At 64.8% G+C, this 56,567-nt stretch carries 48 protein-coding genes, 1 tRNA gene and 3 pseudogenes (1 of these 52 only partly in view); 23 read left to right on the forward strand and 29 right to left on the reverse strand.

Going from position 1 to position 56,567, the window contains the following annotated elements:
- The 8 genes from ACO07J_RS22940 to ACO07J_RS22975 all read right to left on the reverse strand — a co-directional run.
- Nucleotides 1-697, reverse strand: partial view of a carnitinyl-CoA dehydratase gene (locus tag ACO07J_RS22940; protein ID WP_422033313.1) — the 5' portion only. Its footprint begins 89 nt before the window's first position; only the first 697 of its 786 coding nucleotides appear in the window; the start codon lies at nt 695-697; the stop codon falls past the left edge of the window.
- Nucleotides 694-2,733 carry an acetate--CoA ligase family protein gene (locus ACO07J_RS22945; RefSeq protein ID WP_422033315.1) on the reverse strand — a complete coding sequence of 680 codons (2,040 nt, stop codon included), beginning with the start codon at nt 2,731-2,733 and terminating at the stop codon, nt 694-696. The genes ACO07J_RS22940 and ACO07J_RS22945 overlap by 4 nt, the downstream gene beginning before the upstream one ends.
- 233 nt (nt 2,734-2,966) lie before the next feature.
- Nucleotides 2,967-4,127, reverse strand: a complete 1,161-nt coding sequence (locus ACO07J_RS22950; RefSeq protein WP_422033317.1) for an acyl-CoA dehydrogenase family protein — start codon at nt 4,125-4,127, stop codon at nt 2,967-2,969.
- Nucleotide 4,128: 1 nt separating this feature from the next.
- Nucleotides 4,129-5,559, reverse strand: a complete 1,431-nt coding sequence (locus ACO07J_RS22955; RefSeq protein WP_422033319.1) for a carnitine 3-dehydrogenase — start codon at nt 5,557-5,559, stop codon at nt 4,129-4,131.
- Nucleotides 5,556-6,098: a lipocalin family protein gene (locus tag ACO07J_RS22960; protein ID WP_422033321.1), complete on the reverse strand. Its 543-nt coding sequence runs from the start codon at nt 6,096-6,098 to the stop codon at nt 5,556-5,558. Before ACO07J_RS22960 ends, ACO07J_RS22955 begins: the two co-directional genes overlap by 4 nt.
- Complete coding sequence (locus ACO07J_RS22965; protein ID WP_422033323.1) at nt 6,095-6,859, reverse strand: SDR family oxidoreductase; 765 nt, start codon at nt 6,857-6,859, stop codon at nt 6,095-6,097. The genes ACO07J_RS22960 and ACO07J_RS22965 overlap by 4 nt, the downstream gene beginning before the upstream one ends.
- A 25-nt stretch (nt 6,860-6,884) precedes the next feature.
- Complete coding sequence (locus ACO07J_RS22970) at nt 6,885-7,217, reverse strand: hypothetical protein (protein ID WP_422033325.1); 333 nt, start codon at nt 7,215-7,217, stop codon at nt 6,885-6,887.
- On the reverse strand, nt 7,214-8,128 hold the full coding sequence (locus ACO07J_RS22975) for a 3-keto-5-aminohexanoate cleavage protein (protein ID WP_422033327.1): 915 nt from the start codon (nt 8,126-8,128) through the stop codon (nt 7,214-7,216). Before ACO07J_RS22975 ends, ACO07J_RS22970 begins: the two co-directional genes overlap by 4 nt.
- Nucleotides 8,129-8,213: 85 nt before the next feature.
- Between ACO07J_RS22975 and ACO07J_RS22980 the strand changes: the two genes are divergently transcribed.
- From ACO07J_RS22980 to ACO07J_RS23015, 8 genes are all read left to right on the forward strand, one after another.
- On the forward strand, nt 8,214-9,155 hold the full coding sequence (locus ACO07J_RS22980) for a GlxA family transcriptional regulator (RefSeq protein WP_422033329.1): 942 nt from the start codon (nt 8,214-8,216) through the stop codon (nt 9,153-9,155).
- Nucleotides 9,156-9,307: 152 nt separating this feature from the next.
- Nucleotides 9,308-10,171, forward strand: a complete 864-nt coding sequence (locus ACO07J_RS22985; protein ID WP_422033331.1) for an FAD binding domain-containing protein — start codon at nt 9,308-9,310, stop codon at nt 10,169-10,171.
- Nucleotides 10,168-10,647, forward strand: coding sequence for a (2Fe-2S)-binding protein (locus ACO07J_RS22990; RefSeq protein WP_422033333.1), 480 nt, complete (start codon nt 10,168-10,170; stop codon nt 10,645-10,647). The genes ACO07J_RS22985 and ACO07J_RS22990 overlap by 4 nt, the downstream gene beginning before the upstream one ends.
- Entirely contained in the window at nt 10,647-12,896 is a 2,250-nt protein-coding gene (locus ACO07J_RS22995; protein WP_422033335.1) for a xanthine dehydrogenase family protein molybdopterin-binding subunit, read from the forward strand. Before ACO07J_RS22990 ends, ACO07J_RS22995 begins: the two co-directional genes overlap by 1 nt.
- A 55-nt stretch (nt 12,897-12,951) precedes the next feature.
- A complete protein-coding gene (locus ACO07J_RS23000) occupies nt 12,952-13,197 on the forward strand; it encodes a MoaD/ThiS family protein (protein ID WP_422033337.1) in 246 nt (81 codons plus the stop codon).
- A 119-nt stretch (nt 13,198-13,316) separates the two neighbouring features.
- Nucleotides 13,317-14,435: an acetoin utilization protein AcuC gene (locus tag ACO07J_RS23005; protein ID WP_422033339.1), complete on the forward strand. Its 1,119-nt coding sequence runs from the start codon at nt 13,317-13,319 to the stop codon at nt 14,433-14,435.
- A 120-nt stretch (nt 14,436-14,555) separates the two neighbouring features.
- Nucleotides 14,556-15,560, forward strand: coding sequence for a WcbI family polysaccharide biosynthesis putative acetyltransferase (locus tag ACO07J_RS23010; RefSeq protein WP_422033341.1), 1,005 nt, complete (start codon nt 14,556-14,558; stop codon nt 15,558-15,560).
- Nucleotides 15,561-15,562: 2 nt separating this feature from the next.
- Nucleotides 15,563-16,627: a GSCFA domain-containing protein gene (locus ACO07J_RS23015; protein WP_422033343.1), complete on the forward strand. Its 1,065-nt coding sequence runs from the start codon at nt 15,563-15,565 to the stop codon at nt 16,625-16,627.
- Nucleotides 16,628-16,631: 4 nt separating this feature from the next.
- Here ACO07J_RS23015 and ACO07J_RS23020 read toward each other — a convergent pair.
- Both ACO07J_RS23020 and ACO07J_RS23025 read right to left on the reverse strand, forming a co-directional pair.
- Nucleotides 16,632-16,916: pseudogene (locus ACO07J_RS23020) on the reverse strand (heparan-alpha-glucosaminide N-acetyltransferase domain-containing protein); the annotation flags it as partial.
- An 11-nt stretch (nt 16,917-16,927) separates the two neighbouring features.
- Entirely contained in the window at nt 16,928-18,490 is a 1,563-nt protein-coding gene (locus ACO07J_RS23025; protein WP_422033345.1) for a hypothetical protein, read from the reverse strand.
- 167 nt (nt 18,491-18,657) lie between these two features.
- On the opposite strand from ACO07J_RS23025, the gene ACO07J_RS23030 reads away from it, so the two are divergent.
- From ACO07J_RS23030 to ACO07J_RS23050, 5 genes are all read left to right on the forward strand, one after another.
- Nucleotides 18,658-21,420: a hypothetical protein gene (locus ACO07J_RS23030; RefSeq protein WP_422033347.1), complete on the forward strand. Its 2,763-nt coding sequence runs from the start codon at nt 18,658-18,660 to the stop codon at nt 21,418-21,420.
- Nucleotides 21,421-21,776: 356 nt separating this feature from the next.
- A complete protein-coding gene (locus ACO07J_RS23035; protein WP_422033496.1) occupies nt 21,777-22,151 on the forward strand; it encodes an RHS repeat-associated core domain-containing protein in 375 nt (124 codons plus the stop codon).
- Nucleotides 22,152-22,153: 2 nt separating this feature from the next.
- Entirely contained in the window at nt 22,154-22,444 is a 291-nt protein-coding gene (locus ACO07J_RS23040) for a hypothetical protein (RefSeq protein ID WP_422033349.1), read from the forward strand.
- A 286-nt stretch (nt 22,445-22,730) separates the two neighbouring features.
- Nucleotides 22,731-22,889 (forward strand): hypothetical protein, encoded by a 159-nt coding sequence (locus ACO07J_RS23045; RefSeq protein WP_422033351.1) that lies wholly within the window; start codon nt 22,731-22,733, stop codon nt 22,887-22,889.
- Between the two features lie 273 nt (nt 22,890-23,162).
- On the forward strand, nt 23,163-24,131 hold the full coding sequence (locus tag ACO07J_RS23050) for a hypothetical protein (protein WP_422033353.1): 969 nt from the start codon (nt 23,163-23,165) through the stop codon (nt 24,129-24,131).
- 24 nt (nt 24,132-24,155) lie between these two features.
- Here the strand turns inward: ACO07J_RS23050 and ACO07J_RS23055 are convergent, their stop codons facing one another.
- From ACO07J_RS23055 to ACO07J_RS23065, 3 genes are all read right to left on the reverse strand, one after another.
- Nucleotides 24,156-24,971, reverse strand: a complete 816-nt coding sequence (locus ACO07J_RS23055; protein ID WP_422033355.1) for a hypothetical protein — start codon at nt 24,969-24,971, stop codon at nt 24,156-24,158.
- Entirely contained in the window at nt 24,968-26,047 is a 1,080-nt protein-coding gene (locus ACO07J_RS23060; protein ID WP_422033357.1) for a GSCFA domain-containing protein, read from the reverse strand. The genes ACO07J_RS23055 and ACO07J_RS23060 overlap by 4 nt, the downstream gene beginning before the upstream one ends.
- A gap of 298 nt (nt 26,048-26,345) precedes the next feature.
- Nucleotides 26,346-27,635, reverse strand: a complete 1,290-nt coding sequence (locus tag ACO07J_RS23065) for a hypothetical protein (RefSeq protein ID WP_422033359.1) — start codon at nt 27,633-27,635, stop codon at nt 26,346-26,348.
- A gap of 342 nt (nt 27,636-27,977) precedes the next feature.
- Here ACO07J_RS23065 and ACO07J_RS23070 point away from each other — a divergent pair, with 342 nt between their 5' ends.
- The 4 genes and pseudogenes from ACO07J_RS23070 to ACO07J_RS23085 all read left to right on the forward strand — a co-directional run.
- Nucleotides 27,978-28,742, forward strand: coding sequence for an ABC transporter permease (locus ACO07J_RS23070; protein ID WP_422033361.1), 765 nt, complete (start codon nt 27,978-27,980; stop codon nt 28,740-28,742).
- Between the two features lie 50 nt (nt 28,743-28,792).
- Nucleotides 28,793-29,086, forward strand: a pseudogene (locus ACO07J_RS23075) (transposase); the annotation flags it as partial.
- A gap of 99 nt (nt 29,087-29,185) precedes the next feature.
- A protein-coding gene (locus ACO07J_RS23080) for an IS3 family transposase (protein WP_422028238.1) occupies nt 29,186-30,324 on the forward strand; the annotation gives its coding sequence in 2 pieces (ribosomal slippage) (nt 29,186-29,450 and nt 29,450-30,324; 1,140 coding nt in all).
- A gap of 62 nt (nt 30,325-30,386) precedes the next feature.
- Nucleotides 30,387-31,247: pseudogene (locus ACO07J_RS23085) on the forward strand (IS3 family transposase); the annotation flags it as partial.
- Between the two features lie 50 nt (nt 31,248-31,297).
- On the opposite strand, the gene ACO07J_RS23090 reads toward ACO07J_RS23085, so the two are convergent.
- Both ACO07J_RS23090 and truA read right to left on the reverse strand, forming a co-directional pair.
- A tRNA-Arg gene (locus tag ACO07J_RS23090) sits at nt 31,298-31,374 on the reverse strand.
- Between the two features lie 46 nt (nt 31,375-31,420).
- The gene (truA, locus tag ACO07J_RS23095) at nt 31,421-32,188 is read right to left on the reverse strand and encodes a tRNA pseudouridine(38-40) synthase TruA (protein ID WP_422033363.1); all 768 of its coding nucleotides are present in this window, start codon (nt 32,186-32,188) and stop codon (nt 31,421-31,423) included.
- A gap of 246 nt (nt 32,189-32,434) precedes the next feature.
- Between truA and ACO07J_RS23100 the strand changes: the two genes are divergently transcribed.
- Together ACO07J_RS23100 and ACO07J_RS23105 are read left to right on the forward strand one after the other, a co-directional pair.
- Nucleotides 32,435-33,862, forward strand: a complete 1,428-nt coding sequence (locus ACO07J_RS23100) for a YcjX family protein (RefSeq protein WP_422033365.1) — start codon at nt 32,435-32,437, stop codon at nt 33,860-33,862.
- Nucleotides 33,859-34,860 carry a YcjF family protein gene (locus tag ACO07J_RS23105; RefSeq protein ID WP_422033367.1) on the forward strand — a complete coding sequence of 334 codons (1,002 nt, stop codon included), beginning with the start codon at nt 33,859-33,861 and terminating at the stop codon, nt 34,858-34,860. The genes ACO07J_RS23100 and ACO07J_RS23105 overlap by 4 nt, the downstream gene beginning before the upstream one ends.
- 23 nt (nt 34,861-34,883) lie before the next feature.
- Here ACO07J_RS23105 and ACO07J_RS23110 read toward each other — a convergent pair whose 3' ends face one another.
- Together ACO07J_RS23110 and ACO07J_RS23115 are read right to left on the reverse strand one after the other, a co-directional pair.
- Nucleotides 34,884-35,687, reverse strand: a complete 804-nt coding sequence (locus ACO07J_RS23110) for a GNAT family N-acetyltransferase (RefSeq protein WP_422033369.1) — start codon at nt 35,685-35,687, stop codon at nt 34,884-34,886.
- Between the two features lie 119 nt (nt 35,688-35,806).
- Complete coding sequence (locus ACO07J_RS23115; RefSeq protein ID WP_422033371.1) at nt 35,807-36,217, reverse strand: group III truncated hemoglobin; 411 nt, start codon at nt 36,215-36,217, stop codon at nt 35,807-35,809.
- 878 nt (nt 36,218-37,095) lie between these two features.
- On the opposite strand from ACO07J_RS23115, the gene ileS reads away from it, so the two are divergent.
- Nucleotides 37,096-40,029, forward strand: a complete 2,934-nt coding sequence (ileS, locus tag ACO07J_RS23120; protein ID WP_422033373.1) for an isoleucine--tRNA ligase — start codon at nt 37,096-37,098, stop codon at nt 40,027-40,029.
- 87 nt (nt 40,030-40,116) lie between these two features.
- On the opposite strand, the gene ACO07J_RS23125 is transcribed toward ileS, so the two are convergent.
- Nucleotides 40,117-41,118 carry a hypothetical protein gene (locus ACO07J_RS23125; protein ID WP_422033375.1) on the reverse strand — a complete coding sequence of 334 codons (1,002 nt, stop codon included), beginning with the start codon at nt 41,116-41,118 and terminating at the stop codon, nt 40,117-40,119.
- A 255-nt stretch (nt 41,119-41,373) separates the two neighbouring features.
- Here ACO07J_RS23125 and ACO07J_RS23130 point away from each other — a divergent pair, with 255 nt between their 5' ends.
- Complete coding sequence (locus tag ACO07J_RS23130) at nt 41,374-43,050, forward strand: formate--tetrahydrofolate ligase (RefSeq protein WP_422033377.1); 1,677 nt, start codon at nt 41,374-41,376, stop codon at nt 43,048-43,050.
- A gap of 78 nt (nt 43,051-43,128) precedes the next feature.
- Nucleotides 43,129-44,031, forward strand: a complete 903-nt coding sequence (folD, locus tag ACO07J_RS23135; RefSeq protein WP_422033379.1) for a bifunctional methylenetetrahydrofolate dehydrogenase/methenyltetrahydrofolate cyclohydrolase FolD — start codon at nt 43,129-43,131, stop codon at nt 44,029-44,031.
- Nucleotides 44,032-44,294: 263 nt separating this feature from the next.
- Here folD and ACO07J_RS23140 read toward each other — a convergent pair whose 3' ends face one another.
- The 3 genes from ACO07J_RS23140 to ACO07J_RS23150 are packed head-to-tail and all read right to left on the reverse strand — an operon-like array spanning nt 44,295 to nt 47,902.
- Nucleotides 44,295-44,720 carry a PaaI family thioesterase gene (locus ACO07J_RS23140; protein ID WP_422033381.1) on the reverse strand — a complete coding sequence of 142 codons (426 nt, stop codon included), beginning with the start codon at nt 44,718-44,720 and terminating at the stop codon, nt 44,295-44,297.
- A 60-nt stretch (nt 44,721-44,780) separates the two neighbouring features.
- On the reverse strand, nt 44,781-45,443 hold the full coding sequence (gene pdeM, locus ACO07J_RS23145; protein ID WP_300896258.1) for a ligase-associated DNA damage response endonuclease PdeM: 663 nt from the start codon (nt 45,441-45,443) through the stop codon (nt 44,781-44,783).
- A gap of 53 nt (nt 45,444-45,496) precedes the next feature.
- Complete coding sequence (locus ACO07J_RS23150; protein ID WP_422033383.1) at nt 45,497-47,902, reverse strand: ligase-associated DNA damage response DEXH box helicase; 2,406 nt, start codon at nt 47,900-47,902, stop codon at nt 45,497-45,499.
- A gap of 232 nt (nt 47,903-48,134) precedes the next feature.
- Here ACO07J_RS23150 and ACO07J_RS23155 point away from each other — a divergent pair, with 232 nt between their 5' ends.
- Entirely contained in the window at nt 48,135-48,461 is a 327-nt protein-coding gene (locus tag ACO07J_RS23155; protein WP_422033385.1) for a ribonuclease E inhibitor RraB, read from the forward strand.
- A gap of 20 nt (nt 48,462-48,481) precedes the next feature.
- Here ACO07J_RS23155 and ACO07J_RS23160 read toward each other — a convergent pair whose 3' ends face one another.
- From ACO07J_RS23160 to ACO07J_RS23195, 8 genes are all read right to left on the reverse strand, one after another.
- The gene (locus ACO07J_RS23160) at nt 48,482-49,792 is read right to left on the reverse strand and encodes an ATPase (protein WP_422033387.1); all 1,311 of its coding nucleotides are present in this window, start codon (nt 49,790-49,792) and stop codon (nt 48,482-48,484) included.
- Nucleotides 49,793-49,908: 116 nt separating this feature from the next.
- Entirely contained in the window at nt 49,909-50,409 is a 501-nt protein-coding gene (locus tag ACO07J_RS23165) for a prepilin peptidase (protein WP_422033389.1), read from the reverse strand.
- The gene (locus ACO07J_RS23170; protein WP_422033391.1) at nt 50,410-51,267 is read right to left on the reverse strand and encodes a tetratricopeptide repeat protein; all 858 of its coding nucleotides are present in this window, start codon (nt 51,265-51,267) and stop codon (nt 50,410-50,412) included.
- A 29-nt stretch (nt 51,268-51,296) separates the two neighbouring features.
- Nucleotides 51,297-51,845, reverse strand: a complete 549-nt coding sequence (locus ACO07J_RS23175; RefSeq protein WP_422033393.1) for a tetratricopeptide repeat protein — start codon at nt 51,843-51,845, stop codon at nt 51,297-51,299.
- A 27-nt stretch (nt 51,846-51,872) separates the two neighbouring features.
- The gene (locus ACO07J_RS23180) at nt 51,873-52,856 is read right to left on the reverse strand and encodes a type II secretion system F family protein (RefSeq protein WP_422033395.1); all 984 of its coding nucleotides are present in this window, start codon (nt 52,854-52,856) and stop codon (nt 51,873-51,875) included.
- Between the two features lie 7 nt (nt 52,857-52,863).
- Nucleotides 52,864-53,832, reverse strand: a complete 969-nt coding sequence (locus tag ACO07J_RS23185) for a type II secretion system F family protein (RefSeq protein ID WP_422033397.1) — start codon at nt 53,830-53,832, stop codon at nt 52,864-52,866.
- Nucleotides 53,833-53,837: 5 nt separating this feature from the next.
- A complete protein-coding gene (locus ACO07J_RS23190) occupies nt 53,838-55,286 on the reverse strand; it encodes an ATPase, T2SS/T4P/T4SS family (protein WP_422033399.1) in 1,449 nt (482 codons plus the stop codon).
- Between the two features lie 14 nt (nt 55,287-55,300).
- Nucleotides 55,301-56,539, reverse strand: a complete 1,239-nt coding sequence (locus ACO07J_RS23195; protein WP_422033401.1) for an AAA family ATPase — start codon at nt 56,537-56,539, stop codon at nt 55,301-55,303.
- Between the last annotated feature and the right edge of the window lie 28 nt (nt 56,540-56,567).

Genomic DNA, 56,567 nt, shown 5'->3' on the forward strand with positions numbered 1-56,567 from the left:
TTTCGAATTGCCGCCGGGTGATGCGGTTCATGGCGTCCTGGAAGGTGAGCGCCTCGGCTTCGCGGACGATTTCCTTGATCGCGGCGTAGACGAGCGGCGGGCCGGAGGCGAGGTGGTCGGCCAGCTTGCGGGCTTCCTCCATCAGCGTGTCGGCCGGGTGGATCTGGTTGACGAAGCCCCAGCGCGCGCCCTCCTCGGCATCCAGCCAGCGGCCGGTCAGCAGCATTTCCATGGCGATGTGATAGGGGATGCGCTTGGGCAGCTTGACGCTGGCCGCATCGGCCACGGTGCCCGAGCGTATTTCCGGCAGGGCGAAGGTGGCGTGTTCGGCGGCGAGGATGATGTCGGCCGAGAGCGCCCATTCGAAGCCGCCGCCGCAGCAGATGCCGTTGACGGCGGCGATGACGGGCTTGTTCATGTCCCGCATCTCCTGCAGTCCGCCGAAGCCGCCGACGCCGTAATTGCCGTCGACCGCGTCACCGTCGGCGGCGGCTTTCAGGTCCCAGCCGGGGCAGAAGAACTTCTCGCCCGCGCCGGTGATGAGGGCGACGCGCAGCTCGGGGTCGTCGCGGAATTCCTTGAAGGTGTCGCCGAGGATGACGCTGGTCTTCAGGTCGATGGCGTTGGCCTTGGGCCGGTCGAGCGTGACCTCGAGCACGTGGCCGCGGCGCTCTGTCCTGACGGGTGATGCGGTCATGGGTTTCCTCCGATCGTGATGAGTGCGTCCACCGCCACCGCGCGGGTTTCGGTGCAGATGAGCGGGTTGATCTCGACTTCCTCCAGCCGGCCGGCATGGGCCGCGACGTAAGACTGCACCGCCAGAACGGCCTGTGCAATGGCGCCCATGTCGGCGCCGGGCTTGCCGCGGTAGCCGCGCAGGACCTTGGCGATGCGGAGGGAATTGAGGGATTGGGCGATCTCGTCTTCGGTCGCGGGCAGCAGCAGCGAGGCGCTGTCGCCCATGATCTCGGTCAGGATGCCGCCGGCGGCCAGCGTCAGCACGTAACCATGGGCCGGGTCGCGGGTGACGCCGATCAGAAGCTCGGCCACGGTGCCGTCGATCATCTCTTCCACCAGCCAGCTTTCGCAGGGCATGGCGGCGGCCTGTTTCAGCGCCGCGGCGGTATCGTCGCGGGCGAAGGCGACGCCGCCGGCTTCGGTTTTATGGGCGAGGCCTTCGGCCTTGATGACCAGCGGGGTGCCGATCTCGCGGACGGCCTCGTCCAAGGCGGTCTTATCTGTCGCGCGTTTGGCGGCGGGGATGGTGACGCCGTGGGCGGCGAGTTCGGCCTTGGCCTCGGCCTCGCTGAGGGTGTGCGGGTTGGCGGGTTCGCCGGGGTGCAGGAGGGGCTCCGGCTCGGCCCGGGGCCGGCCGAGCCAGGCGGCGGCCGAGATCGCCGTCAGCGCCTCGTCGAGCCCCAGGAGGGGCACCATGCCGCCGGCGATGATCCGTGCCGTGACGGCCTCGGTCATGGCGTCGGGCAGGGTGGCGACGATGGCGAGGGGCTTGCCCGTCTGCTTGGTGGCCTCTTCACCGGCCTCGTAGATGCAATCCCACGCGGCGGGGTCGCAGCGGTCTTCGCGGGGGAAGTCGGCGACGAGGCAACCCATGGCGATGTCGCCGCCCAGCATCGCGCCGAAGGTGGCGGCCATGCGGGGCACGTCCGTCCAGATGAAGGTGTGGTAGTCGAGCGGGTTGGCGAGCGCCACCATGGGGCCGAGCGCCTCGCGCAGGCCCTGCCGCTGGGCGCCGTCGAGGGTGGGGAAGGTCACGTCGTGGCCAAGCGCGGTGTCGGCCATGAGGCTCGCCTCGCCGCCCGAGCAGGACATCGAGACGATGCGGTTCGAGGGCAGGGGGCCGGTGAAATGCAGGAGTTTCAGGGTCTCCAGCAGGGCGGGCAGGCTGTCCACCTGCGCGATGCCGAGGCGTTTCAGAAGGGCGCGGGCGCCGGCGTCGGAGCCGGTGAGCGAGGCGGTGTGCGAGACCGCCGCCGCCTGTGCCTGTTCCGAGCGACCGGCCTTGAGCGCGACAACGGGCTTGCCGAGGGCGCGGGCGCGGCTGGCCAGTGCCTCGAAGGCGCGCAGGTCGCCCACGCCTTCGACATGCAGGCCGAGGGCGGTGACGCGGTCGTCTTCCAGCAGGGCGGTGCCGATCTGGGCCAGGCCAAGCTGGGCCTGGTTGCCGGCGGTGGCGACATAGGCCAGCGGCAGGCCGCGCGTCTGCATGGTGATGTTGATCGCCATGTTGGAGCTTTGGGTGAGCACGGCCACGCCACGTTCGACTCGGGCGCCGCCATGCTGGTCGGGCCAGAGCAGGGCACCGTCGAGGTAGTTGATGAAGCCGTAGCAGTTGGGCCCGATGATCGGCATCTCGCCGGCCGCGTCGAGCAGCTGCGCCTGAAGGTCGCCGCCGTCGCCGGTTTCGGCCTGCGCCTCGCGGAAGCCGCTGGCGAAACAGACCGCGCCGCCGGCGCCGCGCTCGCGCAGGTAGCGGACGGTGTCGATGGTGAGGTTGCGGTTGACGCCGATGAAAGCGGCGTCGGGCGCCCCGGGCAAATCTTCGAGCCGTCGGAAGGCGGCGACACCGCCGACTTCGGCGCGCTTAGGGTGGACGGGCCAGACCGGCCCGGCGAAGCCCATCTTGCGGCATTGCTCGACGACGCTGGCGCACCACGCGCCGCCGCCGATCACGGCGATGGAGCGGGGTTGCAGCAGGCGGGAGAGGTCAGGCATGTGGCCCCCGTTTCGTTGAAGAGATGAATGCCTCCGGCGGGGATATTTGGGGCCAGAAGAAGCAAGGGTTTGTTAACCGCGCCCGGAGATACTTCTTTTGCGGTACAGGCTGGGAAGCCGATGACCGTGCCAGGAGAAGCACCGTGCGGTGTTTCCGATCACGGGGAGGCTTTGAGGGCTTCCCCGTGTTTCTTCTGGCTGAAAATATCCTCGCCGAAGGCATAAAAGTTCTTTTACGCCCCCAGTGGCCGCAAGAGTTCGCGGCTGATGATATGGCGCTGGATTTCCGACGTGCCGTCCCAGATGCGTTCGACGCGGGCATCGCGCCAGAAGCGTTCGATCGGGAAGTCGTCCATCAGCCCCATGCCACCGTAGACCTGCAGCGTGGCGTCGGTCACCCGTGCCAGCATTTCCGAGGCGTAGAGCTTGGCCGAGGCGATCTCCCGGTTGGCGGGCAGGCCCTGGTCGAGGCGCCAGGCGGAGGCCAGCGTCAGCCAGTCGGCAGCGTCGATCTCGGTGATCATGTCGGCGATCTGGAAGCTGATGCCCTGGAACTTGCCGATCTGCTGGCCGAACTGCTTGCGCTCGGCGGCGTGCTGCAGCGCGTAGTCGAAGCAGCGGCGCGCGCGGCCGACGCTCATGGTGGCCACCGTGATGCGGGTGGCGTAGAGCCATTCGTTCATCACCGCGAAGCCGCCATCGACCTCGCCCAGCACCTGCGCGTCGGGCAGGCGGCAATCGTCGAAGTCGAGGATCATGTTCTTGTAGCCGCGGTGGCTGACCGAATTGTAGCCGTGGCGGATGGTGAAGCCCGGCGTACCCCGGTCGACGAGGAAGGCGGTGATGCGCTTCTTGGGGCCCTTGTCGGTCATGTCCTCGCCGGTGGCGATGAAGACGATGACGAAATCGGCGTGGTCGGCGCCCGAGATGAAGTGCTTGGTGCCGTTCACGACCCAGTCGCCGCCGTCGCGCCGCGCGGTGCATTTCATGCCGCGCACGTCGGAGCCCGCGTCGGGTTCGGTCATCGCCAGCGCGTCCATCCGTTCGCCGCGTACGGCGGGCATCAGGTAGCGCTCGCGCTGCTCGCCCTCGCAGGCCATCAGGATGTTCTGGGGCCGGCCGAAGAAATGGGTGAGCGCCATCGAGCCGCGGCCCAGCTCGCGCTCGACGAGGGCAAACTCGAGGTGGCTGAGCCCCGGGCCGCCCACTTCCTCGGGGAAGTTGGAGGCGTAGAAGCCGAGGTCGAGCGTCTTGCGCTTGATCTCGTCGGCGATCTCCTTCGGCACCTCGCCGGTGCGTTCGACAACCTCTTCATGCGGGTAGATTTCCTTCTCGACGAAGCTCCGCACGGTGTCGACGATCATTTCCTGTTCGTCGGTCAATCCGAAATGCATCTCAGTCCTCCTTGTGCAGGGCGGCCAGCGCCTCGACTTTCTGCAGCACGTCCTCGGACGGTTCGCAGGTGCGGCGGGTTTCCAGGCTCACATGCAGCATGAGCTGGTCGCAGGTGGCCATGACCTCGCCATCGCTGGCGCGTTTCATCTCGTGGAAGCAGCGCAGCTTCTTGCCGCGGCCTTCGGTGATGCGGGTATGGACAACGATCCGCTCGCCGGCATGGGTTTCGGCGAGGTATTTCGTGGTCGTCTCGACGGTGAAGTAGTTGTAGCCGCTCGCGGCGTAGTCCGCGCTGGTGGGGGCAAGGGGGGCGCCGTCCCTGGCGCTCACGTATGCAATCACCTCTTCCGCGGCGTCCGAGAAGAGCTGGCCATAGCGCCCCTCGTTCATGTGGCCGTTCAGGTCGGTCCAGTCGACGGGCACGACGCGGTCCTGCGTGACCATCGGGTTGGCGGCCCGGGGCAGGTGCCGGATGGCCCGCTGGTGAGTGTTGATCAGGCGGCCCGAGGCGTTGCCCTGCTGGCGCAGGGCGCGCATCATGGCGATGAGGTTCTTGTCGCGCTTCTTTTCCAGTTCGCGGATCGAGAGGTGACCGGATTGCGCGTCGGACTGGTCGGCGATCATGTCGACCAGTTCGGGGGTGAAGTCGGGCACGTCCATCAGCTTGGTCCAGGGCCATTTGAGGGCCGGGCCGAACTGGGCCATGAAGTGGCGCATGCCGGCCTCGCCGCCTGCCACGCGGTAGGTTTCGAACAGGCCCATCTGGGCCCAGCGGATGCCGAAGCCGTAGCGGATGGCGTTGTCGATTTCCTCGGTGGTGGCGACGCCGTCCTTGACCAGCCAGAGCGCCTCGCGCCAGACGGCTTCGAGGAAGCGGTCGGCGATATGGGCGTCGATCTCCTTGCGGACGCGGAGGGGGTAGAGGCCAACAGAGGTGAGGATCTCCTCGGCCGCGGCAATCGCCGCCTCGTCGGTTTCGGGCGAGGGGACGATCTCGATCAGCGGCAGGAGGTAGACCGGGTTGAACGGGTGGGCCACCATGATGCGCGAGGGATCGGGGGCGCCCTGTTGCAGCTCGGAGGGTTTGAAGCCCGAGGTGGAGGAGCTGATGGGCGCGGTCGAGGCGCCCTGGATTTCGGCAATGACCTTGTGCTTGAGGTCAAGCTGTTCGGAAACGCTTTCCTGTACCCAGTCCGCATCCGCGACCGCCTCGGCGATGGAGCCGTGGAAGGTGAGCGCGCCCTCGTCGGGCAGGGCCACGTCGTAGAGCATGGGCAGCGAGGCGCGGGCATTGGCCATCACCTCGCCGATCTTGCGTTCGGCCTCGGGGTCGGGGTCGAACACGCGCACGTCCCAGCCGTTGAGGAGGAAGCGGGCGGCCCAGCCGCCGCCGATGACGCCGCCGCCGATGATTGCTGCTGTCTTGGTCATTGTGATGTCTCCTTCGAAAGGGACAGGTCGTATCCCATCCATTCCATGATTTCTTTCGCGGCCGTGATCCGGTCGGCGCCGCCGGAGGGGGCGCGGTCCATGATCCAGCCGAAGCGGCCGTCGGGGGTGCCGATGGCCGCGGTTCTGTCGTCGGCGTCCATCCAGAGCACCCAGAGGGGGTTGTCGCCGAAGGCTTGGGTGTTGTCGGCGCGGAATCGGCCCTGGCCCATCGAGGTCAGGGTGGCGCGCACGGGGCCGTCGCTGGCCGTTCCGGTCAGGGTGAGGGTCTCGCCGCCCTTCGCGAGGCGCAGCGGGCCGGAGAGGTCGGGCGTGCCGGGCCAGCCGGCGCGGATGTACCAGTCGCCCGCGAGGCGGGCGGCGGTGACGTTCACCTGGCTCGAGATGCGGGCATCCGCATTGCGGAGGCCGCTTTTGTCACCGCCGGGGCCGCCGCAGCTTGCCAGCGTCACGGCGAGGGCGACAGCCAACCCGGCGCGGAACAGCCCGCCCGGGTAACGTGTTGCGGTGGTCGGGGTCATGGGACCATGCTTTCCGTGTGGCCATCGACCGCCAGCACCTGGCCTGACACCTTTCCGGCCGCCGGCGAGGCGAGGAAGAGTGCCATGTCGGCCAGGTCGTCGCCGGTGACCCAGGTGCGCAGGCTGGTGCCTTTCACATACAGCGCGCGCGTTTCCTCGACGGTGCGGCCGCTGGCCTTGGCTTCCATCTGCAGGACACGCTCCATGCGCGCGCCTTCGACCGCGCCCGGGGCGATGGCATTGACGCGGACGCCGGCCGGTCCGAGCTCCATCGCCAGGGTCTTGGTGAGGCCGACGAGGCCCCATTTCGCCGCCACGTAGGGCGAGCGGTGGGGGACGCCGTGAAAGCCCGAGGTGGAACTGGTGATCAGGATCAGGCCCGAGCCCTGGGCGCGCATGAGCCGCGCGGCCCAGCGGCAGGCAAGGAAGGCACCGTTGAGGTTGACGCCGATGCAGGCCTGCCATTCGCCATAGTCGAGATCCTCGATCCGGCCGGCAGGGCCGCCTGTGCCGGCATTGGCGCAGAGCACGTCGACGCCTTCGAAGGCGGCTTCGACCTCGTCGAAGAAGGCCTGCATCGCGGCCTCGTCGGTGACGTCGACCTGGCGGGCGAGCATGTCGGGGTGATCGGCCTGGACCCGGGCCACCGCCGCGCCGTCGGCGTCGCAAAGGGCGACGCGGTCGCCGCGTTCGGCAAAGCGGCAGGCGAGAGTCAGGCCGATGCCCGAGGCCCCGCCGGTGATGACGATGCGCTGGCTCATGAGGTGGTCCGTTTCGTGGTGCGGGTCAGTCTATGCATATCGTTGCGCGTGTCCCGTTCTCGTCGAACATGTCGATGCAGCCGAACATCGGTGCCTCGGCCGCGCACTGCCCCGGCCCGGTTTCGTTCGGGGCGAGGCAGATGCTTTTGCAGTCGGTGCTGCGGCGGCAGGTCTGGCCTGCATCCTCCATCTGGTGGAAGCACATCAGCGCCGCGGCGCGCCCGCCTGTCCGGAAGGTGCCGCCCTCGGCCTTGCAGGCCTGTTCTTCCTTGCGAAGCTCGGCATTGCTGCGGCCGAGGACATCCTGTTGGCAGGCCGCGAGCGCCAGGAGTGCGGCCAGAAGGGCGGCGCGTTTCATCCCTTGGGCATCCGCTTGGTGAGGCCGAGCTTCTTGCGCACCTCCTCGGGGCCGATCACCTTGGCGCCCATGCGCTCGATGATCTCCTTCGCGCGGGCGACGAGTTGCTCGTTGGTGGCAAGAACGCCCTTGTCGAGCATCAGGTTGTCCTCGAGCCCGACACGGACATGGCCGCCGGCAAGGACCGAGGCCGCGACGTAGGGCATCTGGCTGCGGCCGAGGCCGAAGGCCGAGAAGGTCCAGTCGTCGGGGACGTTGTTGACCATCGCCATGAAGGTGTTGAGATCGTCCGGCGCGCCCCACGGCACGCCCATGCAGAGCTGGACGAGGGCCGGGCTTTCGAGGATGCCGTCCTTGACCAGTTGCTTGGCGTACCAGAGATGGCCGGTGTCGAAGGCCTCGATTTCCGGTTTGACGCCGAGCTCGGTCATCATCCTGCCCATCGCCTGCAGCATGCCGGGCGTGTTGGTCATCACGTAGTCGGCCTCGGCGAAGTTCATGGTGCCGCAGTCGAGGGTGCAGATCTCGGGCAGGCATTCGGCGACATGGGCCACGCGCTCGGTCGCGCCGATCATGTCGGTGCCGGCATCGTTCAGCGGCAGCGGCTTCTCGGCGTCGCCGAAGGTGATGTCGCCGCCCATGCCGGCGGTGAGGTTGAGCACCACGTCGGTGTCCGAGGCGCGGATGCGGTCGGTGACTTCGCGGAACATCTTCACGTCGCGCGAGGGCGCGCCGGTTTCGGGGTCGCGGACATGGCAGTGGACGATGGCGGTCCCGGCCTTTGCCGCCGCGATGGCGCTGTCGGCGATCTGTTCGGGGCTGCGGGGAACATGCGGGCTCTTGTCCTGCGTGCCGCCCGATCCGGTGACGGCGCAGGTGATGAAGACCTCGCGATTCATGGCAAGCGGCATTGGCTTCCCTTCCTGTTGCGTGGGTTCTGGCCGTCACCCTATCGCGCTGGTGCGGGGGCCGATTTTGCGGTAGTAGACAAAAATCATGCCTGAATGGACAAAATCGCCGGGCAACCCGGTGCGCATCGCCTTCCTGCTGTTCGACGAGTTCTCGAACCTGTGCCTTGCCAACTGCATCGAACCGCTCAGGGCGGCGAACACGCTGACCCATGCCAGCGCCTTCGATTGGCGGATCGTCACGATGGACGGGCGGACGGGGCGGTCGTCCAGCGGGATCGACATCCTGGCCAGTGCGGCGCTGAGCCAGGTGGGGGCGGTGGATTACCTGTTCGTGCTGGCGAGTTACGCACATGAAAGCCACGACACTTCGGCCAACCGGCGGATGCTGCGGGCGGCGGCGCGGCTCGCCGAGGTGACTGTGGGGCTCGATTCGGGGCCGTGGTTGCTTGCCTCGGCGGGGCTTCTGAGCGGTCGGCGGGCAACGGTGCATTGGGATTTGCTGGATGCGTTCACCGAGCGGTTCCTCGACGTGGAGGCGAGCCAGGCGAGGGTGCTGAAGGACGGGCCGTTCATGACCTGTGCGGGGGCGATGTCGGCACTTGACCTGACGCTCGACCTGATCGCCGAGCATCTGGGGCTGTCGGCGCGGCTGGACGTGGAGGCGCTGTTCCTGCATGGCGACCCGCCGGTGGGCAAGGCCGACGAGGCGGTGGCCGACCCGCTGGTGCGGCGGGCGCTGGGGGTAATGCGGGAAACGGTGGAGCGGCCGCTGCCGCTGAAGCAGCTGGCGAAGCAGCTGTCCTGCCAGCCGCGCACGCTGGACCGGCATTTCCGCGCACGGCTGGGGGCGCCGCCCGGGACGGTGTATCGGCACCTGCGGCTGTCGGCGGCGCGCAAGCTGATCGAGGACAGCCGCCTGTCGATTTCCGAGATTGCGTTGCGATGTGGTTATGACAGCCCGGCCGCGCTGACCCGGGCGATCCGGCGGGCCTATGGCGCGACACCCTCGGGTCTGCGCGCGAAATGAACAGGCTTGCCCGCAAGCGGCAGGCGGCTTAGGTCTAGGACGGTATGCGTCAAGGAAGCGTTTGCCCGTGCCTCTACAATGGCTGATACTTCCGGAAAGAGACCGAGTCTTCACTGTGTGCGGGCCGGCGACAACGACAGGGAACGAACGACATGAATTACCAGGCTCCAACGTCTCTTGACGCCGCCGTGGATATTCTGGCCGGCGCCAAGGGCGACTGCCGGATCCTCGCTGGCGGGACCGATCTTCTGGTGCGAATGCATTCGGACATGGCCGACCCCGATACCGTGCTGGATATCAAGCGCATCGACAGCCTGCGGACGATTTCGCAGGAGGATGGCGGCTGGCGGATCGGTGCGGCGGTGTCCGCGGCCGAGATGGGCGAGAACGAGGGCCTCGTGGCCGATTGGCCCGGCGTGGTGGAGGCGGCGAACCTGATCGGGTCGACCCAGATCCAGGGCCGCTGCACGGTTGCCGGGAACCTGTGCAACGCCTCGCCCGCGGCAGACAGCGTGCCGGCACTGGTCGCGGCCGAAGCCAAGGCGCGGATCGCGGGGCCGGAGGGCATTCGCGACATCCCCGTAGAGGACGTGCCGGTGGCGCCGGGCAAGACCTCGCTCAAACCCGGGGAACTGGTGGCGTCGATTTTTCTTCCGGCGCGGCCGGAGCGGTCGGGCGATGCCTATCTGCGGTTCATTCCGCGTACCGAGATGGACATCGCCGTGGTCGGCTGTGGCGTCTCGCTGACGCTGGATGCCGCTGGCAACTGCGTCGCGGCGCGGGTGGCGCTGGGCGCCGTGGCGCCGACGGTGATCGTGGTGCCGGGTGCGGCCGAGGCGCTGGTCGGCACGCCGGTCGACGAGGATGCGCTGGCCAAGCTGGGCGCCGCCTGTTCCGAGGCCGCCAAACCCATCGACGACAAGCGCGGCACCGCCGAGTACCGGGTGCACATGGCCGGGGTGCTGGCGCGCCGCGCGGCCGTTATCGCGAAGAAACGCGCAGGAGGCGCAGCATGAGCATGATCCACGTCACCACCACCATCAACGGCGTCGCGCAGGAATACCTCTGCGAGCCCGACGAGACGCTTCTGGACGTGCTGCGCGACAGGCTGGGTATGACCGGCTCGAAGGAAGGCTGCGGCACGGGCGATTGCGGGGCCTGTTCGGTCACCGTCGACGACCGGCTTGTCTGTTCCTGCCTGATGCTGGGCGCCGAGGCCGAGGGTCGCAAGGTCGAGACGATCGAGGGCATGGCGGAGGGCGAGACCCTGCACCCGTTGCAGCGCAAGTTCATCGAACATGCCGCCCTGCAATGCGGCATCTGCACGCCGGGCATCCTCGTCGCGGCGAAATCGCTTCTGGAGCATAACCCGAACCCCACCGAGGAGGAGGCGCGCTATTGGCTGGCGGGCAACCTGTGCCGGTGCACCGGGTATGACAAGATCATCCGCGCCGTGATGGCCGCGGCCGAGGAAATGCGGGAGGCTTCGTAATGGCACTTGACGCGAAGGTAGACGGAAAGCTGGATTTCAAGGTCGTCGGGACACGGGTGAACCGCCCCGATGGCGTGGACAAGGTGACGGGCCGCGCCCGTTTCGGCGCCGACATGACCGCGCCGGGGATGCTGGTGGGCAAGGTGCTGCGCAGCCCGCACGCCCATGCGCGGATCAAGTCGATCGACGTCTCGGCGGCGGAGGCCCTGGAAGGCGTGCATGCCGTGGTCACGCGGGCGGATTTCCCCGAGGTGGAGCTGGACGAGGCCACGTGGGACGTGCTCGACAACTGCATGGCCGGCGAGAAGGCGCTCTATGACGGTCATGCCGTCGCTGCCGTTGCCGCCTCGTCCGAGCGGGTGGCGAAAAAGGCGCTGAAGCTGATCAAGGTCGACTACGAGACCCTGCCGCACGTGATCGATGTTGACGATGCGATGAAGGCCGATGCGCCGGCGCTGCATGACGGTCGGCAGGTCGAAAACGTGCCCGAGGGTATGGGCGCCAACGTGGTGGCCCGTTACGAGTTCGGCCATGGCGATGTCGAGGCCGGTTTGGGCAAGGCCGACAAGGTGCTTGAACGGACCTACAAGACCGAGGCCACGCACCAGGGTTATATCGAGCCCCATGCCTGTCTCGCGCAGGTGGGCACGGATGGCCAGGCGGACCTGTGGTGCTGTACGCAGGGCCAGTACATGGTGCGCGATACCTGTGCCGCGATCATGGGCCTCAGCCAGAGCCGGCTGAAGGTGACCGCGTCGGAGATCGGCGGCGGGTTCGGCGGCAAGACCACGGTGTTCATCGAACCCGTGGCGCTGGCCCTGTCGAAGAAGTCGGGCCGCCCGGTGAAGATGGTGATGAGCCGGTCGGAAGTGCTGCGGGCCACCGGGCCGACCGCGTCGAGCTCGATCGACATCCGGCTGGGCATGACCGAGGACGGGCGGATCACCGCCGGGTTTGCCGAGCTGCGCTACCAGGGCGGGGCCTATCCGGGCTCGCCGGTGGAGTTCGGCTCGATGTCGGCCTTTGCGCCCTATGACCTCGAGAACGTCAAGACGGTCGGGTGGGACGTTGTTGCCAACCGTCCGAAGCAGGCGGCGTACCGCGCGCCGGGCGCGCCGATGGCGGCCTTCGCCGTGGAAAGCGCGATTGACGAGCTGGCCAAGGGGCTTGGTCTCGACCCGCTCGAGGTGCGGCTGAAGAACGCCGCGCGCGAGGGGACCAAGGCGGCCTATGGCGTGACCTATCCGGCAATCGGGCTGGAGGCGACGTTGCGGACCGCGAAGGATCACCCGCACTGGACCGCGCCCCTGGGCGAGAACCAGGGGCGGGGCGTGGCCTGTGGCTTCTGGTTCAATTTCGGCGGCAACACCTGTGTTTCGCTGAACATCACGCCGGACGGCACGGTGAACGTGATCGAGGGCAACCCGGATATCGGGGGCTCCCGCGCCTCGATGTCGATGATGGCGGCGGAGGAGCTGGGCGTGCCCTACGAGCGGGTGCGCACGGTGATCGCCGATACTGCCTCGCTGGGCCTCAACGACGTGACCGACGGCAGCCGGGTGACCTTTGCCGTGGGGCTTGCCACGATCGAGGCCGCTCGGGCCGCCAAGCGCGAAATGTGCAAGCGCGCGGCGATGGTCTGGGGCATCGACGAGGAGGCGGTTGTCTGGGAAGACGGCGCGGCGCGGCCTTCCGGCCCCAACGCAGGCAAGCATGACCCGATGAGCCTGGCGGATATCGCCGCCATCGCGTCGAACACCGGCGGGCCGATCGCGGGCCATTCCGAGGTCAACGCGGAAGGCGCGGGCGTGAGCTTTGCCACGCATATGGTCGATACCGAGGTGGACCCGGAAAGCGGCGCGGTGAAGGTGCTGCGCTACACGGTGTTCCAGGATGCCGGCAAGGCCGTGCACCCGGATTACGTGGAAGGCCAGTTCCAGGGCGGCGCGGTGCAGGGCATCGGCTGGGCGCTGAACGAGGCCTATATCTATGGCGAGGACGGGGTGCTTCAGAACCCGGGCTTCCTCGACTACCGCGTGCCGGTGGCCTCGGATTTGCCGATGATCGACACGGTGATCCTCGAAATCCCCAACCCCGGGCACCCCTACGGCGTGCGCGGTGTGGGCGAGACCTCGATCGTGCCGCCGCTGGCGGCGATCGCCAACTCGGTTTCGGCCGCGGCGGGCGTGCGCATGACCAGCCTGCCGATGTCGCCGCCGAAGGTGCTGAAGGCCATTCAGAACGGGTAAAACCAAAGTCCGTCCCGGGCCTGGCCCGGGGCGGATGACGGAAAGGCGGCTCAGGATGGTGCAGGTGCGGATCTGGGGATCGCTGGCCGCGGCGACTGACGATCAGACCGAGGTCGAGATCGAGGCGGGCACGCTGCGCGAGCTGCTGGACGGGCTGGCCGAGAAGTATCCCGGCCTGAAGCCCCAGCTTGACCGGGGCGTGTCGGTGGCGATCGACGGGAAAGTCTATAATGACAGCTGGTTCACGCCCATTCAGCCGGACAGCGAAGTGGTGTTGCTGGCGCGGTTGCGGGGCGGGTGACTGGCGTGACCGGCCGCGGGCGAGGCGCCGGGACGCGGTCGTCGGAATATGGATATTTGGGCCAAGAAGAAGCGGGGCGCGGCAGCTTGCCATCTGCGCGCGGGCCCTAGCTTAGCCGCATGGACCAGCCGCTTTTCATCGGGTCGGAGATCTACCGGGGGTCGAGCTATGGGGCAAAGCACCCCCTGAGCATCCCCCGCGTGCCGACGGTGATCGACCTGTGCCGTGCCATGGGCTGGTTCGCGCCCGGCCAGTACCTAAGCAGCCCGCGGGCCAAGCCACGGGCGCTGGAGCTGTTTCATACGGCGGAATATATCCGGGCGTTGCAGCGGGCCGAACGGGACGGCGGGGTGAGCGCGGCCACGCGCGAGCGGCATCAACTGGGCACATTCTCGAACCCGATTTACCCCGAGATGTTCCGGCGACCGGCCACGGCCGCCGGCGGTTCGATGCTGGCGGCGGACCTGCTGGCGCGGGGCGGGGTGGTCTACAACCCCGGGGGTGGAACGCATCACGGCTTTCCCGACCATGCCTCGGGGTTTTGCTATCTCAATGATCCGGTGCTGGCGATCAAGGTGTTCCTGCGGCAGGGGCTGAGCCGGGTCGCCTATGTCGATATCGACGCGCATCATTGCGACGGTGTGGCCGCCGCCTTTGCGGGCGACGAGCGCATATTGATGATCTCGACCCACGAGGCGGGGCGGTGGCCCTTTACCGGGGGGCTCGAGGATGACGCGGGCGGAAGTGCGATCAACCTGCCGCTGCCGCGCGGCACGGGGGACGATGGCTTCGCGATGGGCCGGGACGAGGTGATCCTGCCCGCGGTGGGCGGGTTCCGCCCGCAGGCGATCGTGTTCCAGTGCGGGGCGGATGCGGTGGCAGAAGATCCGCTGTCCCGGCTGGAGCTGACGAATAACGCGCACTGGACACTGCTGGCGGCGCTGATGGGGATGGCACCGCGCCTGCTGGTACTGGGTGGCGGCGGGTACAACCCGTGGACGGTGGGCCGGCTGTGGGCCGGGGTCTGGGCGACGCTGAACGGGTACGAGATCCCGGACCGGCTGCCGGCGGATGCGGAGGACGTGCTGTCGGGGTTGACCTGGCCGCGCCGGTCGCGGGGGCCGACGCCGCCGCACCTTTGCACGACTTTGCGGGATCGTCCGCGGCGGGGGCCGGTTAGCGATGACCTGCGCCGGCGGGTTGCCATTCTGACTGCGCGGCGGAAAGCCTGGGCATGAAAGGGGCACAGAAACGGCTGGTGGCCGGTTTCGGATTGCGTTAGGCACATCGGGTGATCCGGGGACGTTCGGTACTGCATCGAGGCTCTTGCTCATGTTGTTAAAGCGTTGGAAAGTTTCATGTCCGGCGAAGCGCGTCGCATACTGGTACGCACTGCCAAGGCCGCGTTACCGGATTCGGTGGTCGGCTTGCTGAAGAGGCGCATTCAGAAACAGCCACCTGCCGCTGCGCCGCATCTGCGGCGAACCGGTACGGAGTGTCACTCCGTTCTGCTGGTGTCGAATTGTGCGACGCCGATTTATGCGAAAGTGCTCGAGCGGGTGTGTCCCTCGGTCAAAGTAACCGCCTACGACGACCGCAAAGCCCAGCGGGACCGGGCGGAATTCCTGAACGATTGTGCCAGGAACGATACTGTAGTCCTGATGCCGCTGCGGCGGGATGTGGCCGTGCAAGAGGGAGTCGACGAGAGCAAGATCGTCGTGCTGCCACCGTTCTACTTTTCGGGATACCATCCTGATACGATTTACCTCGCAAAGCCGGACAATACCTCGGTCACCACGCGGTTTGGGGCCTATCATTCCAGCATCTGCTATCTCGGCCATCAGGCCGGTCTCGGCATTGCGGATACCGTTTCGCTTTTCACTGAGGAGGTGTACCGCGAAATGGAGTTCTTCACGGCATGGCAGACGGGCCGTGACAATCTGCTGGGCGCCTTTGCGGAGGCCGGCATGCCGATCGCCCCCTTGTTCCGCCGCTGGGCGAGGCAGGGGTGTTTCATGCATACCGTCAATCATCCGCACGCGCATGCGCTTGTCGACGTCGGACGACTTGCGGCCGCCAGGATACCGGTGGAGCGGCGGGATGTTGATCTGCCAGTGCCGGACTTTCTGGCCAATGGGCCGAGCTACCCGTGTTATCCCGAGATCGCGGAGGCGGTCGGCGCAAGGGGGAGCTATTTTTTCAAGCCGGCCCAGGCGGATGATCTTATGACACTGACGGAGTTTGTCGCCATGTGCTATGACACCTATTCAGGTTTCCCGCACGGGGCGCTGCGGATCAGAGGCTGGCCGCCGCGAAAAACCCGGGCGTTCGAGGCATGCATTGCAGGCCGGTTCGGAGGGTGACGATGGCGGATAACCCCTATGCATCGGGGCAGGATTACCAGTTCTGGCGGCGCGCGGTGTCGCGCACCGAGGCGCACCTGGTGGACCCGGTGACGCGTCCGAAATTCACCCTGACCCGCACCGACAGGATCGCCACGGCCGGCAGCTGTTTCGCACAGCACATATCCCGGCGGCTGGGCGCGCTGGGGTTCAATTATTTCGTTCCCGAGGCCGGCGAGGGGCTTGCGCCGGAAGAGCGGGCGCGGGGGCAGTATGGCGTGTTCTCTGCCCGTTACGGCAACCTTTATACCGTGCACCAGTTGAACCAGCTGTTCCGTGAAGCGATGCACGGCGAACGCAGGGAGGAGACCGCGTGGCAGCGCGAGGACGGGCGGTTTGTCGATCCCTATCGGCCGACGGTGGAGCCCGAGGGCTATGCCTCGCCCGCCGAGGTGGCGGAGGCGCGGGAAGAGCACCTTGCCCATGTCCGCCAGGTGTTCGCGGAGGCCGACATCTTCGTCTTCACCCTCGGGCTGACCGAGGCGTGGCGGTCACGGCAGGACGGCGCCGTCTTCCCGCTGGCGCCGGGTGTGGCGGGCGGCGCGTTCGACGAGACGCGGCACGAGTTTCACAACTTCACCATCGACGAGACCCGCGCGGAGCTGGCCGAGTTCCTCGACGCGCTGCGGGCCGTGAACCCCGGGGTGCGGGTGCTGCTGACCGTCTCGCCCGTACCGCTGATCGCGACATATGAGGACCGGCACGTCCTGGTCTCGACCACCTATAGCAAGTCCGTCCTTCGGGTGGCCGCTCAGGCGGCGTGTGACGCCTCGGATTGGGTCGACTACTTCCCCTCTTACGAGATCATCACCGGAAGCCCGACGGGCGGGATGTATTTCGAAGAGGACAGCCGGGAGGTGAACTCGATCGGGGTCGCCCACGCGATGCGCAGTTTCGTGGCGGCCTATACCGACGAGGGCGATGGCCGGGCCGACATGGCGTTGAGGCGCGAGGAAAGCGAAGCCTATGGCGACGCCGCCAGCATCGTGTGCGACGAGGAAGAGGTCGACCGTTCCGTTTCGTCCTGACGGGTCAGGGCAGCGTGCCGAGCGTTTTCGCGAGGCTCCAGGTCACGGCGAGCAGGATCGGCTGGTGAACGAGATAGACCAGCAGGCTGTGACGGCCCGCCCAGATCGCGGCGCGGGCGAGGCGGGAGGTCTTCGGCGGGCTCGAGCCGAGCCGCGCCGGAAGGCTTCGCCGCTCGGCGAGTTTGACCAGCGCAATGCCGATCACGAAAGGCGCGAACCACGGGAAGAAAGGTTCGAAATCGACCGTGTAGGGGAGCGTGGGGGCAAGGCCTGTCCAGAGGAGCCATGGGGCCGTGAAGGCTAGGGGTTTTGCGTCGTCACCTTATCAAGTTGCACCAAAGTGAGGCGAATCATTTGAGAATAGATTTGAGTTTCTTCATCGACAGGCAGATCGACCTTCAGGTGGCTTTCCGCCTTCCCGGCTAAGGCCGACAGGGTTTCTGCCACCGTATGTTCCCGGGCATGACCGTTCAGTAACGCCATCTCTCGTTCAACGACTGATTGTGACGCCTTCGTGCGCAAGGGGCGCGCAGTTTCGACAGCGCCATACGAATTCTTTACCGCCAATGTCAGCTTTAAGAGGGTCTGCATCAGAAGTGCTGACCGGAATTCTTCATACTCTGCCGTATCGAGCTCCATGACATCAGCCAGAACGGGGGCACCAGACTGTGTTCTTCGTTGAGAGGGATCGACCTGCAGTCTTGAAATGCGGTCGTAATCGACGTCGGTAAAGGTGATCGAGGCATTGTCGCGAAGCCACAAGAGCTCATTTCGGTGTGAAAGTTCAATTTCGGACACGACCTCTTTCCTGAGGGCGGCCTTGGAAAAGGTGCCGGCGGACTCGAGCGACTGGATCTCGTTCAGCAAGCGTTTGTTGATCGGCCGGCCCGGTTGCCGTCGCCCGGGGAAGAGGACGCGATTGAAATCGTACAGGAGGGTCATCGCGGGGGCGGAGACGCTTTCGTTGGCGCTTGTCACCGGGATGCCGGCTGCCTCGGCTGGTTCCATTTGCAATGCCGAAACGCAGAAATCCTGCACGATACAGCCGTTCAGCAGGGCGGCGCGTTCGAAACACCGGACCGCGACGGAGTCGCATTCGAGGCGGGCGATCTTTCTGAATCGCCGGCCATAATCGAACGGGTTCTGCGGATTCCGAATGACGTGGCCGTATTTGAGGTTCTGCTGCAGGGCCGATCGGTAAAGAACGACGGGGGAGCGGAAATATCCGACGAGGTGAACTGACGCCGAATGGGCGCGAAGCCGCTGGACGAGCCGTGCCAGGCTGTGGGAGCGAAGGCCGAAGGCGTATTCCGAGGAGAACACGATCGTGTCGCATCCGCTCTCGGCGATCTGCCTGTCGACATCTTCCCAGAGCCTGCGCGATATGCCCTGGCTGCGGGCAATCTTCTCCGGCGAGTTCCGGCCGAATATCCCGGGCAGTTCGTCGTCATCGGCGATATCGAACAGCAGCTGGGTGTGATGCACCCGTTTGCCCATGTCGGGATAGAGGATGCCCTTTTCGCGGAACAACGGCGCCTGGGCCCGGAACGTATGCTGCAGTGTCGTGCTGCCGGTCTTCTTCGTTCCGATATGGAAAACAATCCTCAAGCCCGATGCCCTCGCTTGTTTGATCCGTCCTGATGCCTTCGGCGCAAAGGTCAAATGTAAACATTCGCTTAGTTCTGGCGCGGCGTAACACTTGTTGTTGCGATAGTAGACCTTGCGCCCTTTCAAGTGCGTTAATTTCCGGAAAGGTTTTCTTAACTTCTGAATTGGATAGTCCAGACGTCGATGAGAAGAAGTCTGAAGGTGTATCGTTGATGACAGGAAGGTTTCTGATTGTCGACGCGTCAGCAGCTCCATGGCCGTCTCTTGGTAAGCGGCTGACCTGGCGGCTGTTCGGGAACCCGCGGTATGTACCGGAAAATCAACCTTCACTTCGTACCAATCTGCAAGACGTCGAATTTACCAATACCAGTATCGAGATTGATGAGGTTCTGGCCGTCGAGTGGAAGCAGCCCGCGGCCTCGATGGGCGATGCGCCTGTCGAAATCCGCCGGGTCGAAATGGGTGGCCTGCCGGTGGTGCGGTTGTCGACCAAGGCCGGCAAGGGCTGGCTGCGGCTTGTCATCACCCCGGGGCAGACGGACAAGCCGGTTCAGGCGTTGCGCCTGGTCATGCGGATCGACGGCAACGGGGCGAATTTCTCGGTAAAGCCTTTCATCGTCGAGACGCATCTCAAGACCGGTAGGCGCGCGGAATTGCCTGGCACGCCGGGCAAGCGGGTGCAGCTCAAGCCCGGGGAGTGGCACGATCTGTCCGGGGCTTTCCACTGCATGCCGTTTCCGGACGGGCGCCGGGCGCATTTCGTGGTCGACCTGCCGCAAGGGGTGGACGTGCTGCTGGCCGATGTTTCGGTCGACGGGTTCGACGCCGAGGTGGCGCCGGAGGCGGAAACGGAGTTGCGGGCGAAACGGGCGGTGCCGCTGGCCGATTTCGGGGTCCGCAAGGTCGAGAACCTGGCCAAGTGGCTGGAGGCGCCGGCGGTGTTCGGCTCGTCCATCGAGAAGTTCGAGGGCAGGCTGCGAGGCTGGGCGCTGACCCGTGCCGAGACCCTGTACTGGACCGACAACATCGACGGCCCCCGCCATCCCTTCAAGCCGGCCGAACGCGTGGAGACGATCGACAGGATCACCCTGACGCACGGCTTCGATTTCCCCCTCGAGCCCGCGCCGCCCGAAAGCTTCTCGATCATGATCCTGAACGCCGAGGGCGCGAGGGAGCCGGTGTGGCCCAAGACCTCGCTGGTGTCGCAGACCTATACCATTCCCGTGCCGAAGAAGTCGAAGATGCCGCGCGACCGGCAGGAACATATCGTGCTGTTGTGGGGCCCGATCTCGACCTCGGGGCTGACGATCCAGCTCGAGCAGGTGGCGGAGATCCTCAAGCGGAACAAGTTCAATTTCCGGATTTCCTATCATACCAGCCCGCTCAAGGATCACCCGCTGGCCAAGCACTGGGTCGATCCGGTCGATATCGACCAGCCGAAGATGACGATATTCTTCGAGCGTTTCGTCGAGTTCGACCGCGGTTTCGACGAGACGTTCAAGGTGTTCTACATGAACCTCGACTGGCTGTCGCGGCCGACGCTGTCGACGGCGAAGGTCTTTGCCAATGTCGTGCTGTGCCCGACACCCTACCGGCAGGAAGAGCTGACCGAGACCTTCCGCAACTCCAAGGTCGTGCATCTGCCCTGGCCGTCGAAGTTCAGCCCCAAGGAAACCTTCGAGCGCAAGCGCGATGACAAGCGCATTCGCGTTCTCTACGTCGGCAACGATTACGACGAGAGCTCTCGCAAGCATCCGTTCGCAGTGATCGAGGCGATCGAGAAGCTCGAGCGTGACGATATCGTCTTTGACCTGAAGTTCCGGTCGACCCTGCCGGCAGTGGTGCGCAACAGCCTGCTCAGCAATCCCCGGGTCGACAAGCTGATCGACAAGCCGACGAGTCATGACGTCATTGCCAAGCTCTACGACGACGCCGACGTCAACCTGATCCCCAACGCCTGCGAGGGCAACGGGCTGTCGATCCTGGAATCCTGGGCCTCGGGGACGATTCCGGCCGTGCTGGACGGGCATCCGATGACCGATGTCACCTCGCCCGAGAACAGCTTTCGCATCGATGCGATCCAGAACGGCCAGAAGGAATATGCGCCGCTCTACGAGACCGACAGCGATCGCATCTGCCGGTTCCTGAACGAGCTCGACACCTCGGTCGTGGACGAGAAGATGGCGGCCGTCGCCGCGATGCGAGATGACCTTGTGAAACGCGAGACCGATCTCGAGCATGCCATCGTTTCCTGCGCGATGATGAGCGGTATCCGCACGAAGGGCCTGCGCCTTCGCGTCGAGCATGCGCACATGGCCATCAAGGGGGAAGACTGGAAGCCGCGTTCGGGCAACCGCGTGAAAAAGCTGATGTTTTCCGACGACTCCTGGCATCCTTTCCGCAAGGAGCCCGACCTTGTCGATGTCATGATGACGACCTCGAAGCGCCCCTGGTGCCTGCGCGAAAGCTTCAAGATGCTGCTGGAGTCCATTCACTCCTCGCCGTATCGCCACCGGCTCATGCTGGCGGTCGACACGCTGGACGAGGAGACCATGGGCGTCATCGCGGCGCATGCGTCGGAGATCGACCACGTGGTCTGGACAGGCAGCCAGCACGGGCTGCCGTACCTGTGGAACAGCATGCTGGACCTGGTGAAGAACATCACCTGCCGGACCGAGGAAAAGCCCGATTACGTCTGCTATATCCAGGACGATTGCCTGATCAGGGACCCGTCGAAATACTTCAGTACGATGGTGGGTATCGCGCGTGAAGCGATGCCCGGATACCTGGGTTACGTCTCGGCATATTTCACCGAGGTCCACCCGGGCTTTGCCGATTTCGAGTGGAATGGCGAGCGCGTGGTGGCCAGCGATACCGTGGACGGCAAGAACTTCATGGCCACGCCCGAAGTTCTGGCCAGTGTCGGGCGCCTGCCGTGGTGGTTCGACGATGGCAGCCGGCGGGGCAACCCCGGCCCCCATCGCGGCAGCCATTTCGACCTGTGGCAGTGGAAGGAATCGCCCAATTCGCTGTTGAACCAGAACCGCATATCGCTTGTTCTGCCTGACCTGTGCGAACACATCGCCCAGACGTCGGAAGAGTCGACCTGGAAGAACGATACCACCGACAGCAACGTGAAGCAGCGTATCGCCGAGAACCGGATCTACGTCACGCGGGAGTATTAGTGTGTGGGGACAAAGTTCGACGCGATCGCGTTTCAGTACTTGGTGTGAAAATGCGCAGGGCGCGCTCGGCGAGCCTGAGGAAATGGCCACGATCCTCATCCAGGATTACGATGCAGTCGCCGATGAAACGCCTTCCGTAAAGGTTTGAACAACTTTTCCATTTCCACAGGCGGCTGCTCGATCCGGATAGTCGCTTGCTCAAGGCACCTTCGCAGTTTGAATGCTCCGGCCCGTCCGAATTTTCTCAAGGCTCTGTTCGCGAATCCTGATCGAGGCCGCGTTACGCGCGGGCACCGTACACCGGGCGATATAAGTTGACGGGCTTTTCCGGAGTTCCCTTAGATCGCCCGAGATATTTGGCTGTAGCGACCACCATATCCGGGTATGCGAGACCCCGCGGGCGTCGCCGCTTCGCGTCTTCCAGTTACCGACACGCTAACTGGATGCGGGAGTATGACCCAAGCACGGGGCGCTATTTGCAGGCCGATCCGTTGGGGCTCGTGGATGGCGCTTCGGTCTACGGGTACGCCCTGCAGAACCCGGGGGGTATGTGGATCCGAGGGGGGAGCAGTGGACTGAACATTCCCGCCCTGATTGGACCACTGAGTTGCGCTGGACACCCGGTGGAGCCACGTATCGCCCGAGTGGAAGCTGCGCTGCCTTTCCGGGCAGGACCCGTAGCTCGATCAGTATGGTACAAGGTGGTATCGCGTTCGGTCGCAACTATCTAATAATGCGAAATGCCAACTGGAAAAACAGCGATAAATACTTTCATTGCAAAGCAAACTGTGAAGCGGCTCGAGAAAAATTTTGCCCGACAGATGATGGTGGCGAATATATGGCTGAGAAGCTCTCAAATCTGAGGGAGATATTCGATCAGAGACTAAAAGGGGATACCCTCGCGCAATCCCTTGCGGACCAAGCAGCAAACCGCTGGGGCCGACAAAATTCGGACAGCGTTGATTTTACCTGCGCCGATGTTTGTGGGAGGTATCGTCCGGCAGGACTTCCAGGGCAGTATTAATGATGAAGATAAAGACGTTGCTTTTTCTGCTGTTTCTGGTCGTTGCAACCTTCCTGTTCTTCTTCGCCAGCAAACAACTGAAAATTGATGGTTGCCTTGATAGAGGAGGAAGTTGGGACTATTCGCAGAACACTTGCGATGAACCAAATTAGCAATACGTGCAGCTCGAAACCGGGCTGGCAACGTCAACTGTGACAACCGCGGTCCACAGGGGAACGGCAATTTCTGCCACGCTGCTGGGCAGCTAATCAGCGTCCCGATCAACGGGGTGGTGCAGGCGGAGTATGTGTATAACACGCTCGGCCAGCAGTTGATCCGGCGGCGGATGCAGGCCGGGCAGACGATCCACGCGATCCACGACGCTGAAGGCAACCGGATCGCGGAGCACGACTACGACGACACGACGGGCACGGCGACGCTGCTGCGCGAATTCGCAGAGGCCTGACACATGACCGCACCCGATTGCATGTCCGAACTGCCAGAAAGAATCCTTGCATCAACCGGGGTATCCACACATGGATGCGCGATATGCCGGGCCGGGACTGCCCCTGCCATCTCCTGTTAATCATCGGTTAAATAACTTGGGAGATTTCTGTAGACACAAGTCATTAGCGGAGCCGAAGGCGCGGATTGAAGAGGGTTGTTTGACCGATAAAGCCCAAGCACAATGAACCCCGGCCAATGTAACACGTACACGGAAGACTGGAATAACAGGTAAATGACGCGGTTGTATGTGCATATTGGCGCCAAGAAAACGGGCACTACGACGGTTCAAGCGGCACTGAAGTCCTGTAAAGAGGTGTTGGTACAGGAAGGCATCTATGTCTCCACCTTGGCCGGACAACTTGAGGACAAGGCGTTCACCGAGTATTATTGCGGGAACGAGGTCGCCTCCGAAGCGGTGAAATCCTGGTACGAGGACGCGGTGGATTTCGTCCGGAACAAGGGCGGGCACAGCGCGCTCATCACCGCGGAATCCCTCTCGGATTTCCTGCTCAGGGAAATCGAAGCTTTCAAAGAGGATATTCCAGACGTTTTCGACGAATTCTGCATCATTTACTACATCCGGCGCCAGGATCTCGCTGCGGTGAGCCATTACAGCACCGCCCTTAAGGGGGGCGGGGTCTCTAAGTCGCTGATGTCGGAAAAATTTGGCAACCGAAGCAAACGGGGGCTGAATTACTGGCGCGTCAGCAAGGATTGGGCCAAGGTGTTCGGCCGCGAGACGATGCGGGTGAAGCTCTATCCGGACCATATTCCGGAAGGGTGGGATATCCTCGATGACTTCGCATCGGTCGACGGCCTCGAAATGCTAAAGGGCCGGCTGAGCGCCGACAGGAAAAATGCGAGTCTGTCCAGGAATATCGCCGCCTATCTTCGTCGATACAATGAGCTTGCCCAACTGGGTGAGGTCGAAAAAAGTCATGAAGAAAGAAGCCGGTACATCAGGTCCATTGCGCATCTTGCCGATGGAAAGCGCCTGCCGAAGCCCGACCGCGAAAGGGCGATGACATTCTACCGGGGCTTTGCGGGCAACAACAAGAGACTGCGTCAAGAGTTCTTCCAGGAAAGGGAGCGCCTGTTTTCCCGGGATTTCTCGATGTATCCGGAGGTGGCCGAGGATCTCGACGACTCGGTCGATGAAGAGGTGTTCCGAAACTCGGTGGAGCCGTTCCTGAAAAAGTGAGGGCAGGGCACAGCCGCGCAGGGTTTATTGCAGGTTCGCTTGTGGTGCCGGGGCCTCGCTCAGCCGCTCTTCTTTATGGTGCGGGCCGGTGGTGAGATAGGCCATTTGATCCAACATAGCCGCGCCAATCTCGGCCCCGACGTGTAACACGTCGTTCTTCCGAAGGTACTCGGGCCTGGTGAAGCCATCGTCCAGCACGTCATCGGGGTATCTTGCCACCTGAATTCCTGGGTCCGTCTCGAGCGCCAGTTCGTGGAGCATGGCATCGCCGATGTTCATCATCTCGCGAATGGGATCACCGGCGCCCTTTTCGCCGTAATCCGCGACCAGCGGGTGCGTTTCGTCAGAGAAGGCGGCCGCGCCGGGCCTTGGGGCCGGGTGTATGACCAACCGCGCGGATCCCATGTCGACCACATCCTGGCAGACCCTCCACGATGCGGAGGAAGCGATATCGCTTTTCACGAGTTGGCGCATGAATCGCTCGGTTATACGGGGCAAGCCGGAGGCGCCGACCGGCCAGGTGTTTATGCGGGCGAGCATGAGCGGGTGCGTTTCCTTGTTGGAAATACCGCGGAGCGATACGTTGAAGCCGACGCCGCTTACCCAGATGGCGTCGTAATCTGCGACGTCCACCCCTCCCTCGGCGCCCCCCGCGACGTTGCTGGCCATCTTGAAGGAATTGCGCCGTGGTTTGAGCCGGGATTTTTCGCGGCTCAGATAGGGCCCGCCCCCGCCAGGCAGGACCATGTAATCGATATCGAAATCGGAACGCGACCAACCGGTGTCCATCGCCAGTTTCAAAGCCGAGGCGTGGGAATTGCCGATTATGCAGATTTTCATTCGCCGAAGGCCTCTAGCATCGCTTCCTCGCACACGAGGTCATCGTCCGATTGCGGGAGCGGTGGGGCAACGCGCTCGCGCTTCGCGCGGTTGGTCTTCTTGGGGGCTCCCCAGCGTGCCTGGCCCTCGAAGAAGTGCTCCATCACGTGTTCGACGCCCTTGGGAGACACTTCGCGCATGTTGGGTTCGAAAAACATGCCGCGGTAGGCAGGGCTTGAAATAATCTCGTACGACGGGAAGTAATCCACGAATTCATGTTCGGATCGCAGTTCGTGCGCGACTGACCGCAAGGTCGATTTCGACGCCATGCTCGCGCACAGGACATGATCGCCGCTTGCCGTCGCCGTGAGGGGGACGGGCGAGACGGTCAACAGAAACTTGATGTCCGGATTGATCGATCGCGCAAGCGTCAGAACGTCTTCGAAGTCCTGCTTGATACGGGCATGCGTGTAGTTGCAGAACACGTGTTTCTCGCGGTCGAATTCCCCGGCAAGCGTGCCCGGGCACATGGCGTAAGGATCGCCGGTCTCTGCATTCTCCCATCCTTCTGTCAGGCCCATCGTGAACACGAAAACCTGGGCCTGCCTGATGCCGTCGCGCATTGCCGTCAGTGTCGCCTCTCGGGAGGCAAGAAAGCTGTCCATCGTTTCGAACCCGTCGGGCTCGATCGCCGGTCGCATCGGATCGAAGATCGCGCCGTCGTCGTGCCAGACTTCGGTAGACTGGCTTGACGGGTCGATCGCCCATTTCAGCCACTGTTTCAGCAGCGCGGCGGTATAGATGTTTCCGGTTCTGAAAGAGAAAACATCGTATCCGAACCGCTGGTTTCGTTTCCGTTCGGCCTGCGAGGATGCTTTGGGACCCGGCTCGGCGATGAACCAGTTGTATCGCTTCTGGCGAAGCGCCCGGCCGATATGCTGGGCAAAGCAGGAACCGGCCGTCAACACGAGGTCTTCCTGGCTCAATTCGAACTTTGGATGCCACAGCTCGTTGATAGTCAGATTGTTGCGGCTGCCGACGGCAGGTTTCCAGAATGCTCTGCTTTCGATGTGCTTGTATGGGTTATCTGAAGCCAAGTTCGCTTCCCTCCGATGTATGGACGCGATATTCACCAGATGGCCACTATGGGTTCAATGGATCGCCGCAACACATTGCAGAACTTCTCGGCAGGTGTGCCTTATTGCAAGGTCTTTCTAAAGGGATAGTTCAATTGTCTCGTGACCGCGCCGTTCTTTGCCTAAGTGGACGCCGGTGTGCCGAATTCCAAGCTATTGCCTGTTTCTTCTGTATCCGGCGGACATCCCGGTAATCTCGCGCCAAGGGCGTCGGAAAGGAAACTTCGTACACTCCACAATGGCGAGAAAATTACTGTTCTCAGTGCGTGACCTTACTTAACTGCACAAGAGCGAATCGCAGCATGTGGCAAAAGATTTGGTCTTCTGCCTCACATTGCAAATCGGTTCTGACTTTGTCCTCCGCATCCGAGGAGAGAAAGTGAATGACCTTGGACAATTGGCCGTTGGTAGCGGCTCGATGGCCCGCCGAACCGGATAGCTTCCGGGCGAAACTTTCTGAAATCCCAGGCCGTGCCGTCTGACCGGCCAAATCCTTCAGTGAGTCGGATGGCAGTTCCAACAGGATCTGGCCCAGCAGGGCCGCCCGGAAGCGTGCGTACTCTTCATCGTTGACGATCATCACATCTTCCAGATCGCGTAGGTTTGCCGCGTTCACACGATGGAGCTGATCATCCGGCGGCTGTGCCAGCTCGTCGTAATCCACATCCGTGAAGGTGATTGCAGCATTGTCGCGAAGCCACAGAAGATCATCACGGTTCGCGTGTTCAATGCCGGGTATCAGATCCCCTCTGAGTTCCAGCCGCGGAAAGGCATCCTGTTGCTCGACCTGCTGGATGTGTTTCAAAAGGCGCCTGGTGATGGGGCGGCCGGGCCGCCTCTGCCCGGGAAAGAGGACTTGGTTGAAATCATGAAGCAGCTTGACGGCCGGGGCCGAGACGCTTTCGTTGGCGCTCGTAACGGGGATACTCGCAGCCTCTTGCGGGGTGAGGCCCAAAGCGGTCGTAGAGAAATCCTGGACGATGCAGCCATTGTGGAGCTGGGCGCGCTCGAAGCAGCGCACTGTCGCCGATGCGCAATCGAGATTGGCCAGCTTCCTGAATCGGCGTCGGTAATCAAAGGGAATCAGCGGGTTCCGAATGATATGGCTGCTCTTGATGCTCTGCTGCAGTGAAGAGCGGTACAGTGTGACAGGTGAGCGGAAATACCCGACCAGGTGAATTGATGTCGAATACGCGCCGAGACGTTCAAGTAATCGTGCAAGGCTATGGGGCCGAAGCCCGAACGCGAATTCGGACGAGAACACGACAGTGTGGTAATCGCCCTGATGTACTTGCCTGTCGGTGTCGAGCCAAATATCGAGCGACTTTTCCCGCGCTTTCAGGACCTGTTCAGAGGTTTTGAAGCCGAAGATACCCTTCATCTCGCTCTCTTCGGAGATCGCGAACAACAATTGTTTATGTTGTAGTTGCTCGCCGATTTCCGGATACAGGATGCCCTTGCTCCGATAGAATGGCGCCTGGTCGCGCAGCGTGCGCTGAAGCGTTGTACTGCCTGTCTTTTTCGTTCCTATGTGGAATACGACCTTCAAGCTCTCGGTTCCCGTAGACATGCCTGCGTTGATACGGCCGGAACGGGCGATGCGACCACGGCCCGATGGGGCAAGCGGTAGCACAAGTGCGCCGCAGGAGAAACGCCGGACATTGGCCTGCGTGCAGTCGCTCCGATACGCTTTTCGGGCGCATGACCGGCCGCGGGGGAGGTTTATTCGGCGTATTGGTCAGGTTTGCCGACATGGGGCGGCAACCGGTTTGTAATCGCCCCCCGCGTCGCGCATACTGGCGGGCGAAATCATCAGAGTCACCGTGGTCCCCCTATGGCATTTACAGGCTCGGCAGGCACGCCGAAGGTCGGAAGAACGCAGGAAACGCGTGTGCGGTTTCCGGTGATCCGCAACATCCTCGCGCTCATGCTGCGGGAGATGTCGACGCGGTACGGCCGGACGCCGGGCGGCTATATCTGGGGTGTGGTGGAGCCGCTGGCCGCGATCCTGTTCCTGGCGATCGGGTTTTCGCTGCTGCTGCGCTCGCCGTCGCTGGGCACCAGCTTCATCCTGTTTTATGCCACCGGTTATGTCGTGTTCAACCTGTACCAGGTGATCTCGTCCACCACGTCGCAGGCGATCAGCTATTCCAAGCCGCTGCTGATGTTCCCGGCCGTGAACTGGTTCGACGCGCTTGTCGCCCGTTTCCTTCTCAACAGTCTGACAGGTATCATCACCAGCATCCTGCTGTTCACCATCATCCTGAACATCGTGGAGAACCGCACGGTTCTCGACCTGGGGCCGATCGTCGAGGCGTTCAGCCTTGCGATGATGCTGGGGCTGGGCATCGGGGCGCTGAACTGTACGCTGATCGGCCTGTTCCCGGTCTGGGCCATGATCTGGGGCATCATCACGCGGCCGTTGTTCCTGGCCTCGGGGATCATCTATATCTACGAGGACCTGCCGAAGCTGGCACAGGACATCCTGTGGTATAACCCGCTGATGCATATTACCGGGTTGACGCGGGTGGGGTTCTATACCACCTATTCGCCGACATACATCAACACGACATACGTGTTCTTCGTCAGCCTTGCGCTGCTGTTCTTCGGCCTGCTGCTGACGCGCCGGTACAATCGCGAGATCCTGAACCGCTAGGCGGGGGAGGAGTGACCCCACTGAAGTGGCCCACCAACTGGGATAGAAGTATCCCGCAATTTGGAGGACCAGAGAATGGCTGGGAAGCGAGAGAAGCAGAAGACATCGTATCGAAACTTCGGCAGATCGAAGTGCTGCAAGGGCAAGACATGACGATCGCGGACGCGTCACGCCGGATCGGGGTCAAGGAGCAAACGTACTATCGGTGGCGCAAGCATTATGGCGGCATGAGCCCAGGGCAGCTGAAACAGCTCAAGGAGCTTGAGAAAGAGAACCAGAGCCTGAGGCGCGCGGTGTCGGACCTGACGCTGGACAAGCTGATCCTCACCGAGGCCGCAAATGGAAACTGCTGAGCCCAGAGGTGGCTCGGGAAATCTGAACAGGTGAGTTAGGTGGATTTTCCGCTCCCAATCCTGCAGCGTTGCCGGGACGAAGGAGCGAATATGGCAAAACGACCGAGACGAAACCACAGCCCAGCTTTCAAGGCGAAAGTCGCGTTGGCGGCGTTGAAGGGCGACAAGACGATGAGCGAGCTGGTGACGCAGTTCGACGTGCATCCGAACCAGATCAAGCAATGGAAGGATCAGCTGCTGGATGGAGTCTCCGGCGTATTCGATGACAAGCCGAAAGCGGCGAAGGAGCCGGAGATCGATGTCACCTCTCTACATGCAAAGATCGGCCAGCTCACGCTTGAGAACGATTTTTTAGAGGGAGCGCTCGCCAAGGCCGGTCTGTTGCCGAGCGCAAGGAAATGACGGACCGCGCCCACAGGCTGAGCCTGACCCGGCAGGCCGAGCTGCTCGGGATCAGCCGGGGCAGCCTCTACTATGCCCCGCGCCCGGCCAGCGAGGACGACCTGCGGCTGATGCGCCGGATCGACGAGCTGCACATGGACTATCCGTTCGCGGGCAGCCGGATGATGAAGGGTCTTCTGCGCCAGGAAGGGTTCACCGCCGGGCGGCTGCACGTGGCCACGCTGATGAAGCAGATGGGCATCGAGGCCTTGTATCGCAGGCCCAACACGTCGAAACCGGCGCCGGGGCACAAGGTCTACCCCTACCTGCTGAGGAAGCTGGCAGTGACCCGGCCCAACCAGGTCTGGGCAATGGACATCACCTATGTGCCGATGGCGCGCGGCTTTGTTTACCTGGTGGCCGTTGTCGACTGGTTCAGCCGCAAGGTGCTGAGCTGGCGGCTCTCGGTCACGCTGGAAACCGGCCCGTGCGTGGAGGCGCTGAACGAGGCCCTCGCACGACACGGCGCACCCGAGATCATGAATACCGATCAAGGCAGCCAGTTCACCTCCATCGACTTCATCACCGCGCTGAAAGGTGCCGGGATCCGGATCAGCATGGATGGCAAGGGGGCCTGGCGGGACAACGTCTTCGTCGAGCGCCTATGGCGGACCATCAAATACGAAGAGGTCTACCTACGCGCCTATGATAGCGTCTCGGCCGCTCGCGAAAGCCTCGGCCGGTATCTGGCCTTCTACAACACCAGGAGACCGCATTCATCGCTGGACGGGCAGACCCCCGATCAGGCATATCTCAACACGCCCCGGCCAATTCCGGTCGCGGCATAACCGAGCGGGAAATCCACTTACGAAACGGCTCGAAACTGTTAAAACAAACCGAGCCACCTCTCCCTTCACGTCACCGCATATCCATCGACCACGCGCGGCAGGCTCGGCATATCGGAACGCCGCGCCTGCCGCACCCTGGAGCAGCACCGCTCCACGCAGCGCAAGGTGCCGCGTGGCCGGCCGGACGAAGAGCGCCTGACCAAGGACATCATCGAATTTGCCAGGCAATACGGTCGCTATGCACTGCCTGGTAGGTGAATGCGTGCATTCACCGAGAAGGGCTATCGTCCCGTGACCGCTCTGCTCAACCAATCGGGCTGGCACGTAAACCACAAACGGGCCGAACGCATCTGGAAACGAGAAGGGATGAAGATCCCACGGAAGCAAACGAAGAAAGGCCGACTCTGGCTGAACGATGGGTCATGTACCCGGCTTCGACCAGAGCGTCCGAACCATGTCTGGTCCTATGACTTGATGCAGGACCGGATCGCGGACGGCCGCGCCTATCGTACCCTCAACATCACGAGTTCACCAGGGAGGCGCTGATGATCCGCATAGTCCGAAAGCTCAACTCGACCGATGTGCTCGATGCATTGACGGATCTGTTCATTCTACGAGGGCCAACTGAATACATAAGATCCGACAATGGCCCGGAACTCGTGGCTCAGAAGGTCAGAGACTGGATCGCTGCGGTCGGCTCGAGCCTGGAACACCTTGGGAGAACGGCTATTGCGAAAGCTTCAATGCCCGCTTCCGCGACGAACTGCTTAACGGCGAACTCTTCTACACACTCAGGAGGCGAGGATCATCATCGAAACCTGGAGAAGACACTACAACCCCGTTCGGCCTCACAGCGCCCTTGGATCCGGCCACCCGCACCGGAAAGTATCGTCCGGATGGACCAGAGGCCGGTCATGCACTAACAATCAATCCGGACCACTCAATGGGGGCATACCAGGGGAGGTCGGACTGTTGGCGATCCCGCGAGGACTCGAACCCCGAACCTGCTGATTAGAAGTCAGCTGCTCTATCCAGTTGAGCTACGGGACCGCTGAGGCCCCGTTTAGCGGGCCGTCGGGGCAAGATCAAAGGCAAATCACACGAAGGGATCGTCGGGGTAGCGCACCTCGGCGAGGTAGAGGCCGTGGGGCGGGCAGACCGGGCCGCAGGCGGCGCGGTCGCGGGCGGCGAGAGCGGTGGCGATATCGGCGGGCGCCCAGGCGCCGGCGCCCACGCGTTCCAGCGTGCCGACGATGGAGCGGACCTGGTTGTGCAGGAAGGAGCGGGCGCGGAGGCGGAAGTGGAGCTCGGGGCCGGAGAGGCCGGAGGCGGGCTCGATGGTGATCTCGTCGAGGGTTTTGACGGGGCTTTTCGCCTGGCAGATGGTGGAGCGGAAGGTGGTGAAGTCGTGGTGGCCGACGAGGTGGGCCGCGCCTTCGCGCATGGCCTCGAGGTCGAGCGGGTTGCGGACGTGCCAGACGAGCCCCTTGTCATGGGTGGCCGGCGCCCGGCGCATGAGCAGGCGGAAGAGGTAGCGGCGCTCGGTGGCGGAGAAGCGGGCGTGCCAGTCGTCGTCGACGCGGGCGCAGGCGAGGATTGCGACGGGCTGGGGTTTGAGGTGGTAGTTCAGGGCCTCGGAGAGGCGAAACGGGTCCCAGTCCTTCGTGAGGTCGCAATGGGCGACTTGGCCGAGCGCGTGGACGCCGGCATCGGTGCGGCCGGCGGCGGCGATGGTGTGCGGGCCGGGTTCGAGCCGGGCGAGCGCCGCCTCGATCGCGCCCTGCACCGAGGGCTGATCGGCCTGCCTTTGCCAGCCGGCAAAGGGGGCGCCGTTATATTCGACCTTGAGCGCGTAGCGTGGCATGACGCGGCTCTTAGCGCGAGGGCGGGTTTCGGACAATCCCTTGAGGAAAGGTTAACGGCGGGGCGGTTTCGCGGGAAGCGGAGCCGCTACTGGCAGGAGCGATGGATCGGGTCTAGGGGAAGGGTGTTGACGTTTGATTGACGCCGTCGCCCGGTGGCGGGCGCAACACCGCCACTGGCAAGTGTCCGCCACCGTGGCTATCTTGTCGGGTGACAGTGAAAAGACAGGCAGACAAAGGCAGGCCCATTGGTCATTTCCTCCATCGCAGACGGGCTGACACGCGGGATCGAAGGCGTGTCCGACACGATTTCCGAGACGTTTTTCGAGCCGGTGATCCGGCTGGGCGTGACCGGCCTGTCGCGGGCGGGCAAGACGGTGTTCATCACCTCGCTGGTGGCGAACCTGATGGACCGGGGGCGGATGCCGGGGCTGGTGGCGGCGGGCGACGGGCGGATCTCGGCGGCGTTTTTGCAGCCGCAGCCGGACGACACGGTGCCGCGGTTCGATTACGAGACGCATCTGGGGGCGCTGACCGGGGCGTCGCCGCACTGGCCCGACAGCACGCGGGCGGTGTCGGAGTTGCGGTTGTCGTTAAGGGTGCGGCCTTCGGGATTGTTGTCGGGGTTTTCGGGGCCGAGGACGGTGCATCTGGATATCGTGGATTACCCGGGCGAGTGGCTGCTGGATCTCGGGCTGATGGACAAGGATTTCGCCACGTGGTCGGCGGAGATGCTCGGGCGGCTGGAGGGCCGGGGCGAGGGGGCGGAATACCTTGCCCTGGCCAAGGAGACAAACGGGGCGGCGCCCCTGGAGGAGCCGAAAGCGCAGGCGTTGGCGCGGGCCTATACGGCGTACCTGACGCAGGCGCGGGATGCGGGGTATTCGGATTGCACGCCGGGGCGGTTCCTGTTGCCGGGCGACCTTGAGGGGTCGCCGGTGCTGACATTCGCGCCGTTGCCGAAGCCCGACAGCACGCCGCGCAAGTCGCTCTGGCGCGAGATGGAGCGGCGGTTCGAGGCTTATAAATCGCGCGTTGTAACCCCGTTCTTCCGCGATCATTTCGCGCGGATCGACCGGCAGGTGGTGCTGGTCGACGTGTTGGGGGCGATCCATCGGGGGCCGGCGGCGGTGGAGGATATGCGGCAGGCGATGGCGGATATCCTCGGTGCTTTCCGGCCAGGGCGGAACGCGTTTCTGAGCCGGTTGCTGCGCGGGCGGCGGGTGGAGAAAATCCTGTTCGCGGCGACCAAGGCGGACCATCTGCACCATACGCAACACGGGGCGCTGGCCGGGATCATGGCGGCGCTGATGCGCGAGGCGCGGGACCGGGCGGATTTCGCAGGGGCGGAGACGAAGGCGATGGCGATTGCGGCACTAAGGGCCACGACCGAGGAGACGCGGCCGCATGAGGGCGGATCGGTGGAGTGCGTGCGGGGGACGTTGTTGAACGAGGACGGGTCGCGCGGGAAGCAGGCGGCTTTCTATCCGGGCGCGTTGCCGGAAGAGCCGGCGCGGCTGTTGTCCCCGGCGCGGGCGGGGGCGGAGAAATGGCTCGATGCGGATTACCAGGTGATGCGGTTCGCGCCGGCGCCGTTGACGCTGCGCCCCGGGGACGGGCCGCCGCATATCCGGCTCGATCGGGCGGCGCAGTTCCTGTTCGGAGATAGGTTATGAGCAAGGGGCCGATCCTGTTTGACCTTGATGAAACCGACGCGGCACCGGGCCCGGATGCCGCGCCGCCGGTGCCGGACCCCGAGATGCCGGAGGCGCCGGAGGGCCGCGCGATGCTGACCGTGGCGACGCTGGCGGCACGGCGGCCCTCGCGGCTGGCGCGGTGGTTCTGGGGGCTGTTGCTGACCCTGCTGGCGGCGGTGCTGTCGGTGGCGGCGTGGGATTTCGCCATGGGGCTGATCGGGCGGTGGCCTTTGGTTGGGTACGGGATCACGGCGCTGATCGTGGCGGTGCTGGTCCTGCTGCTGGCGATCGCGGTCAAGGAGCTGGCGGCGTTTGCGCGGCTGGGGCGGCTGGACGCGCTGTTTCTCAAGGCCGAGGAGGCGCTGGCGGGCGATGACCTTGGCAAGGCGCGCGAGGTGACGCGGGGGCTGGTGGCGCTTTATTCGGGGCGCGAGGATACGCGCTGGGGGCGGGAGCGGCTGGCCGAGGCGCAGGCGGACCAGTTCGACGCGGCGGCGTTGCTGGGCGTGGCGGAGACGGAGTTGCTGGGGCCGCTGGATGCGGTGGCGACGCGCGAGGTCGAGGCGGCGGCGCGGCAGGTGGCGGCGGTGACGGCGGTGGTGCCGCTGGCGCTGGCCGACGTGGTGGCGGCGCTGACGGCGAATTTGCGGATGATCCGGCGGATTGCCGAGGTCTATGGCGGGCGGTCGGGGACGCTGGGAAGCTGGCGGCTGGCGCGGGCGGTGATGACGCACCTGGTGGCGACGGGGGCCGTGGCGGTGGGCGACGACATGCTGGGCTCGATTGCCGGCGGCGGGGTTCTGTCGCGGCTGTCGCGGCGCTTCGGCGAGGGGGTGGTGAACGGGGCGCTGACGGCACGGGTCGGCGTGGCGGCGATGGAGGTGTGCCGGCCGCTGCCGTTCGCGCGGGTGGCACGGCCGTCGGTGACGTCGCTGGTGCGGCGGGCGTTGACGGGGCTGTTCGGGCAGGGCGGATAGGTTCTGGTGGGGTGGCGCCGGGCTTACTTGGTGTAGCCGCCTTCGCCGAAGGCCTGTGGGTCGAGGATGGCGACGCAGGCAAGGGCGCTGTCGTACACGCCCAGCTTCTCGCAGACATGGCGGGAGACGGCATTGTCGCTTCGGACGCCGGTGTAGAACTCGGAGACGCCGTGGCGGTCGTGCATGTGGCGGGCGGCGAGCGCGCCGAGATAGAGCGACAGGCCGTGGCCGCGATCCTGTTCGCGGGTGGCGAGCATGCCCCACCAGGCGGTCCTGGCGAAGCGGCTGTCGGGGTGGTTGCGCATGGCCGAGCCGGCACAGGCGGCGACGCCGCCATCGGGGGCCTCGAGGCAGAAATAGGCGGCGTTGAGCCACTCTCCGAAGAGGATGGGCGACATGGGGGGCAGCACACCGCAGGAGGCCGCCGTCTGCTCCAGGCCGTCGAGGACGTGGGCGGGCGTGTCGGGGGAGAGGCGGTGGAGGGTGTAGCCCCTTGGCAGGGTGAAACCTTCGATCAGGGCGGTGGACGCCTCGAGGCAGGCCGCGCCGCCCATGAACTGATCCCACCGGTCGGAGGCGAGGCCGAGGGCCACGTAGCGGGCGGCGAGGGCGTCTTCTTCCGTCTTGGGGACGTAGTGGTTGACCGAGGCGCCCTGAATGCGGGTGAGGGCGGCGACCTTCTCGACCTGGTTGCCGGAGGGGGCGTCGATGCCGATCATGCGGCCTTCGGTGCCATAGGCCGGGTTGTCCTTCAGCAGCGGCCAGAGGTCGTGGGCCACGCGCTCCATCCGTTTTTGCACGTCCGAGCCGAAGAAACGGGGTGTCATTGGTTCTCCCCTCGATCCTGCGCAGTATAGCACAGCTCGCGGGATGCGCCTCTTTCGCAGTTTCACTTTTCCGAAAATACTCACTGCGCGACGCCCGCCAAGGGCGCGGCGTGTGCGGTCTAGCGCAGCTTGGGGATGCCGCCCTCGTGGGTTTCGCGCTCGGTCACGCTGGCGCGCAGCGAGCGGCCGATGCGATGGGCCAGCGCCGACCATGCGGCGGCCTGGTCGGGGCGGAGTTCGGCGTTCAGGACAGCATCGAAGAGCGCGAGCCAGGTGGAGAACATGCCCGGCCGGACGTTGCCGGCGTTGACATGGGCGGCGACGGGGGTGCCGTCATAGCCGCGCTCGTGCAGGATGGTGTTGGCCCAGAAGGCGGCGATGCGGGCCTCGTGGGCGGGCCAGTCGGTGACGTGTCGGGCGAAGACGGGGCCGAGGCCCGGATGGGCACGGATGCGGTCGTAGAAGACCGCGACGACCCGCTCGATCTCGGGGCGGGTGATGTCGAAGCGCGGGGGCAGGGCGGTGGTCATGGGGGAGATTTGACCGTGGCGGCGGGGAGTTGCAAGGGCCGGGGGCGATTCGAAGGTTAACGGCCTTGTTTTGAAGGGGTCGGGGCGTCGGTATCACGTCGGTATTTTGTCGGTATCGCGTCGGTGTCGGGGGTTGTGCGGGTGATGGTTGATGTGGCGTTCCGGGCGCAACGGGCGAGATGTTGTGTCGGGCGCAACGGGGCGGGGGCGGAATTTTCGAAAATTCCGGGTCGGAAAATTCGAATTTTCCGGCGCGGGCGGAGAGGTTGGGTGGTGCGGAATTCGCGCGAATTCCGGGGCTGGAAAATGCGCATTTTCCAGGTCGTTTTCCGTGCGGAAAACGGGGGCTTGGAGAGGGGGGTGTTGACGGCGGGCGTGGCGGTGCTGGCGGGGTCGGGATTTGAGTATTTTTGGAAAGGTGAAGCGGGGCGGGGTGGCGCTTCGCGGCTTGTGTGGCGGATTCGGGCCGGGTCCGAGAGGTGGGCGCGTTTAGAAACGGGGGATTTGAGTATTTCCGGAACAGTGAAACGAAGGGGGTGCGGCGCTTCGCGGCTTGTGTGGCGGTTTCGGGACGGGCCAGGGACGAGGGCGCGTTTGGAAGGGTGGGCATTATAGTATTTTTGGAACAGTGAAACGTAGGAGGGTGGCGCGGTTCGGGGGCGGTGGGACGGCGGGGCGGGCGGGGTTTGCCTCGGCTCTGGACGCCGCCGGGCGCGCGGCCTATAACCCGGCGCATGATGCACCTGTTCGCGATCATCATTCGAATTACATGCCCGGCGCTCTGAGACTGACGAGCCGCCGGGATCACAGGCGCATGGCAAGCCGCGCCGCCCCCTCATCCAGACCTGAGACCACCCAAGTGACAAAGGACGTCACCCATGTGTGCCGACATGCCCGAATACAAAGACACGCTGAACCTGCCGACGACCGATTTCCCGATGCGCGCCGGCCTGCCCAAGCGCGAGCCCGAGTGGCTGGAGCGCTGGAACGGACTGCGCATCTATACCCGACTGCGCGAGAAGGCCGTGGCCGAGGGGGGGCGGAAGCCCTTCACGCTGCATGACGGCCCGCCGTACGCCAACGGGCATCTGCATATCGGGCACGCGCTGAACAAGATCCTCAAGGACATGGTGGTGCGCAGCCAGCAGATGATGGGGCGTGATGCGCGCTATATCCCCGGCTGGGATTGTCACGGCCTGCCGATCGAGTGGAAGATCGAGGAGCAGTACCGCGCCAAGGGCGAGAGCAAGGACAAGGTCGACATCGTCGATTTCCGGCAGGAATGCCGGAAGTTCGCCGAGGGCTGGATCGACGTGCAGCGGGACGAGTTCAAGCGGCTGGGGGTCACCGGGCGGTGGTCGCGGCCCTACCTGACGATGGATTTCCGGGCCGAGCGGATCATCGCGGAGGAGTTCCAGAAGTTCCTGATGAACGGGACGCTCTACCAGGGGTCGAAGCCGGTGATGTGGTCGCCGGTGGAGAAGACCGCGCTGGCCGAGGCGGAGGTGGAGTATCACGACAAGGAGAGCTTTACCATCTGGGTGAAGTTCGAGGTGGCCGGGGAAGAGGTCCCGGGTCAGGCCCGGGACGGGTTGGCGGGGGCCTATGTGGTGATCTGGACGACGACGCCGTGGACGATCCCGAGCAACAAGGCGGTCGTATATGGCGAGGATTTCGCCTATGGCCTCTACGAGGTCACGGGCACGCCGGAGCAGTGCTGGGCCAACGTGGGCGACCGGTTCATCCTGGCCGACAAGCTGGCCGGTGACGTGATGGGCCGGGCGAGGCTGGAGCCCGACATGTGGAAACGCGTGCGGGATGTGAGCGCCGATGAATTGTCGGGGCTGAGCCTGAAGCATCCGCTGGCCGGGGCCGAGGGGGCGAATGGCGAGTGGGACGAGCCGCGGGATTTCCGCGGCGCCGATTTCGTCACCGACGAGGAAGGCACCGGGTTCGTGCATTGCGCGCCCTCCCACGGGATGGAGGAGTACGAGCTCTATCGCGGGCTGGGGATGCTGGACGAGGTGATCACCTACAACGTCATGGATGACGGGACGTTCCGCGAGGACCTGCCGTTCTTTGGCGGCACCGAGATCCTCAACCGCAAGGGCAAGGAAGGCAATGCCAACAAGGCCATCATCGACAAGCTGGTCGAGGTGGGCGGCTTGCTGGCGCGGGGCAAGATCAAGCACTCTTATCCCCATTCCTGGCGGTCGAAGGCGCCGGTGATCTATCGCAACACACCGCAATGGTTCGCCGCCATCGACCGGGAGGTCGGCGACGGGCAGGACCAGTATGGCAAGACCATCCGCAAGCGGGCGCTGACGTCGATCGACAAGGTGAAATGGACGCCGAAGACCGGGCGGAACCGGCTTTACTCGATGATCGAGGCGCGGCCCGACTGGGTGTTGAGCCGGCAAAGGGCCTGGGGTGTGCCGCTGACCTGTTTCCGCAAGGTGGGCGCGATGCCGACGGACGAGGACTTCCTGCTGCGCGACGAGACCGTCAATGCGCGGATCCTGGAGGCGTTCGAGGCGGAGGGCGCGGATGCGTGGTACAAGCCGGGGGCCAAGGAGCGGTTCCTGGGGAACGACTACGATCCCGCAGAGTGGGAGAAGGTCGACGACATTCTCGACGTGTGGTTCGATTCCGGGTCGACCCATGCCTTCGTGCTGCGCGACCGGGAGGATGGCAGCGAGGACGGGTTGGCCGATCTCTACCTCGAGGGCACCGACCAGCACCGGGGGTGGTTCCATTCCTCGATGCTGCAGGCCTGTGGCACGATCGGGCATGCGCCCTATCGCGGGGTTCTGACGCACGGCTTCACGCTCGACGAGAAGGGCAACAAGATGTCCAAGTCGCTGGGCAACACGATCGTGCCAGAAGAGGTGGTGAAGCAGTACGGCGCCGATATCCTGCGGCTGTGGGTGGCGCAGACCGATTACACCAACGACCAGCGGATCGGGCCGGAGATCCTGAAGGGGACCGCCGACAGTTACCGGCGGCTGCGCAACACAATGCGGTTCATGCTGGGGGCGCTGAGCCATTTCAGCGAGGCCGACCGGGTGGAGCCGGCGGACATGCCGGAGCTGGAGCGCTGGGTGCTGCACCGGCTGGCGGAGCTCGATCACAAGGTGCGCAAGGGTTATGCCGAGTACGACTTCCAGGGGGTGTTCCAGGCGCTGTTCAACTTTGCCACGGTGGAGTTGAGCGCGTTCTACTTCGATATCCGGAAGGATGCGCTTTACTGCGACGGCGATACCGAGCGGCGGCGGGCGGCGCGGACGGTGATGGATATCCTGTTCCACCGGCTGACCACCTGGCTGGCGCCGGTGCTGGTGTTCACCATGGAGGAGGTCTGGCTGGAGCGGTTCCCGGGCGAGGAAAGCTCGGTCCACCTGGTGGATATCCCGGAGACGCCGGCGGACTGGATCGACGAGCCGCTGGCGGCGAAATGGGCGCAGGTGCGGCGGGCGCGGCGCGTGGTGACCGCGGCGCTGGAGGTGCAGCGGACCGACAAGGTGATCGGCGCGAGCCTCGAGGCGGCGCCGGTGGTGCATGTCGAGGACCGCGAGATGCTGAAGATCCTGAAATCGGTGAATTTCGAGGATATCTGTATCACGTCGGCGATCTGGCTGACCGGGGATCCGGCGCCGTCGGAGGCTTATCGCCTGCCCGAGGTCGAAGGGGTGACGGTGGTGTTCGAGCAGGCCGAGGGGGAGAAATGCCAGCGGTGCTGGAAGATCCTGCCGGATGTGGGGACGCACAAGCACCCGGGCACCTGCAAGCGGTGTGACGCGGCGCTGGGCTGAGGGCCGCGCACTCCCCCGGTGGGGGAGAGGAAAGGAAAGCCCGCCGCGAGCGATCGCGGCGGGCTTCTTCATCGGGTCGTGGAGAGGTTACATGACCCGGATGTAGTAGTGGTAGACCGGCACGACATAGGCTTCGCCCTGGTCGTTGGCCGCCTGGTCTTCATTGGCGGTCATGTCGGTGTCGGCCTCGGCCGTGCTGTCGGCGCTCTGGTCGGTGGTGCTGTCAGCGGCGTTGTTGGCCGCGCTTACACCGCCGGTGGTGTCGGCATTGTCCGACAGGCCGTCGGCCGCGACGCTGGTCTTGTTCTCGCTGCCATCGTCGACATAGTCCTTGGCGCTGGCCGAACTGCCGCCGCTGGCGGCCTCGCCATCGGTGGTGACGTTCGACTGGCCTTCGGCCTTCAGGCCGCCCGGCTGGGCCGCCCAGACACCGGCGCCGCGGTATTCCTGGGGCGAGATGCCGCCGCTGCTGTCGGCGTCGAGCTCGTCGAAGCGGGCCTGGATGGCCTGATCATCGAAGCTGGTTTCCGAGACGTCTGCCTCGTACTCGCTGGACGTGATGATGCCGTCGCCATTGGTGTCGTGCATCTTGAAGCGCTGGGTCGCGGCGCGGGCGAATTCCTCGCTGGTCTTCGCCTCGGAGCCGCCATAGCTCATGGCGTCCTGCATCTTCGCATCGCCATCTTCCCAGGCGGCCTGTGCCTGGTCGGCCCAGTCTTCGGCGTTGAGCTCGGCGGTGCTGTCATCCTGTCCGAGATCGGACCAGGCACCGGCGGTATAGTCGCCCTGGTCGAAACCCTTTTCGGCCTCGCTACGGGTCATTTTCGCCGAGTTGCCGAGGCAGTCGACATATTCCTGCTTGGTGATTTCACCGTCGGAATTGGCGTCGAGCGCGCCGTAGTCCTGATCGCGCATGTTCTCGATCTCGGTGCGGGTCAGCTTGGCGTTTTCATCGGCGTCGCCCCAGTTGAAGGCGTTCTCGCAGATGTTGTTGGCAGCGTTGCCGGTGGCGGCCGAGTCGCTTGCCGCCAGCGCGGGGGCGCCGACCAGCATGGTGGTGGTCAGTAGCGTCGTGAAAATCCGTGTCATGGTATTTCCTCCTTTCAGACCGGGGGCTCCCGGCGGGCGGCCTGATGCCGCCTTCTGCCCTGCCAACGGGACCTCCCCCCGGCGTGTTCCATGATTCGTGCCGGACGGGGGGCGGGTTTCCGATATGAAACGATTCCGCAAGCGCCCGCCGCAAGAGGCGCGGGAAATGTCGGATTCGCAATTCGTATACTTTGGCGGACTCTATATTGACCGGGCCGAGAGACTCCGCCGCCAGCGGCCACCAGAGGACCAGACATGAGCTATAAATCCGATATCGAGATTGCCCGCGAAGCCAAGAAGAAGCCGATCCAGGAAATCGGCGACAAGCTGGGCATCCCGTCCGATCACCTGCTGCCCTATGGCCATGACAAGGCGAAGGTGAGCCAGGAGTACATCGACTCGGTCCAGAAGAACAAAAACGGCAAGCTGATCCTGGTGACGGCGATCAACCCGACGCCGGCGGGCGAGGGCAAGACGACGACGACCGTGGGCCTTGGCGACGGGCTGAACCGGATCGGCAAGAAGGCGATGATCTGTATCCGCGAGGCGAGCCTTGGCCCGAACTTCGGGATGAAGGGCGGCGCGGCCGGGGGCGGTTACGCGCAGGTGGTGCCGATGGAGGACATGAACCTTCACTTCACCGGCGATTTCCACGCGATCACCAGCGCGCACAGCCTGCTGTCGGCGATGATCGACAACCACATCTACTGGGGCAACGCGGCCGATATCGACACCCGCCGGGTGACCTGGCGGCGCGTGGTCGACATGAACGACCGCAGCCTGCGTCAGATCACGTCGAGCCTAGGCGGCGTGTCGAACGGGTTTGCCCGCGAGGACGGGTTCGACATCACCGTGGCCTCGGAGGTCATGGCGATCCTGTGCCTTGCCAAGGACCTCAAGGATCTCGAGAAGCGGCTGGGCGCGATGATCGTGGCCTATCGCCGGGATCGCACGCCGGTTTACTGCCGCGACATCAAGGCGGAAGGGGCGATGACCGTTCTGCTGAAGGACGCGATGCAGCCGAACCTGGTGCAGACGCTGGAGAACAACCCCGCCTTCGTGCATGGCGGCCCGTTCGCCAACATCGCGCATGGCTGCAACTCGGTCATCGCGACGACGACCGCGCTGAAGATCTCGGATTACGTGGTGACGGAGGCCGGGTTCGGTGCCGACCTGGGCGCCGAGAAGTTCATGAACATCAAGTGCCGCAAGGCCGGGCTGGCGCCGTCGGCGGTGGTTCTGGTCGCGACGGTGCGGGCGATGAAGATGAACGGCGGCGTGGCGAAGGCCGATCTCGGGCCGGAAAACGTGGCGGCCGTGAAGAAGGGCTGCCCGAACCTTGGCCGGCATATCGAGAACGTCAAATCCTTCGGCGTGCCGGTGGTGGTGGCGATCAACCATTTCGTCAACGACACCGAGGCCGAGATCCAGGCGGTGAAGGATTACGTCAAGGAGCACGGCGCCGAGGCGGTGGTGTCGCGGCACTGGGCCGACGGCTCGAAAGGGTCGGAGGACCTGGCGAAGAAGGTGGTCGAGGTGGTCGATGCCGGGAACGCGAATTTCGGCCCGCTCTACCCCGACAGCATGCCGCTCTTCGAGAAGATCGAGACCATCGCCAAGCGCATCTATCGCGCCGACGAGGTTCTGGCCGACAAGAAGATCCGCGACCAGCTGAAGCTGTGGGAAGAGCAGGGATACGGCGATCTGCCGGTCTGCATGGCCAAGACGCAGTACAGCTTCTCGACCGATCCGAACCTGCGCGGGGCGCCGGTGGGGCATTCGGTGCCGGTGCGCGAAGTGCGGCTGTCGGCAGGGGCCGGGTTCGTGGTGGTGGTCTGTGGTGAGATCATGACGATGCCGGGCCTGCCCTCGAAGCCTGCGGCCGAGAATATCCGGCTGAACGACGCGGGCGAGATCGAAGGGTTGTTCTAAGGTTCAGGTGGGTTGACACCCGCCCTGCGGTCAGGTCGTAGGGTGGGGGAAACCCACCGCAATTTCAGGGATGGATAAATGACCGCTCAGATCATCGACGGGAAAGCCTTTAGCGCCAAGGTTCGGGAAAAGGTCGCGGCGCATGTTGCGAAACTGAAAGACGAGCACGGGATCACGCCCGGTCTGGCCGTGGTTCTGGTGGGCGAAGACCCGGCGAGCCAGGTCTACGTGCGTTCGAAGGGGCAGAAGACCGTCGAGGCGGGGATGAACTCCTACGAGCACAAGCTGGATGCGGACACGTCGGAGGCGGACCTGCTGGCGCTGATCGACCAGTTGAACAACGATCCGGACGTGCATGGAATCCTTGTGCAATTGCCGCTACCGAATCACCTGGACGAAGACCTGGTGATCAACTCGATCAACCCCGAGAAGGATGTGGACGGGTTTCACATTTCCAACGTGGGGCTGCTGGGGACCGGGCAGAAGAGCATGGTGCCCTGCACGCCGCTGGGCTGTTTGATGATGCTGCGGGATCATCACGGGAGCCTGTCGGGGATGAACGCGGTGGTGATCGGTCGGTCGAATATCGTCGGCAAGCCGATGGCGCAGTTGCTGTTGGGCGACAGCTGTACGGTGACGATCGCGCATTCGCGGACGAAGGATTTGCCCGAGGTGGTTCGCCGGGCGGATATCGTGGTGGCCGCGGTGGGCCGGCCGGAGATGGTGCCGGGCGACTGGATTGCCGATGGGGCCACGGTGATCGACGTGGGCATCAACCGGATCGACGCGCCGGAGAAGGGAGAAGGCAAGACGCGGCTGGTGGGCGACGTGGAGTTTTCCAGTGCGTCCGAGCGGGCGGGGGCGATTACCCCGGTGCCGGGTGGTGTCGGGCCGATGACAATTGCGTGCCTGCTGGCGAACACGGTGACGGCGTGTTGCCGGGCGAACGGGGTGGCGGAGCCGGAGGGGCTGACGGCCTGAGGTTTTCGGATTGTGGTTGAAGGGCGCCCCGGGGTTTCCGGGGCGTTTTTTTGTTTGGGGGTGGTGGGTTGGCACCCACCCTACGGTGCGGAGGCGCGCGAGGGTCTGCCCGTGGGGAGGCGCTGCCCACGCTTGGAACTGGTACTTTATGGTGGCCAAGCACATCCGACATTCCAGCGTGGCGTGACGCCCGCAAAAGCGCCAGCCCGTCGGGACGGGCAGGCGCTCGCGCGGCGGGCTTACGCCCTTGATTCCGCGCGATTTTACGCTGTCACCTTCACCGCGATCGTCGTGCCCATGAGCATGGCGATGTGGGTCTCGTGCCCGTCTTGCACCGCGTAGACATCCGATTGCACGATGACCAGCCGGCGGCCGGGTTTGATGACCTTGCCGCGGGCGATGAGCTTGTCGCCCTGGCCGGGGGCGAGGAGGTTGATCTTGAGCTCGGTGGTGAGGATTTCGGCGTCGTCGGGCATGACGGAGAGGGCCGAGTAGCCAGCCGCCGTGTCGCCGATGGCGAAGGTTAGGCCGGCATGGGCGAAGCCCTGTTGCTGGAGGCTGCCGGGGAGGATGGGGGCCTCGACCTCGATGGCGCCGGTTGCGAGATGGCCGAGGCGGGCGCCGAGGGTGGCCATCATCGACTGTTTGTCGAAGCTCTGGCGGATTTTCTCTTCCATTTGCGGGGTCATGGCGGGCCTTTCCTGTTCGCCCCGTAGGGTAGCGGGGCGGCGCGGGAAGGGGAACGGGTTTCAGCGGGGCAGGGGGACGGCGTGGGGCACGGGGCCGGTCAGCACGGCGATCGCCTCGTCGCGCATGAGGGGGGCGAAGGCGCGGTCGTTGCTGCGCAGGCCCCCGGTATAGGTGCCGTAGGCGGGCATGATGACGCGGTCGGCGTCGATCAGGAAGGCGGGGCGGGTGATGGCGCGGCCGCGGGTGCGCAGGGTGGTTTTCGGGTGGTAATGACCTGAAATCTCTCCGCTTTGGCCGGGTTTGGCGATGTGGCGGAAGGTGAGGGGCGGGAGGGGAAGCTCTGCGAGGTGGGTGCCGCCGAGTTCCACGGGGCCGGGATCGTGATTGCCCTCGATCCAGACCCAGCGGCGGCCGGCTTGGAGAGCTGCGATCCAGAGTTTTTCCTCGTCGCGCAGCGCATCCGCCGCGGCGCGGTCGTCGAAGCTGTCGCCGAGGCAGATGACGGTGGTGGCCTCGGTCAGGCGGAGGTCGTCCTCGAGGCGGGAGAGCGTGTCCTGCGTCTCGTAGGGGGGGAGGTAGCCGTCGCCCAGCCGGGCGCGGCGTTCGGCCTTGCCGAGATGCAGGTCGGAGATGCAGAGCAGCCCCTCGGCGGGCCAGTAGAGTGCGCCGGAGCCGAGCGCCACGAGCGGCGCGCCTGCGAGGGAGAAATCATGCCCGTTCATGCATTGTTCTTCGCGCGGAAAGGGGGCGATTTCAAGACCCTGCGGGTGGAAATTCAGGTGGAGAGGCCGGCGGCGGCCATGAGCCGCTCGGTTTCCTCGGCCAGCAGGCGTTCCTGTGCCGCGCCTTCGACGGGCATGCGGCCGTGTTCGAGGAAGAGCGGGGCGGCGAAGGGGGTGACGCGGGGCAGGCGGAGGAGGTCGATGCGGCCGTCGATGCGGGTGATCATTTCCTCGATGCGGCCGAAGTCTATGAGGCCGCGCATGGCTTCGGTGCGGGTGATTTGCAGCAGGAGGTGGTCGGGGTCGTACTTGGCCAGCGTGTCGTAGAGGATGTCGGAGGAGAAGGTGGCCTGCCGCCCGGATTTCTTGGCCTGTGGCGTGTTGCGCTGGATGAGGCCGGCGATGGTGGCCGAGGCGCGGAAGGTGCGTTTCATGAGCTGGTTGCCGGCGAGCCAGCGGTCGAGACCGTCGCGGAGGGCGGAAAGCTCGAAGAGCGGGCCCGGGTCGGTGAGCGGGTCGAGGCCCCAGATGAGGGTGGCGTAATCGGTGGAGACGAAGCCGAGCGGGTGGAGGCCCAGCTCCTCCATCCGCTTGGTGAGGATGAGGCCGAGGGTCTGCTGGGCGTTGCGGCCGGCGAAGCCGTAAATGCAGGCGTGTTCGCGGCCCTCGTGGGGGAAGCTTTCGATGAGCAGCTCGCCGGACTTGGGCAGGCGGGACATCTCGGACTGGAGGCGCAGCCAGTCGGCGGTGTGGGCGGGGAGCGACGACCAGTCGCCGGTGTTCAGGAGCGACAGGATGCGCTGGCTGAGCTGGGTGGAGGTGGCGAACTTGGTGCCGCCGAAGACGGCGATCTTGGGCTGGCGGCCGCGGTCGCGGCTGACCTCGACGGTCATTTCGCGCAAGCCCTCGTAGCGGACGATCTCGCCGCCGATCAGGAAGGTGTCGCCGGGGGTGAGGGAGGCGGCGAAGGCTTCCTCGACCTCGCCCAGGGGTTTGCCGCCGCGGGAGCGTTGCATCCGGACCTTGAGGAGGTCGGTGTCCTGGATGGTGCCGATATTCATACGGATGAGGCGGGCGCTGCGGGGGTCGCGGAGGTGCCAGAGGCCGTCGGTCTGCTTGAGGCGTTGCCACTGGTCGTAGGCGCGGAGCGCGTAGCCGCCGGTGGCGCAGAAGTCGAGGCAGGCGTCGAATTCGGCGCGGGTGAGATCGGCATAGGCGCCTGCGGTGGTGACCTCGGCGTAGAGGTCGTCGGCGGCGAAGGGGCCGGAGCAGGCGCGGATCAGGATGTGCTGGCAGAGCACGTCCTGGGGGCCGCGGCCGCGGGGTTCGCCGTCGAGATCGTGGTCGCGGACGGCTTGCAGGGCGGCCTGGCATTCGACGACTTCGAAGCGGTTGGCGGGCACGAGTAGGGCCTTGGAGGGGGCGTTGTAATTGTGGTTGGCCCGGCCGATGCGCTGGACGAGGCGTTTGACGTTCTTGGGTGCGCCGACCTGGATGACGAGATCGACATCGCCCCAGTCGATGCCGAGATCGAGCGAGCCCGTGCAGACGATGGCGCGGAGGAGACCCTGCTGCATGGCGGCCTCGACCCGTTCGCGCTGGACCCGGTCGAGGGAGCCGTGGTGGATGCCGATGGGCAGGCTTTCCTCGTTGGCGAGCCAGAGGTTGTGGAAGAAGATTTCCGCCTGCGCGCGGGTGTTGTGGAAGATGAGCGTGGTGCGGTGGCGGCGGATTTGGTCGAGGACGGCGGGGATGGCGTAGGCGGCGCCGCCGCCGGCCCAGGGGGGTCGTTCCTCGGTGGAGAGCATGGCGATATCCGGTTCGGGGCCGGGGTCGGCCTGGAGGATGTCGCAGGGGTCGGGGTGGCAGGCGAGGAGGCGGGCGATGGCGGCGGGGTCCTCGACAGTGGCCGAGAGGCCGACGCGGCGGAGGTTCGGGCAGAGGGCTTGCAGGCGGGAGAGGGCGAGCATGAGCTGGTCGCCGCGCTTGGATTCGGCCAGCGCGTGGATTTCGTCGATGACCACGCGCTTGAGGCCGGCGAAGGTTCTGTGGGCGTCCTCGTAGGAGGTGAGGAGGGCCAGGCTTTCCGGCGTGGTGAGCAGGATATGGGGCGGGTCGGCGCGCTGGCGTTTCTTGCGCGACGACGGCGTGTCGCCGGTGCGGTCGTCGATGCGGATGGGCAGGCCCATCTCGCTGACCGGGGTGGTGAGGTTGCGCTTGATGTCGGCGGCCAGCGCCTTGAGGGGGGAGATGTAGAGGGTGTGGAGGCCGTCGTGGGTGCCCTCGGCGAGGTCGACCAGCGTGGGCAGGAAGCCCGCCAGCGTCTTGCCGCCGCCGGTGGGGGCGATGAGCAGCTGCGCCGGGGCATCGGCGCGGTCGAGCATGGCCTGCTGGTGCGGGTGGATGTGCCAGCCGCGGGCGGCGAACCAGTCGGTGAAGAGCGGGGGCAGGGCGGTCATGCCCCGGTATCTAGACCGGCGGGGGGGCGAGGGCGAGGGGAGTCTGAAACACTGTCGTTGCGCGCGGCATCGCGGTTCGGGGGAAGCTGACCGGGACAGGGTCTTTGGCCGAAGGCGTTTCGGCGCGGCGCCCTGGATAGGGCGTTGATAAGCGGGCGGGATTGCGCGACGCTCTGGAGGCGGCTTGTCGATCTTGTCGCACGGCAACGGCATCAAGCAAGGAGCGGAGCCCATGAAGCACGATTTCGAGGAGCAGCGCTGTGCGACGGAGGAGGTACTGGCAGACCTCGCTTCCAAGATTCAGCTTCCCGAGCGCGCGAACCTGGACCTGCAATTCGTACCGGTGGCCGACGCGGACGGGGACGGGCTTGCCGAGGCGCTGGCGGCGGCCGGTTACGCGGGGGAACTTATCGTCGATGAAGACGACGAATGGTTCGAAGTGACCGTCGCGGACGTGCCGGTGACGCTTGACGGGATCTGGCAACATGAAAGAGCGACCACGGAGGTCGCTCTTTCGTTCGGGTTCCGCCCGGACGGATGGGGGTTTTCCGTAGACTGAAACGGCCGGCTATCCGGCCGTCACTTCACGATCTTCTCGTCCTTGACGAACATGTTGGCCCAGGCGCGGTCGATGAGTTCGGGGGTCATCTGGTAGGGGATGCCCTCGAACTCGCAGGTGGCGATCATCTGTTCGATGAGGAAGATCGGCTGGTAGTTGGCGTAGACGTTGTTGATCGTCGGGTATTTCTTCTTGAGCAGGTGGAGGAGCGAGGCCTCGTCGAGGGGCATCTGCTTTTTCTTGGCGACCATGGCGAAGATCTTGAGGAAGTCGGCCTGGCTGGGCCCGTCGATCTTGATCTTGAAGAAGATCCGGCGGAGCGCGGCCTGGTCGAAGATCTCGTTGGGGTGGAAGTTGGTGGAGAAGATCACCAGCGTGTCGAAGGGCACCTCGAATTTCTCACCCGATTGCAGGGCGAGGATGTCCTTGGACTCCTCGAGCGGCACGATCCAGCGGTTGACCAGCGCCTGCGGCGGTTCGGCCTGGCGGCCGAGGTCGTCGACGATGAAGATGCCGCCGGAGGATTTGAGCTGCAGCGGCGCCTGGTAGGTGCGGGCGGTGGGGTTGTAGACGAGGTCGAGCATGGACAGCGACAGCTCGCCGCCGGTCACGACGGTGGGGCGTTCGCAGCGGACGTAGCGGGTATCCCATGTGCGGCGGCGGCGGAGCGAATTGGGGTCGTCGGTTTCGACCTCGGCCTTGGAATGGACGATCGGGTCGTAGACGGTGATCACCTGGCCCGCGTACTCGATGGCGCGGGGGACGTAGATCTTGTCGCCCATGGCGGCGCGGATGCCGTTGGAGATGGAGGATTTGCCGTTGCCCGGCGGCCCGTACATCAGGATCGAGCGGCCGGCCGAGACGGCGGGCCCGAGATAGTCGAGCAGGCTGTTGGGCAGGACGAGGTGGCCCATGGACTGGACCAGTTCCTCGCGCGTGATCTGGATGTTGCGGATCGACTGGCGCTGGACCTGTTCGCCGTAGACGGCGAGGGGCACGGGCATGGCGCCGAAATATTCCGACTGCGAAAGCGCGTCGAGGGCGCGGGCCTTGCCGCTGTCGGTGAGCTGGTAGCCCATTTCCGAGCCGGCGGTGGCGCTGAGCGTGCCCATCGCCTCGACCATCGACTGCGAGCGGGCCATGTCCATCAGTTCCTGGGTAACGGCGCGGGGCAGGCAGATGGCCTCGGCGAGATCGCTGACGGTGTCGAGGTTCTTGCGGAACATCGTCTTGATCAGGATGTCGCGCATCATCACGACGGGGAGTTTCATGTCCTCGAGCCCCTTGGGGGGCGGGGGTGGCTGGACGCCTTGCGAAGCCTGCATGTTCATCTGTCTGCCCCTGAAATTGGTTCCGGTCGCCGGCACTATTGGCGGGAAAAACGGTGAAAATGTGGAAGGGGGCGGGCGTGGTGTGGGCATCGCGGCCGCGGGGCGGCGCGCGGGCCTCAGCTGCCGTAGGCGGCGCCGAGGGCGAGGTAGACGATCAGCGTGGCGCCGAGGGCGAAGCCCATGGGGAACTTGCGGCCGCGGTCCCAGCTTGTCCAGTCCGGCGCGAGGCGGCGGAGCGCGGTGTGCTTGGCGATGCGGTGGGTGACGAAGCAGGCCAGCAGGTTCGCCGCGAAGATCAGGCAGAGCGGGCCCACGTCGCCCGGGTCGATGAAGGGGGCGGCGGCGGCGATGAACTTGCTGTCGCCCGCGCCCATCAGGCCGATCACGTTGGCGCCGAACATCAGCACCAGCACCACCACCATGGTCAGGAGGCGCCACGGGTAGTCGGCCCAGGGCAGGGCGACGAGGCCCACGATGAGGAAAACCGCCGCCAGCGCAATCACCGAGAGGTTGGGGATGCGCATGGCGGACAGGTCGCTCCACATCACCCAGAGGCAGAGCGGTGCGACGACGGGCAGGAACCAGAGCGCCTCGGACGGCGAGATCGCGAGGGCCATCTAGTTGCTCACATTGGCCTCGAGCGCGGCCAGAGACCGCGCGGCGGCCTCGAAATGCTGGGGATGGGTGTCGATGGCGTCGCGCAGGAGGCCCTTGCCGATGGTGGTGTCGCCCTGCTTGATGGCCGAGAGCGCCAGCGTGTAGAGGAGCTGGGCCCGTTCGGTCTGGGAGGTGTCTACGACGGGCATGGAGTAGTTCTTTTGCGCGCCGCGGGCGAGGACGAGATTGTTCTTGGCGGTGAAGAGCGTCTTGTCCTGCCGGATGGCATCGGTGAAGAGGCGCTCGGCGCCGGCATAGTCGCCGCGGGTGAGCTTGGAATAGCCCCAGTTGTTCATCACCCCGGCGGGGCGGGTGGTCAGGCCGATGGCGGTTTCGTAGAAGCTATCGGCCTTCTGCCATTCCTGGTTGCTGTCGGCGACCATGGCCTCGAGCCGGTAGCGCTTGAAGCTTTCGAAGGTGGGCGGGATGCGGTCGAGCACCTGCTCGGCGCGCTCCCAGTCGTTGTTGCGGATGAGCGCGTCGGCATAGTCGACGCGGTCGTCATCGGTGGCCTCGGGGTGTTCGGCGACCTTCTTCCAGGCCGATGCCGCCTCGGTCGTGCGCTTGGCGCGGACCAGGGATTTTGCCAGCCCGCGGGAGAGTTCGAGCCGTTCGGGCTGTTCGCCGGAGGCGCGCTGGAAGTAGGAGACGGCCTCGTTCGGGTCGGCCACCGAGAGCATTACGTCGTTGAGGTTGGTTTCGTCGACGACGTTGACGCCCTGGAAGGCGCGGTCGACATCGGTGCCTGATTTCTTGTCGCATGCGGAGAGCGCAAATGCGCTGACAGCGCATACGCTCATGATCATCAGTTGGCGCATTTTTGCGTCCTTTTACTGCCCTTGCCTCGTCATGGTATCTTGCGGATCAGGTAGTCGCTGCTGCCCCGCCGTACCAATTTGTAATCTTGTTCTTCCTCGGGAGCATACTCGGAATTTTCCGATTTTTCGAGTGCTAACCGCAGATTGTCGCGAATTGAGTCACTTTGGCCATTATCGAGCGCATAGGCGCGGCGGAAGACCTGTTCCGCTTCCGCAATCTCGCCACGTTCCATCAGCACGACGCCGAGGTTGTTCCAGATTTCGGGGCTGCGCTCGTCCTTGTCGAGGGCCTGGCGGAGGAGGCGTTCGGCGGTGTGCAGGCGGCTGAGCTTGAGGTTGGCGGTGCCGATGCCCAGCAGCACCTCGGCGGTCATTCCCTCGGTCACCGCGGCGCGGGAATAGGCGTCGATGGCCAGGTCGTATTCGCCGGCATCCATCAGCCGGTGGCCGACGAGCATGCCGTCGACGGCTTCGGCACCGGTCTTGATGCCCGGCGCGAAGGGGTTGTCACGCGAAACGCCCTCGCTGCATGCAGCAAGGGCGATGCTGGTCAGGAGGACTGCCCGTGCCCGTATCATGTCTGCCCCGCCATTTCGGCGTTGTGGTTATTTGCCCGCCATCGAGAACAGTTCCATGATGCCCAGAACCGACGGCCCGACAAGGATGATCAGTAGTGGGGGCACTGTAAACATCATCGTCGACAATGTCATCTTTGTCGGCAGCTTGTTGGCCTTTTCCTCGGCGCGCATGACCCGTTTGTCACGCATCTCGCTGGCGTAGACCCGCAGGGCGTCGGCGATCGAGGTGCCGAAGCTTTGCGACTGGATCAGCACGGTGACGAAGCTGGAGATGTCCTGGACGCCGCAGCGTTCGGCCATGTCGCTGAGCACGGAGGGCTTGTCGCGGCCGGCCTTCATTTGTTGCGAGACGATCTCGTATTCCTGGGCGAGCGCCGGGTAGGAGGCCTGGATCTCGCGCGAGACGCGGATGATCGCCTGGTCCATCGACTGGCCCGCCTCGACGCAGGTGAGCATCATGTCGAGACTGTCGGGGAAGCCCTGTTCGATCTCTTCCTGGCGCTGTTGCAGGCGCTTGGTGATCCAGTACTTGGGCAGCATGTAGCCCACGCCGCCCGGTCCGAGCGTGTACATCAGGGTCTGCTGGGTGGTGGTTTCGTCGTTGGAGACGAAGAAGACGAAGTAGATCACCCCGAGGATCAGCCCGCCGATGCCGAGGGCGAACTGGGCGAAGTGGAAATAGCGCACCGCGTCGCGGTCGCGGTAGCCGGCCTGCATCAGCGTCAGGCGCATCTTGCTGAGCGCCTTCTCGTCCTGCGGCTCGAGGAAGTTGGCGTATTTCTCCAGCTTCTCGTTGCGGGACTTGGCGCGCAGCCGTTCCTTGCCGGCGTCGGGGGCCTTGCCCGAGTTGTTGGCCTTCTTCAGCTTCTCTAGCGGATCCTGCGACTGTTTGATCAGGATCGGAATGCAGATCAGGATCAGCACGACGCCGAGCGTACCGACGGCGATCAGCGGGCCGAAGGGGCCGAGCTGATCGGTGATGGTTGCGGTGAGTTGTTCGAGCATACCCATGGCGGTTTCAGACCTTGATGTTCACGAGCGAGCGCATGACGAAGATGTTCGCCACGAGGAACCCGCCGACGGCCAGACAGGCCGGGATGAAGAACGGGTGGGTCATCGCCTCGTCGTAGTAGTCTGGCTTGATCATCTGGATGCCGACGAGGGCCAGCACCGGGAAGGCCGACAGGAAGTTGCCGGACCACTGCGCCTCGGCGGTGATGGCCTTGACGCGGCGGAACAGGCGGAAGCGGGCGCGGATCACCTTGGCGAGACCGTCGAGGATTTCGGCGAGGTTGCCGCCCGACTGCTGCTGGATGGTGACGGCGACGGCGAGGAAGCGGAGATCCTGCATGTCGAGCCGTTCGGCCATGTCCTTCAATGCCTCGCCCACGTCGCGGCCATAGGCGCTTTCGTCGGCGATGATGCCGAATTCGGTGGCGAGCGGGTCGGAGACCTCGTTGGCGACGATGGAAATGGCCGAGGAGAAGGGGTGCCCCACGCGCAGGGACCGGACCATCAGTTCGATCGCGTCGGGGAGCTGTTCCTCGAGCAGTTTCATGCGCTTGGAGGCCTTGGAGTTGATCCAGACGAAGACGCCGCCGATGCCGATGCCGACGGAGACCGCGGCGCGGACCGGAACTTGTGTGTCGGTGGCCACGGTGAGGCCCGCGAACGCCAGGACCGACACGCCGCCCATCAGCATGATGAGCTGTTTCGGGGTGAAGGCGATGGCCGCCTTCTGCGCCTTTGACGACAGGATCGCGTAGATCGGGATGTTGCGCGCCTTGAGGTGCTGGGTCATCTCCTTGCGGAGTTTTTCCATCACCTGCTCGCGGTTGCCCATCTTGTCGAGCATGTCGAGCCGGCGGTTGACGCGGCTGTTGAGGCTGATCGACTTGCCGAAGACGGTCAGGTAGATGCCCTCGACGAGCGCAAGCACGCCGAAGAAGATAAGGCCGTAGATGATGGGTTCGATGCTGATGCTCATGGCCGTTACTCTGCCGCGACGGGTTCATAGATGCTGGGGGGCAGGTCGTAGCCCCACAGGCGGAAGCGTTCCGAGAAGTTCGAGCGCACGCCAGTGCCGGTGAAATGCCCGATGATCTTGTTGTCGGGCGTCAGGCCGGTGCGCTGGAAGCGGAAGATTTCCTGCATTGAGATGACATCGCCTTCCATGCCGGTGATCTCGGTGATCGAGACCATGCGGCGCGAGCCGTCCTGGAGGCGCGAGGCCTGCACGATGAGGTTCACGGCACTGGCGATCTGGCTGCGGACGGCCTTGAGCGGCATTTCGATGCCGGCCATCGCGACCATGTTCTCGAGCCGCGAGATGCCGTCGCGGGCGTTGTTGGCGTGGATCGTGGTCATCGAGCCGTCGTGGCCGGTGTTCATGGCCTGCAGCATGTCGATCACCTCCTCGCCGCGCGTCTCGCCGACGATGATGCGGTCGGGGCGCATCCGCAGGGCGTTCTTGAGACAGTCGCGGGGCGAGACCTCGCCCTTGCCCTCGACGTTGGGGGGGCGGCTTTCCATCCGGCCGACATGGGTCTGCTGGAGCTGGAGTTCGGCGGTATCCTCGATGGTGAGGATGCGCTCGGAATTGTCGATGAAGGACGAGAGCGCGTTGAGCGTGGTCGTCTTGCCCGAGCCCGTACCGCCCGAGACGATGACGTTGAGGCGGGTGGCGACGGCGGCCTGGAGGTAGGCGGCCATTTCCTCGGAGAAGGCGCCGAAGCGGACGAGATCGTCGATGCCCAGCTTGTCCTTCTTGAATTTCCGGATCGAGACGAGGCTGCCGTCGACCGCGATGGGCGGCACCATGGCGTTGAAGCGCGAGCCGTCGGCAAGGCGGGCGTCGACATAGGGGTTGGATTCGTCCACGCGCCGGCCCACGGCGGAGACGATCTTGTCGATGATCCGCAGCAGGTGCTTTTCGTCCTTGAACGTCACGTCGGAGAGCGAGAGCTTGCCGTCGCGTTCGACGAAGATCTGGTGGGGGCCGTTGACGAGGATGTCGTTGACCGTGTCGTCCTTGAGCAGGGTTTCGAGTGGGCCGAGGCCCTTGACCTCGTCATAGAGCTCCTGCGTGAGGGTGGCGCGGTCTTCGCGGTTGAGGACGATCGAGCGCTCTTCCAGCACCTCGGCCGCGATCGAGCTGATCTCGGCGCGGAGGTCGGATTCGGTGGCGGTGTCGAGGGCCGCGAGGTTGAGGTTGTCGAGCAGCGAGCGGTGCAGGTCGAGCTTGATCTCGGCCAGGCGCTCCTTGCGCTTGCGGTCCTTGTCGGCGGGCGAGGGGGCCGCCGATTGCACCGGCGAGGGCCGGCGCAGCGATGCGGGTTTCGGCGGGGCCTCGGCCGGCTGGGGCTTGGGCGTTTCCACCGGTGCCTTGACCTTGGCGGCCTTTTCAGGTGCGGCGCCGGATTTCTTGTAGCGAGAGAACATGCTTTTCTACCTTTTCACGCCGCTTCTTCGGCGTCGGGTTTGCCGATCTCGTGCAGGGAGACGGCCAGTTTGGCGATTTCCTTGCGCAGCGGGTTCTTGGCCGCCGAATGGGCGAGCGGCGAGCCGTGGTCGCCCGCCTGGGTGACGACGCGGCCGCCGTCGGGCAGCTGGACCTCGATGCTGATCTCGAGGCTTTCGGCCATGCGCTTGACGCGGCTCTTGCCGTTGAGATCGGTGAACTTGGGGGAGCGGTTCAGGCAGAAGCGGAGCTTCTCTACCGGCAGATCCTCGGAGCGGAGCGCGCGCTTGAGGCGCAGGGCGTTCTGGGCAGAACGCATGTCGAGCTCGAGCGTGACGAAGTAGATCTGCGCCGCGTTGAGGACGGTTTCCGTCCACTGGACCAGCGTGGCGGGCATGTCGACGATCACGTAGTCGAATTTCGAACGGGCGAATTCGAGCACGCGGCCCACGTCCTCGGGGGTGATCATGTCGAGGGGCAGCATGTCGGTGGGCGCGGTGAGAACCCAGAGCTTGTCCTCGAAGGCGGTCAGGGACTGCTTGAAGATGTCCTCGTCCATCGATTCGGTGTCGGACCACATTTCGAACACCGCCTCGCGGCGGGGCAGGTCGAGATAGGTGGCGGTCGAGCCGGTCTGGAGCCCGAAATCGAGCAGGCAGACGCGCGGCGGGTCGGTCTTGTCGACGGTCGCCAGTTCCCAGGCGAGGTTGACCGCCAGCGTGGTGGCGCCGGTGCCGCCCGCGAGGCCCTGGACCGCGAGCAGGACGCCGTCGCCGGGCGTGTTGCCGGCGGCGAAGGGGGTGCCTTCGACGGTGGCCTGTTCCTCGCGCTTGCGGATGCGTTCGATGGCGGCCTCGAGCTCGCCCTCGGGCAGGGGGTAGGGGACGAATTCGTCGGCGCCCTGGCGCAGCAGCTGGTGCAGGACGGCGGGGCTGACATCCTCGGCGATAAGGATGACGCGGATGCCGCGCGAGCTGGCCATGGTGATGATTTCGCTGAGCAGCGGGATGTCGTCCTCGTCGGAATCGTCGATCGCGACGGCGGCGAACTCGATGCCGGTCGCCTCGGGCTGGCCGAAGAAGGCCAGCGCCTCGTTGATGTTCAGATCGCCCCAGGCTTCACCAAGCGCGGCTTCCATGTCCTCGATCAGCAGGTCGAAATTCTGCACATCGCGGCTGACCGTACAGGCTACAAGCGGTATCTGTTCCGTGTTGTTGCTCTCACTACTCGTCATTCCGGGTCCCAATCTCATATGTGCGGCG

This window comes from Roseovarius sp. (assembly GCF_965228755.1).
Classification (GTDB): Bacteria; Pseudomonadota; Alphaproteobacteria; order Rhodobacterales; family Rhodobacteraceae; genus Roseovarius.

What these genes read in the sequence shown, in the direction of transcription:
- truA (WP_422033363.1), bottom strand. Translation starts at nt 32,188, where the DNA reads ATGCCACGCTACGCGCTCAAGGTCGAATATAACGGCGCCCCCTTTGCC.
- ACO07J_RS23105 (WP_422033367.1), top strand. Translation starts at nt 33,859, where the DNA reads ATGAGCAAGGGGCCGATCCTGTTTGACCTTGATGAAACCGACGCGGCA.
- ACO07J_RS23190 (WP_422033399.1), bottom strand. Translation starts at nt 55,286, where the DNA reads ATGTTCTCTCGCTACAAGAAATCCGGCGCCGCACCTGAAAAGGCCGCC.
- ACO07J_RS23110 (WP_422033369.1), bottom strand. Translation starts at nt 35,687, where the DNA reads ATGACACCCCGTTTCTTCGGCTCGGACGTGCAAAAACGGATGGAGCGC.
- ACO07J_RS23040 (WP_422033349.1), top strand. Translation starts at nt 22,154, where the DNA reads ATGCGAAATGCCAACTGGAAAAACAGCGATAAATACTTTCATTGCAAA.
- ACO07J_RS22950 (WP_422033317.1), bottom strand. Translation starts at nt 4,127, where the DNA reads ATGCATTTCGGATTGACCGACGAACAGGAAATGATCGTCGACACCGTG.
- ACO07J_RS23195 (WP_422033401.1), bottom strand. Translation starts at nt 56,539, where the DNA reads ATGACGAGTAGTGAGAGCAACAACACGGAACAGATACCGCTTGTAGCC.
- pdeM (WP_300896258.1), bottom strand. Translation starts at nt 45,443, where the DNA reads ATGAACGGGCATGATTTCTCCCTCGCAGGCGCGCCGCTCGTGGCGCTC.
- ACO07J_RS22995 (WP_422033335.1), top strand. Translation starts at nt 10,647, where the DNA reads ATGGCACTTGACGCGAAGGTAGACGGAAAGCTGGATTTCAAGGTCGTC.
- ACO07J_RS23140 (WP_422033381.1), bottom strand. Translation starts at nt 44,720, where the DNA reads ATGACCCCGCAAATGGAAGAGAAAATCCGCCAGAGCTTCGACAAACAG.
- ACO07J_RS23005 (WP_422033339.1), top strand. Translation starts at nt 13,317, where the DNA reads ATGGACCAGCCGCTTTTCATCGGGTCGGAGATCTACCGGGGGTCGAGC.
- ACO07J_RS23010 (WP_422033341.1), top strand. Translation starts at nt 14,556, where the DNA reads ATGTCCGGCGAAGCGCGTCGCATACTGGTACGCACTGCCAAGGCCGCG.
- ACO07J_RS22990 (WP_422033333.1), top strand. Translation starts at nt 10,168, where the DNA reads ATGAGCATGATCCACGTCACCACCACCATCAACGGCGTCGCGCAGGAA.
- ACO07J_RS23015 (WP_422033343.1), top strand. Translation starts at nt 15,563, where the DNA reads ATGGCGGATAACCCCTATGCATCGGGGCAGGATTACCAGTTCTGGCGG.
- ACO07J_RS23150 (WP_422033383.1), bottom strand. Translation starts at nt 47,902, where the DNA reads ATGACCGCCCTGCCCCCGCTCTTCACCGACTGGTTCGCCGCCCGCGGC.
- ACO07J_RS23025 (WP_422033345.1), bottom strand. Translation starts at nt 18,490, where the DNA reads ATGGAGCTGCTGACGCGTCGACAATCAGAAACCTTCCTGTCATCAACG.
- ACO07J_RS22945 (WP_422033315.1), bottom strand. Translation starts at nt 2,733, where the DNA reads ATGCCTGACCTCTCCCGCCTGCTGCAACCCCGCTCCATCGCCGTGATC.
- ACO07J_RS22955 (WP_422033319.1), bottom strand. Translation starts at nt 5,559, where the DNA reads ATGACCAAGACAGCAGCAATCATCGGCGGCGGCGTCATCGGCGGCGGC.
- ACO07J_RS23115 (WP_422033371.1), bottom strand. Translation starts at nt 36,217, where the DNA reads ATGACCACCGCCCTGCCCCCGCGCTTCGACATCACCCGCCCCGAGATC.
- ACO07J_RS23130 (WP_422033377.1), top strand. Translation starts at nt 41,374, where the DNA reads ATGAGCTATAAATCCGATATCGAGATTGCCCGCGAAGCCAAGAAGAAG.
- ACO07J_RS22975 (WP_422033327.1), bottom strand. Translation starts at nt 8,128, where the DNA reads ATGCCGCTTGCCATGAATCGCGAGGTCTTCATCACCTGCGCCGTCACC.
- ACO07J_RS22980 (WP_422033329.1), top strand. Translation starts at nt 8,214, where the DNA reads ATGCCTGAATGGACAAAATCGCCGGGCAACCCGGTGCGCATCGCCTTC.
- ACO07J_RS23160 (WP_422033387.1), bottom strand. Translation starts at nt 49,792, where the DNA reads ATGAACATGCAGGCTTCGCAAGGCGTCCAGCCACCCCCGCCCCCCAAG.
- ACO07J_RS23000 (WP_422033337.1), top strand. Translation starts at nt 12,952, where the DNA reads ATGGTGCAGGTGCGGATCTGGGGATCGCTGGCCGCGGCGACTGACGAT.
- ACO07J_RS22985 (WP_422033331.1), top strand. Translation starts at nt 9,308, where the DNA reads ATGAATTACCAGGCTCCAACGTCTCTTGACGCCGCCGTGGATATTCTG.
- ACO07J_RS23030 (WP_422033347.1), top strand. Translation starts at nt 18,658, where the DNA reads ATGGGCGATGCGCCTGTCGAAATCCGCCGGGTCGAAATGGGTGGCCTG.
- folD (WP_422033379.1), top strand. Translation starts at nt 43,129, where the DNA reads ATGACCGCTCAGATCATCGACGGGAAAGCCTTTAGCGCCAAGGTTCGG.
- ACO07J_RS23185 (WP_422033397.1), bottom strand. Translation starts at nt 53,832, where the DNA reads ATGAGCATCAGCATCGAACCCATCATCTACGGCCTTATCTTCTTCGGC.
- ACO07J_RS22960 (WP_422033321.1), bottom strand. Translation starts at nt 6,098, where the DNA reads ATGACCCCGACCACCGCAACACGTTACCCGGGCGGGCTGTTCCGCGCC.
- ACO07J_RS23125 (WP_422033375.1), bottom strand. Translation starts at nt 41,118, where the DNA reads ATGACACGGATTTTCACGACGCTACTGACCACCACCATGCTGGTCGGC.
- ACO07J_RS23055 (WP_422033355.1), bottom strand. Translation starts at nt 24,971, where the DNA reads ATGAAAATCTGCATAATCGGCAATTCCCACGCCTCGGCTTTGAAACTG.
- ACO07J_RS23175 (WP_422033393.1), bottom strand. Translation starts at nt 51,845, where the DNA reads ATGATACGGGCACGGGCAGTCCTCCTGACCAGCATCGCCCTTGCTGCA.
- ACO07J_RS22970 (WP_422033325.1), bottom strand. Translation starts at nt 7,217, where the DNA reads ATGAAACGCGCCGCCCTTCTGGCCGCACTCCTGGCGCTCGCGGCCTGC.
- ACO07J_RS23170 (WP_422033391.1), bottom strand. Translation starts at nt 51,267, where the DNA reads ATGCGCCAACTGATGATCATGAGCGTATGCGCTGTCAGCGCATTTGCG.
- ileS (WP_422033373.1), top strand. Translation starts at nt 37,096, where the DNA reads ATGTGTGCCGACATGCCCGAATACAAAGACACGCTGAACCTGCCGACG.
- ACO07J_RS22965 (WP_422033323.1), bottom strand. Translation starts at nt 6,859, where the DNA reads ATGAGCCAGCGCATCGTCATCACCGGCGGGGCCTCGGGCATCGGCCTG.
- ACO07J_RS23050 (WP_422033353.1), top strand. Translation starts at nt 23,163, where the DNA reads ATGACGCGGTTGTATGTGCATATTGGCGCCAAGAAAACGGGCACTACG.
- ACO07J_RS23165 (WP_422033389.1), bottom strand. Translation starts at nt 50,409, where the DNA reads ATGGCCCTCGCGATCTCGCCGTCCGAGGCGCTCTGGTTCCTGCCCGTC.
- ACO07J_RS23155 (WP_422033385.1), top strand. Translation starts at nt 48,135, where the DNA reads ATGAAGCACGATTTCGAGGAGCAGCGCTGTGCGACGGAGGAGGTACTG.
- ACO07J_RS23180 (WP_422033395.1), bottom strand. Translation starts at nt 52,856, where the DNA reads ATGGGTATGCTCGAACAACTCACCGCAACCATCACCGATCAGCTCGGC.